Here is a 55,531-nt window from a genome sequence, read left to right on the forward strand (position 1 = left end):
GACGCCGCCGCACCGCGCGCGGGCGTCGCGGACGTACGTCGGTAGCGCGGTCGGGAACCGCGGACGCACGTCGTCAGTCGTATGTCAGTCGCTGTCGGCGAGGTCGGCCTTCTCGGCGTTCTTCTTCTTCAGCCGGGCCGTCTCCTTGCGGACCTCGGCCTGCGTGGCGCGCTCCTTCACCAGCCACTCGGGCTGCTCCTGCTTCAGCGCCTCGATCTGCTCGGTGGTCAGCGCCTCGGTGACACCGCCACGCGCCAGGCCCGCGATGGACACGCCGAGCTTGGCCGCGACCACCGGCCGGGGGTGCGGGCCGTGGGCCCGGAGGTCCTGGAGCCACTGGGGCGGCTCGGTCTGGAGCTGGTTGAGCTCGGCCCGCGAGACGACACCCTCACGGAACTCGGCGGGGGTGGCCTCGAGGTACACACCCAGCTTCTTCGCCGCTGTCGCGGGCTTCATCGTCTGGGTGTTCTGGTGCTGCGTCATGGTGTCCAGGGTATCCACTGGGTGAACCGCCGCCGACCACGGCCGGTAACCTGGCCAGGTGACAGGCTCGGAAGAACCCCCGCAGTTCCGGCTCGCCTACGTTCCGGGCGTGACGCCCTCGAAGTGGGTGCGGATCTGGAACGAGCGGCTGCCCGACATCCCGCTCACCCTCCTCCAGCTCCCCGCCCCCGAGGCACGCGACGCGCTCCGGGACGGCGCCGCGGACGCCGGTCTGGTCCGGCTGCCGGTCGACCGTACGGTGTTCAGCGCCATCCCGCTGTACGAGGAGACCACGGTCGTCGTCGTTCCCAAGGACCACGTCGTCGCTGCGGTCGACGAGGTGACCGGGGAGGACCTGGCCGAGGAGATCGTGCTGCACCCCCTCGACGACGTCCTGGACTGGGACCGGCCGCCGGGCCGCCCCGCCCTCGAGCGCCCGGCGACCACGGAGGACGCCGTCGAGCTGGTCGCGGCCGGGATCGGCGTACTGGTCGTCCCGCAGTCCCTGGCCCGGCTGCACCACCGCAAGGACCTCACCTACCGGCCGGTCACGGACGCCCCCGTGTCCGCGGTCGCCCTGTCGTGGCGGGAGGACGCGACCACGGACATGGTCGAGGACTTCATCGGCATCGTCCGAGGCCGCACGGTCAACAGCACCCGGGGCCGCTCCACGGACCGGACCGCCGGGACGCAGGCCCAGCCGAAGAAACAGCCGAAGCAGCAGACCAGGCGGTCCGCCGGCACCGACGGCACCGCCGGCCGACGCAAGCCGCCCGCCGGCAAGAAGCCCCAGGGTGCCAAGCGCGGCAAGCCCAAGCGCCGGTCGTAGGGCGACAGAACCAGGGCGTACGTCGCCCTGTCCGCCGTACTGATCAAGGCCTGGCCGTCGGTCCGGCTCAGCAGGCGGGCGGCTACCCAGGCGTTCTGGCGCGAAGCGCCTTCACGGGGCGCGGGAAACCGTCCGGCAGACGGGGAAACGCCTCCGCCGTGGGGCGGGGCGGGGCGGGACGGGGTACCTCGCGTGCGGTCAGGATGCCGTCGCCGAGCGCGCGAGCCAGTCGTACGCGGCTCGGGCCGTGAACTCCCGCTGGCCGCCGCGCACCAGCAGGTCCGCGGTGGCGAACTCCGGGGCGTCCGCCTGGGCGGCGACGTAGGGGATCGCGATGCAGCGCATCCCGGCCGCGTGCGCGGCGGCGGCGCCCGGGGCCGCGTCCTCCAGGACCACACAGTCGGCCGGGTCGGCGCCGAGCCGGCGGGCCGCCTCCAGGAAGACGTCCGGCGCCGGCTTGCCGCGCTCGACCTCGTCGGCGGAGACGACGGTGCGCAGATACGCGTCCAGGCCGGTACCGGCCAGGATCGCGTCGATGGCCTCGGGCGAGGAACCCGAGGCCACGGCCAACGGCACGCCCTCGGAGGCCAGCAGTGCCACGAACGCGCGCATCTCGGGGTAGGCGGGCGTGTTCGCGCGGGCCAGCTCCAGATAGCGGCGGTTCGTCGCGGCGAACAACTCCTCGACGGAAGGCCCCAGGTCGTAGCGGCGCTTCCACAGCTGGACCGTCTCCAGCGTGCTGATGCCGACGTAGCGCTCGTGCTCTTCCCAGGTGAAGTCGGGGACACCGTGCTCGGCGAGGATCTGGCGGCCCGCCTCGTAGTAGTTCGGCTCGCTGTCCACGAGCGTTCCATCGAGATCGAAGATGACCGAGAGGCTGCCGAGATTGCTCATGGCGCCCAGGATGTCAGGCACGGACGGCGCGGCCGATCGACTCCACCAGGGGCAGCAGCCGGTGCGGCACCCGCTCGCGCAGGGCCACCTCCGTGCGGGTGCGGACCACCCCCGGCAGGCTGATCACCTTTTGGATCACGTCCTCCAGATGCGCGTTGTCCCGCGCCACGACCCGGGTCAGCAGATCTCCGCCGCCCGCGATCGAGAAGGCCTCGACGATCTCCGGCACCGAGGCCAGCGCGTCGCCCACGTCGTCCAGCCGCCCCTGGGTGACCTCGATGTGCACGAACGCGAGCACGGGGTGGCCGAGGGCCGCGGGGGAGAGGGCCGGTCCGGTGCCGGTGATCACACCGTCCCGCTCCAGCCGGTCCAGGCGGGCCTGAAGCGTGCCCCGCGCGACGCCGAGAATCCGGGCGTACTCGCGCACGCTGGTGCGAGGCCGCTCCAGCAGCAGGCGCAGGATGCGGGTGTCGAGCTCGTCCACGGCCATGGTGCGCGGCCCTTCGTCGTCCGTGGTCCGTTGGCCCGCCACTGGAGGAGCCGGGACCGGTTTGTCTGTGCCAATGGTCCAGCCTAGTCGGTGTCGCTTGAGCCAGTCGGGGCGGTGATGCTGCAATGGGCCGGTCGATGGCGCTGCGGACCCCCGCGGCGCCTTTTTCATGCAGGTACTCGATGGGATGCAGGGGGCGGACAGCAGTGCTGAAGAGGATGTTCACGGCACCGGACCCGGGGCGCGTACGGCTGCGCTTCGCCGCCCGGGCCGTACTGGGCATCGGGCTCGCGGTCCTCGTCTCCGGCCTCGCCGGACATTCCCTCGTCGGCGCCGTCACCGGCGGCCTCGCCGCCCTGCTCGCGCTCTTCACCGTCACCGACGCCACGGTCCGCGCCCAGGCCGTGACCACCGCGCTGCTCCCGGTCGTCGGCCTCCCCGTACTGGCTGCCGCCACCCTCCTGCACGACCACCCCGTCGCCCGCGACCTCACCTTCCTCGCGGTGATCGGCGCGGGCGTGTACGCGCGCCGCTGGGGACCGCGCGGACACAGCCTCGGGGTGTTCGCGTTCATGACCTTCTTCGTCGCCCAGTTCCTGCGGGCCACCCCGCAACGGCTGCCCGAGCTGTACGCGGCCGTCCTGCTGTCCGTGCTCAGCGCGGCCGTGGTCCGCTTCGGCCTGTGGTGCTACGAGCGTCGGCTGCCCCCGGCCCCGGTCCCCGCCCCGCCCGCCGGCACGGGCCTCGCCCGGGTGACCACCCGCCAGGCGGTCCAGGCGACCACCGGCGCGGCCTTCGCGCTGGTCGTGGGTCAACTGGTCTCCCCGGAACGCTGGTACTGGGCCGTCGGCGCCACCTGGTGGGTCTTCGTCAACACCACCTCGCGCGGCGAGACCCTCGTCCGCGGCTTCCGCCGGGTCCTCGGCACGGTCATCGGCATCGGCCTCGGACTGCTCGTCGCCGTCCCGCTGGCGGGAGCCCCGGTGCCCTCGGCCGTGCTCCTCGCCGCCTGCGTCTTCGGGATCTTCTACACGGCCGCGGTCTCGTACACCTGGATGATGCTCTGCGTCACCGTCCTCGCCGAGCTGCTGTACGGCCTGCTGGGCCTGCTCACCCCCGGCCTGCTCGCCCTGCGCCTGGTGGAGACCGGCGTCGGGGCGCTCGGGGCCGTCCTCGCCGTGCTGTTCGTGCTGCCCGTCACCACCCACACCACCACCGACGCCTGGATCCAGCGCGCCCTGCGCTGCGTCCACGCCTGCACCGCCGAGACCGCCGCCCGGCTGCGCGGGGTCGCGGACGCCGACCCGGCCCCGCGGGTGGCCGAACTGGAGCACCTGCTGGCCCGGGTACGGCTCTCGGTCGCCCCGCTGGTGCACCCGCTCAACCCGATGCTCGGCCGCAAGCGGCGCGCCCACCGCGTGCTGGCGCTCCTCGACGACTGCGCGCGCGAGATCCGCGGCCTGGTCGCCGTCGCCGCCGACCCCGAGGCCTCCCACGACGCCCGCCTCGCCGCGGCCTGCTGGCGCGTGGAGGCCGCGGTGGAGGCACTCACCGACGGACGCCTCGACGAGCTGGCCGTCACCGACCAGCCGCCCGCGTCCGAGCCCGCGCTGGCCCATCTGCACGGCCTGGAACGGGCCCTCGCCGAGCTGGCGACACCGCTGCGGTCACCGTCCGGGTCGCCGCTCGTCGGCGCGTGACCCCGCCGGGGCGATCGGGGAGACCCCGTTCCGCTCCCGGCGTGGGCCGTGTCGGGGGCGCTGCCCGGTGGACGTCCGCCACGCCGTCTTTCGGTGGATGTCCGCCACGCCGAGGCCGGGAAGCCGGTGGGCGGGAGCCGGTGCGTGACTCCGGCGGCGGCTGAGGACGTCGGCCAGCGCGTCGGCTGAGCGCCGGGCGGCGGAACGTGGCGTGCGGAACGGCGGGTGATGGAACGTCGGGGGGCGGAACGTCGAGTGGTGGAACGTCGAATGGCTCCGCGTCCCCTTGCGGGGCGAAGACGCTCGCGGTGTAAGGTCTAGACCTTCGACCTTCGATGATCGGCTGAAGCCGTCGCCCACGACGGCACAGGACCGAGAGGGGACTCCGGTGGCAGACGGCGGCGAGCGACGGCGGGCCTTCATCGGGTCCTTCACGGCGGCCGGAGGGCCGGGGATCGTGCTGGCGGCCGTGGCCCCGGACGACGGTTCGCTGACGCCCCTGGGCAGTGTGAACGGCCTGCCCGACCCCTCCTACCTGGCCCTGTCGCCCGACAGGCGCACGCTCTACGCGGTGAGCGAGACCGCCGAGGGCGCGGTCGCCGCGTACCGGGTCGCCGACGACAAGATCGAGCCCCTCGGCCGTCCCGTGCCGGTCGGCGGCGGACCCACCCACCTCGGGCTGTACGACGGTCACGTCCTGACCGCCGACTACGGTTCCGGCAGCGTCACCGCCGTGCCCCTGCGCCCGGACGGGACCCTCGCGGGCGCCCCGTCCGGGAGCCTGCGGCACACCGGGTCCGGACCGCACCCGCGGTTCCAGCAGGCCCCGCACGCCCACCAGGTGCAGGCCGACCCGAGCGGGCGGTGGGCGGTCAGCGTCGACCTCGGCACGGACTCGGTGCGCGTGTGCACGGTGACCGGCGGCCGCCCCGAACCCCACCGAGAGTTCGCCCTGCGGCCCGGCTCCGGCCCGCGCCACCTGACCTTCCACCCCGACGGCACCCGCGCCTACGTCGTCAACGAACTCGCCCCGACGGTCACCGTCTGCCGCTGGGACGCCGACGACGGCCTCCTGGAGCCGCTGACGGAGGCCCAGTTGCTGCCGGGCGCCCCGGTCGGCGACGCCTACCCCTCGGGTGTGGTGGTCTCACCCGACGGCCGCTTCGTCTGGACCGCCACCCGAGGCGAGGACGTCCTGTCCACGCTCGCCGTCGAGGACGACAGGCTGCGACTCGTCGGCACCGTGCCCTGCGGCGGCCACTGGCCGCGGGCGCTCACCGAGTCGGCCGGTTTCCTGTACGCCGCCAACGAACGCTCGGGCGACGTGACCTGGTTCTCGACCGACCCCCACACGGGCCTGCCGTCCCGCACCGGCGCGCTCAAACTCCCGGCGGCGTCCTGCGTGATCTTCGACTGACCGGGGGGCGGGGGGCTGGACGCCGGGGCCGGAGGGGCGGGGGCGGAGGGGCGGGGGCGGAGGATCGGGGGGCCGGAGGGTCGGGGGCCGGAGGGTCGGGGGCCGGATGTCATGCCGGGCGGCGGATGCCGGATGCCGGGCGCCGCAGGTTCGAGTGGCCGGGCCTGGTCCGCCGCCCCCCCTGCCCCAGCGCGCCGTAACCCCAGTTCGCCGGGCCCCCAGTTCGCCGGGCCCCCAGCCCGCCGGGGGCGCGACCGGCCCGGTGCCGGATCGGTCGGCTCGGGGTGCCTCGACCGGCCTGTCCGGCCCGCCGGCTGCGATGGTGTCTCGCTGCACCGCGTGCGGACACACGCCGAAGGGCCCGCTTCCGGCGTGGAAGGGGCCCTTCGGCGGTTTCACGGCTGTGCGTGGCGTGGTGCGGCGACGCGTCAGCGGGTCGGTGCGCCCTGCGGCTGCTGCGGCGCGATGCCCAGGGCCGTCGTGTACTTGGCCAGCGCGAGCTTGCCGATGGCCGGGTAGGCGCCGAGCGCCTCGGCGGCGGAGCACCCCGCCTCCTTGGCGGCCTCCTCGATCAGCGCCGCCTCGATCTCCGGCCCTATCAGGTACGGCGCCAGCGCCAGCTGCTGCGAGCCCGAGGACCGCAGCTGCTCGGCCACGGAGGCGATCGAGCCCTCCTGGTCCAGCGCGGCCGCCATCACGGGCACGGCGAGGCGCGCGGCGAGCAGCATGCCGGTGATCCCGGCCGCCTGCACCGCCTCGTCACCACCGACGGAGGCCAGGATGATGCCGTCCGCGGCGGTCGCCACGGTGAACAGTCGCGCCCGGTCGGCGCGGGCCAGACCGGCCTCCGACAGCCGCACGTGCAGCGCCTCGGCGAGCAGCGGGTGCGGGCCGAGCACATCGGTCAGGTCGGCCGCGACCCGGCTGTCCATCACGGCCTGCCGGATGACCCGCAGCAGCGCGCTGTCCGGGCCGGCCAGCAGCGGCACGACGACGGCGACGGGGCCCTCGGGCTCCCTGACCTCCACACCGGCGGCCTTGGCCTGCTCATACCGGGCGGTGCGCTCCTGCGCGGTGTAGGTGAGCACCGACTGGAGCGTGGGGAACTCCGCGTCGTCCCCGTCGATGTACGCGATCCGCGCATCGAGGCCGGGGAGCTCGGAACGGGCGATGCTCACGACCTCTTCGGCAAGGCCGCGCGTGGCCGCGCTGGGCGTGCCCGGCACCGCGAGGACGAGCGCGGGCGCGCCCTCGGGAGCCGCCAGCGGCTCGGGACGGCGGTGCCGTCCGGGCTGGCGGGGGCGCGGCATTCGTACTGGCAGGCCGGCGGGCCCAGTGGGGGAGCTCATGGCGCCGCATGTTACTGGCTTACTGGGCTTCCCTGTTCGGGGAGGGTGCAGGTGAGCGGTATCCGTCCGGTTTTGTCTGATGAGTTACGTACGGAACGGATACGGCGGTCGGATCGGGATCAGTCGCTCTTTCCGGTCACCACGTACAGCATCGTCCCGTCACTCGGCAGGGTGAGCGCTCCCACCGCGAGGTCGGTCGCGATCCGTACCGACCCGTGCAACGGATCTCCGGCCGGCGCCACCCGGCGCGCATGGGGCAGCCGTCTCGCCAACTCCTCCTCCAGGGGTACGAGGAGAGGTTCACCGATCTTGAAGAGGCCACCGGTGAGAGCGACTTGGGGACTCCCCTCGGTGGGGCAGACGGCGGCCGCGGACTCGGCCATGTGACGGGCGGCGGTACGCAGGATGTCCGCGGCGACGGGGTCGTCCGGGGCGCAGGCGGCGACCTGGGGGGCGAATGAGGCGAGGACGGCGGGGCGGTCCGGGCGCGGGTAGAGCAGGCCGGGCAGTCCGGGCATCGGCCCGAACAACTCCTCGGCCCGTTCCAGCAGTGCCCTCGATCCGCCGGCCCGCCCGTCGTGGGCGCGCAGGGCGCACTCCAGGCCCGCCCGCCCGATCCAGGCACCGCCGCCGCAGTCCCCGAGCAGATGTCCCCAGCCGTCCGCACGGCACCACCGCGTCAGGTCCGTACCGACCGCGATCAGACCGGTTCCCGCCGCGACGACCGCACCGGGTGTCGCGCCGAGGGCGCCCGCGTACGCGGTGACGGCGTCGGCGACGAGAGCGACCCGCCCGACCCCGAACTCCCGCCCCAGAGCTTCCGGAAGCTCGGCGCGCAACGCCTCGCCCAGGGTGGTGAGCCCGGCGGCCCCGACCGCGGCCGTACCGAGCCGATCGACCCCCGTCACCTCGGTCAACGCCCGCACCATCGGCACCAGTTGCCGCATCAGGTGCTCCGGATCGATCCCCCGGGCCCCGGTACGCACCGGCTCCCGCGACTCGCGCTGCGCCAACGCCCCACGCCGCACGGTCCCGACGACGACCCGCAGACCGGAACCGCCGGAGTCGACAGCGAGGATCCCGGACTCGCCGTCGTCTTCCCCGTGCTCGGCACCGGGGAGTCTGGAGGCGACGGGGCCGTCAGAGCCGGCGACACGGCGATCCGCAGCGTCGACAGGGCTGCCGAAGCCACCTCCTGAGCCCAATTCGAAGCCACCTCCCGAGCCCAAGTCATCGACGGTCCCGCCGGAGTTGCCGACGGGAGACGCCGCGAACGCGGGAGACGCCGCGAACGCGGGAGACGCCGCGAACACGGAAGACGCCGCGGAGACGGAAGGCGCCGCGGGACTGGCCGCAGCAGCGGTCCGGCCCGCGGCTCCGGTCCCCGACCCGGCCGATCCGGCCCCCCCCGATCCGGCCGCCCCGCGCGTCCCCGGACCGGACGCGGCCCCGGTCACGGCAGGCGCCAGTCCACCGGCTGTCCCCCCTGCCTGACCAGCAGGTCGTTGGCGCGGCTGAAGGGGCGGGAGCCGAAGAAGCCTCGGTCGGCCGACATCGGGGACGGGTGGGCGGACTCCACGGACGGCAGGTCCCCGAGCAGCGGGCGGAGGTTGCGGGCGTCGCGGCCCCACAGGATGGACACCAGCGGCTTGCCGCGCGCGGCGAGCGCCCGTATCGCCTGTTCGGTGACGTCCTCCCAGCCCTTGCCGCGGTGCGCGGCAGGCTTGCGCGGGGCCGTGGTGAGCGCCCTGTTGAGCAGCAGCACGCCCTGCCGGGTCCACGGTGTGAGGTCGCCGTTGGACGGCTGGGGCAGCCCCAGGTCCGTGGTGAGCTCCCGGTAGATGTTGATCAGGCTGCCGGGCAGCGGCCGCACCTCGGGCGCGACCGAGAACGACAGCCCCACCGCATGCCCCGGCGTCGGGTAGGGATCCTGTCCGACGATCAGGACGCGGACGTCGTCGAAGGGCTGTTGGAAGGCGCGCAGGACATTCGGTCCGGCCGGCAGATAGGTGCGTCCCGCGGCGATCTCCGCCCGCAGGAAGTCACCCATCTCGGCGATCCGTCCGGCAACGGGTTCCAGGGCCTTCGCCCAGCCCGGTTCGACGATTTCATGCAAGGGTCGTGGTGCCACGGCGTCACCCTACTGCCGTAAGGACAGCGGTGATCAACCGGTGGCCAAAGCCCGTTGGTCCCCCCTGGTGGCTCATCCGACGACCGCGGCCCGCACACACAGGACGTCCGGCAGATGGGACGCGAGTTGGCGCCAGCTGTCGCCGTCGTCGCCCGACGCGAACACCTCGCCGTTGCGATTGCCGAAGTACACGCCCGCCGGGTCCGCGTCGTCGGTGCACAGCGCGTCCCGCAGCACGGTCCCGTAGTGGTCGCCCTGCGGCAGTCCCGCCGACAGCGGCTCCCAGCTCTTGCCCGCGTCAGCGGTGCGGAAGACCCGGCACCGGCGGTCGGCCGGGACCCGGTCCGCGTCGGCGTTGATCGGGAACACGTACGCCGTGTCGCCGCGGCGCGGATGGGCGGCCACCGCGAAGCCGAACGTGGACGGAAGTCCCTCGCCGATGTCCGTCCAGTGGGCGCCCGCGTCATCGCTGCGGTACACACCCCAGTGGTTCTGGAGGTACAGGCGGTCCGGGGTCGCCGCGTCCCGGGTGACCTTGTGCACGCACTGGCCGAACTCCGGGTCGGGATCCGGCAGGAACACCGCGGAGACACCGGAGTTGGAGGGGAACCAGCTCGCGCCGCCGTCGGTGGTCCGGAACACCCCGGCCGTCGAGACCGCGACCGTCAGGGCCTGGGGGTCGCGCTTGTCCGTCAGGATCGTGTGCAGACCCTCACCGCCGCCGCCCGGCACCCACTTGGAGCGTGTGGGGTGCTCCCACAGCGGGCGGACCAGCTCGAAGGTCTCGCCGCGGTCCTCCGAGCGGTACAGCGCGGCCGGTTCCGTGCCCGCGTACACCACGTCCGGCTCGGCGGCCGCCGGGTGCAGCTGCCACACCCGCTCCAGCGACGCGCCCGTGTCCTTGGGGAACTTGACGGCGGGCTGCGCCGGCTCGGTCCAGGTGCGGCCCAGGTCGTCGGAGTGGAAGACGGACGGGCCCCAGTGCGCGCTGTCACCGCCGGCCAGGAGCCGCGGTCGCTCACCGCGGGTGTCGATCGCGACCGAGTACACGGCCTGCGCGTTGAAGTAGGGACTTTCGTCGAACTCCCAGGTGCCACCCCGCCTGCGCCCGATGAACAGGCCCTTGCGGGTGCCTACGGCGAGCAGTACCTCGGTCATGCCGACCACCTCCGTGACGTCGTTGTCTCAGATACCGGCCAGTCTGCACCCCGGCACTGACAGTCACCCCTGGAACGGGCTCCACCGCAGGTCAGGGCGGGATGTTAACCGCTTCCCGGAATCTGCGGGGCGCTTTCCGCATGACCGGCCCGAGGGGGTGCGACCCGTGCGACGGTCGGGCTGGGGGCCGGTCCTGAGCAGGGCGGAGCCGTCCCCCGTATGGAAAGGCGGTCCGGCATGTTCGCGCGCTCATGAGGAGGAAGCCTTCGATGACGTTCCGTGGTCCGAGGGTGTGGCTGTGGCGCTGGCGGCGCAATCCGCTCAAGCGCCGTGCCGACAAGGTGGAGGCCTGGGTCGTGCTCGGAGCATGGCTGCTCGCCGCCCTCCTGGGGCTGCTCGCCGGGATGGGCGCGACCCGGTCCGTGGAGCAGAGCCTGGCCAGGGAACGTGTCGAATGGCGGCCGGTCGAGGCCCGGCTCGTCGAGGAGGCGCCCGGGACCTTCATCGGGGAGTCCGGGACGGCGAGCAGTGACCGGGTGTGGGCGAAGGTCCGCTGGGCGGCCCCGGACGGCTCCTCCCGCACCGGCCAGGTCCGTGTCCGCCCCGGCAGCCCCTCGGGCACGCCGGTCACCGTCTGGACGGACCCGCGGGGCCGCCTGGTCACCCGCCCGGCCACCGAGTCCCAGGCAGCCCTCCGGGCCTCCCTGATCGGCGCCCTGGTGGGCATCGGCGCCGCCTTCGTCCCCTTCGTCGCCGGCCGCATGCTGTGCGGACGCCTGGAGCGTCAACGCATCGACCACTGGGACACGGAGTGGGCACGGTTCGGACCGCTGTGGGGGCGGACGAGGTGAGACCGGGGCGGGGACTTGGGTGAGAGCTGGGGTGGCGGGCCCGTACCGCCAGGGCGCGGGTGCGGTGGGGACGGGTAGGGGGCCCGGTACAGCGCGGCCACTACGCCGTCAGCCCGACGCGCCGGGGACGCGTGGCGGCCGGCAGAGCACGGCCCCGACCGCCAAGGCGCGGGGCACGGGCGCGACTGCCAGGACCCGGGCACGGCCCCGACCGCCAAGGCGTGGGCGCGGGCGCGACGGGGACGGATTGCGGTTGCTGGGCGCCCGCCCGCACCGTCACAGCGCAGGCGACGACCCGCCAGGCGCGGGGCACGGGCGCGACTGCCAGGACCCGGGCACGGCCCCGACTGCCAGGGCGTGGGCGCGGGCGCGACGGGGACGGATTGCGGTTGCTGGGGCCCCCGCCCGCACCGTCACAGCACAGGCGACGACCCGCCAAGGCGCGGGGCACGGCCCCGACCGCCAAGGCATGGGCACGGGCGCGACCCGTCGAGGCACAGGCACGGACCGCGGTGGCCAGCGCGCCCACCCGCCCGCACCCTCACACCGCAGACGCCGCCCCGCCACAGCCGCGAGAAGCAGCACGCGGGGAGGATGCCCCCTCTCCACGCATGCTCGCCCCATCCCCATCCCCATCCCCGTCCCCGCCGCCCCCATCGTCCCCGTCCCCCGCCACAACCCCCCGGCACGCCCGCAGCAACTCCTCGTCCTCGAGCACGTCATGGCTCCCGTAGCCAGCGAACTGCCCGGCGGCCGCCGCATGCCGTCGAGGCGCGGTCAGCTCGCCCCGGGCCAGGTCGTGCAGCGGTGCCCCCGCTGGGCCCATCGCCGCGACGCACTCCACGATGGTGCGGCGGGTCCGGGCGTTCTCGGTCCACGCCCGCCGTAGCACTGGGAACACCCCCTGGGTTTCCCCGGCGATGCGCCACACCGCGCAGGCGGCCGTCGTCCGCTGCCACACGCACTCCGCCTCGGTCATCCGCCGCAGCCCCTCCAGCGCGGGCGTCGCCGCGTGTCCCAACTGCCCCAGCACCTCGGCGGCGGACCGGCGTTCGCGCGAGTACTCGTCGGTCAACTCCCGTATGAGTACCTGAAGTACGGCATCCACATCGCCCGACACCGCCCACAGGGCCTCCGCTGCCGCGACCGCGCTCGCGCCCTCCAGCAGTCCGCGCAGCACCGGTACCGACTCCCGCGCCGACTCCCCGAGCGCGCCGAGTGTCCGCGCCCCGGCGGAAACGACCGAGTCCCGCAGTCTCAGCCCCTCCGGCATGCCGCGCAGCAGCCGGGCGACCAGCGGCGCGCACTCACCGTCACCCAGTACCCGGAGGGCGGACAGCAGCGGCACCGCACGCTCGTACAGGTCGGGGGCGTCGAGGGGCAGGGCGGCGAGCCTCGCGCGCAGTGCCGGTGCCAACGGAGCGGCGGCCGGGCCGAGATGGGGGATGACGTGTCCGAGATCGTCCGGGGCGACCGCCCCCGCGAGCACCTCGCCCAGGACCGGCACCGCCCGCGCGTCCCCGCTCCTGGCGAGGGCCTTGAGTGGCCCGCCCAGCGTCGGTGCGCCATGCTCCCAGTGCCGCACCCACAGCTCGGGGCGCGCGACCACCAGGGCGTGGAGGTCGTCGGCGGCTGGTGCGGCCAGGTCGAAGAGGTCGACCAGGACGGAGATGGCGGCGTCGCGTAACCGGTCGTCGTCGGCGTCCAGTTGGGCTCCGATCAGCGCGACGGGTGTGGCGTAGTCGGCGCGCCATTCGCGGAACAGCATCGGCGCCATCCATACGGCGTTGCACCGGTCGGTGGGTTCGGGGCTGGTCAACTGGCCGTTCAGCAGGGCGATCCGGTCGGCCACCCGTCCGTCGAGCGCGGTGTGCAGGGTCCGCAGGAGCTGGGAGCCCTCCTCGTCCGAGGGGCGCAGGCGCCGCAGCCGGCCGACGAGCGTGTCCGTGTCCGGCCGGTCGGGTGCGCAGCTGGTGGCGGACCGCTGTCCGGAGCGGCTGCGCAGCAGGGCGACGGCTGTGGGGACGAGGTCGGCCGGGAGGCGGCCGGGGGCGCATCCCGCCAGCTGGCCGAGCGCGGCGAGCCGCAGCCCGGGGCCGTACGGCTGTGCGCTCTGGGCCGCCAGGAGGTCGACGGCCGGCCGCGCGTGGCCGGGGTGGCGGCGGGCGAAGAGCCCGAGCGCCTCGGTCAGCGCGAACAGGACCCGGTCGTCCCGCTCCACCGTGATCCGCTCCCGCAACAGGTCCAGAACCCGCGCCGGTTCGTCGAGGAACCGTACGACAGCGCCCACGGCCGCCCCGCGGACCCCGGCGTCCAGGTCCCCGGTCAGCCGGACGAAGACCTCGGCGCCCGACCGCACCGCGGCGCGCGCCATCCCGTACGCGCCCTCGGACGGTTCGCCGTCCCCGCCGATACTGACGAGGAGCTCGACGATCCCGCCCCGGTCCCGTACCTGCCGCTGCGCGGCGAGCGCGAAGAGGAACGGGACACAGGCCAGCGTCGAGTCGTACACGTCTCCCTGGTGGTGCACCGCGCCATACATCCCGTCGAGCGCGATCTCCCGCTCGGCGGCATCCGCGGAGGCCAGGCCCCGCAGCAGGCCGGGCACATCCTCCGCGCTGCCGTACGCATGACGCATCGAAGCCCAGTCGACCTCGTCGATCCCCGTGAACACGCAGTCCTCCCCAGGCGAGTGCCATCTGATCGGAGTCTGCACCACGGCACTGACAACGATGTGACATCGAGGGGTGACTGTCTGTTAACAGGGCCTTCGCTGGCCGGTCAGCCTCCCTCAGTCCGCGCCGGGCAGCGCCCGCCCGAGGATCGCGCCCACGTCGGCCGAGTCGGGAAGGGTGCCGAACGCGTGCCCCCAGTCGCCGCCGAGGCGGGTCGCGCAGAAGGCGTCGGCGACGGGGGCCGGGGCGTGCCGGACCAGCAGGGAGGCCTGGAGGGTGAGCGCCATCTGCTCGACCAGCCGGCGGGCACCGGTCTCGGAGGCCGAGGCCAGCAGGCCCCGCAACCGGGCCACGGCCGCATCGAGACGCGCGTCCGCCCCCTGCGCCAGGGCGAGTTCGGCGAACAGGGCGTCCACCGTACGCGGCTCCTTCGTCAGCGCCCGCAGGACGTCGAGGGCGTTGACGTTCCCCGAGCCCTCCCAGATCGACAGCAGGGGGGCCTCGCGGTAGTGGCGGGGCATCCCCGAGTCCTCGACGTAGCCGTTGCCGCCCAGGCACTCCAGGGCCTCGGCGGTGAAGGCCGGGCCGCGCTTGGTGACCCAGTACTTGCCGACGGCGGTGGCGATGCGCCGGAAGGCCTGCTCGCCCTCGTCGCCGCGCACCGCGCGGTCGGCCGCTCCGGCCAGCCGCAGGGTGAGGGTGGTAGCGGCCTCGGACTCCAGGGCGAGATCGGCGAGCACGTTGCGCATCAGTGGCTGGTCGGCCAGGCGGGCGCCGAAGGCGCTGCGGTGCCGCGCGTGGTGACCGGCCTCCACCAGCGTCTTGCGCATGAGCGTCGCCGACATCATCACGCAGTCCAGGCGCGTGCAGTTCACCATGTCGATGATCGTTCTGACGCCCCGTCCCTCGGGTCCGACGAGCCAGGCGACGGTCCCGTCGAACTCGGGCTCGGAGGAGGCGTTGGAGCGGTTGCCCAGCTTGTCCTTCAGGCGCTGGATGCGGAAGGTGTTGCGGCTGCCGTCGGGCAGCACACGCGGTACCAGGAAGCACGACAGTCCCTCGGGAGCCTGCGCGAGGACCAGGAAGACGTCGCACATCGGCGCCGACGTGAACCACTTGTGCCCGCGCAGCGTGTACACGCCCGGTTCGGCGGTGGGCGTGGCCGCCGTGGAGTTGGTCCGGACGTCGGAGCCGCCCTGCTTCTCGGTCATCCCCATGCCCGCCAGCAGGCCGCGCTTCTCGGTCGGCACCCGCAGCACCGGGTCGTACTCGCGGCCGGTCAGCAGGGGTTCGTAGGCCTTCGCGAGCTCCGGCTGGTGGCGCAGGGCCGGGACGGCGGCGTACGTCATCGACGCCGGGCAGCCGTGCCCGGCGTCCGTGTGGCCCCAGGCCAGGCCGCCCGCGGTACGGGCGACATGGGCGCCCGGCCGGTCGTCGGCCCAGGGCGCGCCGGCCTGCCCCTCGGCGACCGCGACCCGCATCAGGTGGTGCCAGCTCGGATGGAACTCGACCTCGTCGACGCGGTGGCCGTACCGGTCGTGGGTGCGCAGTACGGGTGCGTGCCGGTTGGCGAGGTCGGCCCACTCCTGGGCCTCGGCGCTCCCGGCCAGCCGCCCGAGCCGGCGTAGGTCCTCCTCGGCCCAGCCGGCGCCCTCCCGGCGCAGCCCCTCCAGCAGGGCCGTGTCGTCGGACGCGTCGTACGGGGCCAGGGGAGGGGGCTGATTGGTGACGTCGTGCGTCGCGGGTGTGGAGACCATGGAGTGAGTGTTGCACTATCACTGCGGTCGCAGCAATGATGCAATACGGCCTACAGTACGTGACCATGCGGACGAACACGACGGCGTGCCCCGACGAGCTGGAACTGCGCCCGCTGTCCGCGCGCTCGGTCGTCCTGAGTCTGCTGCTGGGCGCGCATCCGCCGGAGCTCCCGGTGAAGGAGCTGGTACGCCGCGTGGAGCCGTTCGGGGTCGGTGGCTCCACCGCGCGGGCCGCGCTCAGCCGGATGGTGGCCGCCGGCGACCTCAGGCGCACGGACGCCGTCTACCGCCTCAGCGACCGGCTGCTGGAGCGCCAACGGCGCCAGGACGACGCCGTACAGCCCCGCACGCGCGCGTGGGACGGCGACTGGGAGATGCTGGTGATCACCGCGACCGGACGTGGCCCCGCCGAACGGGCCGATCTGCGCGCCCGGCTGACCACGCTGCGGCTCGCGGAGCTCCGCGAGGGCGTCTGGCTGCGCCCCGCCAACCTGAGCCGGCGGCTGCCGGCCGAGCTGGACCAGGTGGCCGAGCGCTGCGCGGCCCGCCCCGACCGCCCCGCGGGGGAACTCGCGGCGGCCCTGTGGTCGCTCGACACCTGGGCCGCCACGGGACGGGCCCTGCTCGCCCACGCGTCCCGCGCGGAGCGGCCCGCGGAGCTCTTCACCGCCTTCGCGGCGGTCGTACGGCACCTGCTCGCCGACCCGGTCCTGCCCGAGGTGCTCCTGCCGGACGACTGGCCGGGCGAGGCCCTGCGCGGCGCGTACGCCGACTACCGCCGGTCGCTGGGTACATGACGCGGCGACCGTGCGAAGCGCCGCGCGGGGACGCTTCGCACGGCCGCCTTCACCGTGGGGGGACTGCTGGGGGCTACCTGTAGGTGATGTCCGACGTCGCGTACTTGCAGTACGTGCCGTCAGGGCCGGAGCCGTTGGTGGTCGGTTCCTTGCCGCTGTTGTTGCCGATGTACTTCTGGCAGGGAATGATCTTCCTGCTGCTGTCGCCGACGATGGTGATGTTCCTCAGGGTCGCGCTGTCGCCGTAGTTGGTGTTGATGCCGACGAGCTTGTTGCCCGAGTAGGTCGCCTCGACGGTGTTGAGGTTGATCGTCCGCTTGTACTGCGTCGAGCAGTTGCCGCACGAGCGCACGAAGGTGCCGAAGTTCTGCACCGCGAAGTTGGAGATGTTCAGCGTCCCGGCCCCGTTGAACTGGAACACCTTGTCGCTCGCGGAGCGCGCGCCGCCGCCGGAGACGGTGTACACGTTCGACGACGAGGAGCCGCGGAAGGTGGCCGCGTCCTCGCCGACGTCCTCCCACCAGACGTTCTGCAGCGTGCAGCTGCCGGCGCAGTGGATGCCGTCGGCCGCGGGGGCGCCGATGATGACGTTCTTCAGGACCGTGCTGGCGGCCAGTGACAGGATCGGCCCCTGGTCCTCGTCCTGGCTGCCGCTGCCCAGGTCGCCGGTGCCGTAGAGCCGCTTCATCCCGTAGTCCTTGGTGCCGGACAGCGAGATGGTCGAGGAGACCGCCTGGCTGCCGTTGGCGGTGGGCCAGGTGGCGGCGTTCGCGGGGGAGGCTCCCGTAGTCATGATCATGCCAACCGACAGGCTGAGTGCGGCCAGCGTGCCGGTCAGCGCGCGCCGTGAGGCACGCGGGCGGGTTCCAGAAGTCATGTCCCGATTCCTTCTGTTCGTCGAGCGGTCGAGGGGGGATGTCAGAGCTTTCCGGCGCCCGCGCCGGACGTCACCGAGGCGACGACCGTCGAGGCGGGCTCCGCGGTGTAGCCGTACGGAGGGCTGGTGAAGCTGCCCGTCCGGGAGATCTCGGTGGCGGCCCCGCCGAGATCGTTGCCGCGCAGATTCGCGTAGCCGTCCACGTCACTGCTGCGGTTCGTGGTGACAGCGACTCCGGTGTTGCGGAAGACGTTGTTCTCCACGAGCATCTGGGCGCCCATGCGCGAGTGGCAGGCGGTCTCCGCGCCGTCCACGTAGTTGTTGTAGAAGTGCCCGGTGCCGAAGCGCAGGCTGGGGATGCGCGAGTAGACGTTGCGGAAGCTGTTGTGGTGGTACGTCACCCTCAAGTGCCCGGTGTCCTCGCTCGCGTTGTTGTCGCTGTGCCCGACGAGCGAGCCCTTGAAGTGCTCCTTGAAGGTGTTCCACGACACCGTGACGTTGTCGGAACCGTGGTTGATGTCCAGCAGGCCGTCGTAGTAGTCCTTGTCGTGACTGCGGTCCGCCGAGAAGGAGTTGTGGTCGATCCACACCTTGGTCGACGCCTGCACCTCGATACCGTCGGCCGGTGCGAGCGGCTTGCTGATGTTCAGGTTGCGGATGACGACGTTGCCGACCTTCTTCAGCCGCAGCCCGCCTCCGGTGAAGCCGGAGGACGAACCGACGCCCAGCACCGTGGTGTTGGAGCCGATGTCGACCTGACCGCTCAGCGAGATCAGGCCGTTGACCCGGACCACCTTGGCCGTGCTGCCGGTGACGGCCGTCTTGAAGGCCGCCAGGGTCGAGACGGTGACCGCCGTGGTGCTCCCGCCGCCGGTCGCGCCGGCGCCGAAACCGACGGGGGAGGACTCCGCCGCACCGGCCGACTGCGGTACGGCGAGCACGGTCACCGTGGCGAGGGCGGCCGCGCAGGCCGTCACCAGCGTGGACCTTTGCGCGTGTGTACGTGGGGGGTGAGCGCGCATGGGTGCGTCCCTTCTGGACGGACTTCTTCGATCATGTATCTGAACGTTGTGCGCTATCCAGAACGCCTTTCGCTAGCATTGCCACCTTTTGTCTCGACAATCATGCCGAGCGGTCACACTGCTGAACGGAACGTAGAGTGCAAGCGCTTTCTAGTCAACGCTTTGCGCAAAACATCTTGGCGCGCTCCAGGTGGTGGCCCGATCGACAGGAAGGTGGCTGTGGGAGCGCTTCCATGGCGGCCATGCGCATGTCACCATGCCTGTTGCTCCCCTCAGCGATGCCCCCACGAGCCGTCATCACGAAGGGATCCACCGTGTCCGCCACCGCCGACGCCCCCGCGAGGAGACCGCTGCGCGCGGTCCTGCTCGCGCTCCACGGAATGCTGGTGGCGTTGCTCGCCGCCGGCCTCCTCGCCGCCCCGCAGGCGCACGCCCGCGAGGAGGTCGCCCCGACCGCGACGCTCACCGAGATCACGAACTTCGGCGCGAACCCCAGCAAGCTGCAGATGTACCTGTACGTCCCCGACAGCGTCCGACCGAACCCGGCGATCGTCGTCGCCGTGCACTACTGCACCGGGTCCGGTCCGGCCATGTACTCGGGCACCGAATACGCCTCGCTCGCCGACCAGTACGGGTTCATCGTCGTCTACCCGTCCGTCACCCGCGCCAGCAAGTGCTTCGACGTCGCCTCCCCGCAGGCCCTGAAGCGCGGCGGAGGCAGCGACCCGGTCGGCATCAAGTCCATGGTCGACTGGACGGTCGACGCCTATGACGCCGACACCAGCCGGATCTTCGCCACCGGCATCTCCTCCGGCGCGATGATGACCAACGTCCTGCTCGGCGACTACCCCGACGTGTTCGCCGCGGGCGCCGCCTTCTCGGGAGTCCCGTTCGGCTGCTTCGCCACCACCGACGGCTCCGAGTGGAACAGCGCCTGCGCCCAGGGCACCGTCATCCGCACCCCGCAGCAGTGGGGCGACCTCGTCCGCGGCGCCTACCCGGGCTACACCGGACCGCGCCCGCGCATGCAGGTGTGGCACGGCACCGAGGACGACGTGCTGCGCTACCCCAACTTCGGCGAGGAGATCAAGCAGTGGACGAACGTCCACGGCGTCAGCCAGACCCCCGCGGCGACCGACACACCGCAGTCCGGCTGGACCCGCACCCGCTACGGCGGCACCGGTGACCGGGCCCCGGTGGAGGCCATCAGCCTCCAGGGCGTCGGCCACAACCTGTACGCCTGGGGCATGGCGTCCCGCGTCCTGACCTTCTTCGGCCTCGACGGCGACGGCCCCGCGCCCCAGCCCCCGGCGGGCCCCTGCAAGGTGACGGCGTCCACCAACGCCTGGAACACCGGCCTGACCGCCACGGTCACGATCACCAACACCGGCACGACCACGATCAACGGCTGGCAGCTCGGCTTCACCCTGCCCGCCGGCCAGGCCATCACCAACGGCTGGAACGCCGGCTACGCGTCGAGCTCCGGCGCGGTGAAGGCGACCAACGTCTCGTACAACGCGACGCTCGCCCCGAACGCGAGCGTCAGCATCGGCTACCAGGCGACCCACACCGGCAACAGTGCGGCGCCGGGCGCCTTCACGCTCAACGGCAAGGTCTGCACGACCAGTTGACGTCAGGGGCGGCCGGTGGCGAGACGCCGGTCGCCCCTGACGCCTCAGTACGGCAGCAGGCGCCCCGAGGGTGTCCTGCGGTCGATCTTCTCGTCGCGGGGCGCGGCGGGGCGACGGTTGACGCGGATGCGGGTCTGGCGGTTCATGGCGCCCTCCTCACGTTCGATGCGGCCAGCCTTGTCGCCCGGCACCCCCGGCGCATCGTGCTTACGGAGACACCGACCCCGACCTTCCCGGAGTACGAGGTGGGGGTGCCGTACTCCGGAGGGAGGAGCACGGGACCGCGTCGTAGGGCCCGGACCGGACGGGGCCGTGAACCGATCCGCTGGGCCGTTAGCCCAGCACCCTGTTGATCGACGCCGGAGGCTCAGACCGACCGGTGGTACTGGTCCGGGACGTGCACGTTCCCGCCCAGCTCCCGCGCCGCGTGCCGTGCCCAGAAGGGGTCGCGGAGCAGTTCGCGCCCGAGCAGCACCGCGTCCGCCTCACCGTTGACCAGGATCTTCTCGGCCTGCTCGGGCTCGGTGATCATGCCGACCGCGGCCACCGGGAGCGTGCTGCCCTCCTTGACCTGGGCGGCGAAGGGCACCTGGTAGCCGGGGCCGGTGGGGATGCGGACCCCGGAGGCGTTGCCGCCGGTGGAGACGTCGAGGAGGTCGATGCCATGGGCCTGGAGGTCGGCGGCGAACCGCACCGTGTCGTCCGCCGTCCAGCCGCCCTCCTCCAGCCAGTCCGTGGCCGAGATCCGGAAGAACAGCGGCTTGTCGTCCGGCCACACCTCCCGTACGGCGTCCACGACCTCCAGGGCGAAACGGGTGCGGTTCTCGTAGGAGCCGCCGTAGGCGTCCGTGCGGTGGTTGGAGTGCGGCGAGAGGAAGTTGCTGATCAGGTAGCCGTGGGCGCCGTGGATCTCGGCGACCTCGAACCCGGCGGCGAGGGCGCGCCGGGCGGCGTCCGCGAACTGCCCGACGACCTCCTGGATCTGAGAGACCGTCAACTCGGTCGGCACCGGGTGCCGTTCGTCGAAGGCGAGCGGGCTCGGCCCGAGCGGCTGCCAGCCGAGGGCGTCCGTACCGATCGGCGCGCCGCCCGTCCAGGGCCGGTCCGTGGAGGCCTTGCGGCCGGCGTGTGCGAGCTGGATGCCCGGCACCGTCCCCTGCGAGACCAGGAAGCGGGTGATCCGGCGGAACGCCTCGACCTGGGTGCTGTTCCAGATGCCGAGGTCGTACGGCGAGATCCGGCCCTCGGGGCTCACGCCCGTCGCCTCGACGATGATCAGGCCGGTGCCGCCCGCCGCGCGCGCCGCGTAGTGCGCGAAGTGCCAGTCGTTCGGGGCGCCGGTCTGCGGGCCCTCGGGTGCCGCGGAGTACTGGCACATCGGCGGCATCCACACCCGGTTGGGGATCGTCACATCGCGCAGGGTGTAGGGCTCGAAGAGGGCACTCACGGCGGGCTCCATTCGTCACGGGACCGAGCGGTCAACTACTACGATAGGCATCGTAGTACGTACAGTGTCAAACTACGAGAGGTCTCGTACAATGGGCCCTCCCGAGACGTCTGGAGCCGCCGTGACCTCCCCCGCCGTGAGCAGCCGAGATCTTCCGCACCCGGCATGCGAGGAGATCCGGCTGGAGTCGATCCTGCACGCGCTCTCCGACCCGATGCGGCTGCGGATCGTGCGCGAGCTCGCCGCCGCGAGCGACGAGCTCTCCTGTTCGCAGTTCGAGCTGCCGGTCACCAAGTCCACCACCACCCACCACTTCCGGGTGCTGCGCGAGGCCGGCGTGATCCAGCAGATCTACCGGGGCACGGCCAAGATGAACGGTCTGCGCCGGGAGGATCTAGAGGGTCTTTTCCCGGGTCTCCTGGACAGCCTCCTCGTGGCCGCCGCCCGCCAGGCCGCCCGCCTCGGCGGCTGAACGGGCTGTGCCCGGAAGGTGGTTGAACAGCAGGTTCAGCACGATCGCCGTCAGGCAGCCCGCGCTGATACCGCTGTTCATCACCGTCTGGAACCAGTCCGGGAACCTCTCGTAGACCGTCGGCACGCCGACCGGCAGCATGCCCACCGCCACCGAGACGGCCACCACCGTCAGGTTGTCGTTGTCCTTGAAGTCGACCCGTGCGAGGGTCTTGAGGCCGCTCGCCGCGACGGTGCCGAACATCACCAGACCCGCGCCGCCCAGCACCGGGGCCGGGATGGCGGCCACCACCGCACCCAGCTTGGGCAGCAGGCCGAGCAGCACGAGGATGCCGCCCGCGGCGGCGACGACCCAGCGACTGCGGACCCGGGTCATGCCGACCAGGCCCACGTTCTGCGCGTACGCCGTGTAGGGGAAGGTGTTGAAGACGCCGCCGAGGACCGTGGACAGGCCGTCGGCGCGCAGTCCGTCCGCCAGCATGCGCGGCTGGACCTCGCGCTCGGTCAGCTCGCCCACCGCGATCAGGTCACCGGTCGTCTCGGTCATCGTCACCAGCGCCACGACCAGCATCGACGCGATCGCCGAGAACTCGAAGACGGGCGCCCCGAAGTGGAACGGGGTGCTGATCCCCAGCCAGTCCGCCTCGCCGACGCCGCCGAAGTCCGTGAACCCGAAGGGCACCGCCACCGCGAGCCCCACCACGATGCCGATCAGCACCGCGACACGGCTCAGGAAGGCCGGCGCGAAGCGCTGCACCCCCAGCACGACCAGCAGGACGAACCCGGCGAGCGCGAGGTTCTTCGGCGCCCCGAACTCCGCCGAACCGGCGCCGCCCGCGGCCCAGTTGCCCGCCACCGGCAGCAGTGACAGACCGATGATCAGGATCACGGTGCCGGTGACCAGCGGCGGGAAGAAGCGCAGCAGCTTCCCGAACACGGGCGCCAGCAGCATGATCGCGAGGCCCGCGACGATCACGGAGCCGTAGATCGCGGGGAGTCCGCCACCGGTCGTGCCGATCAGCACCATGGGGGAGACGGCGGCGAAGGTGCAGCCCTGCATGATCGGCAGGCGGACGCGAAGCGCCAGAAGCCGACGCACTGGATGAGCGTCGCGACACCGCATATCAGGAGGTCCGCGGTGATCAGATACGCGAGGTCCGCGGGGGAGAGCCTCATCGCGCTGCCGACGATGAGGGGAACGGCCACGGCACCGGCGTACATCGCGAGGACGTGCTGGAGACCGAAGGCGGCGAGTTGGCGTGCGGGTGGGACGTCGTCGACAGGGTGTGTGGTCATGCGTGGACCGTAGGCTGCTTGCACAGTTTGTTGATGTCGGGGGAGTTGCCGGCTCGTTTCCTGGTGCGAGCCCCCGTGGCCGCGGTTTTCCGCGGCTCCCTAGCCGGCGTCGCCGTGCGCCGCGTCGAGAAGTGACCGCCAGTCCGGGAGTTTCACGACCCCCCTGCCCAGCGCCGCGCCCAGGTCCGCCTCCGCCCGCTCGATGGCGCACCACCCCGCCCACTCGACCGGCTCGACGCCTTGCGCCCGCAGCGCCGCCAGTGGATCGGCGGGGCGTTCCTCGCGTACGAGATCGGCCGCGTCCTCCAGCAGTGACGTCACCGTCTCCTTCGCGCACGGGCGGTTCGTGCCGATGACACCCGTCGGGCCCCGCTTGATCCAGCCCGCCACGTACTCGCCCGGGGCGACGGCGCCCTCGCGCAGCACGCGCCCGGCGAGATGCGGCACCGTGCCGGTCGCGGGGTCGAACGGCAGGCCCTCCAGCGGCACCCCGCGATAGCCCACCGAGCGCAGCACCAACTGGGCCGGGATGTCCTCGTACTGTCCCGTGCCCGTCACCCCGCCCCGCCCGTCCGGCACCGTCCGCTCGAAACGCACCGCGCCCACCCGTCCCGCCTCGGGGAGCAGCTCGACCGGACGGAGGAAGAAGCGCAGCCGGAGCCGGCGGGCCGTCCCGCGTGGGGGAGCCGTGGCCCAGCCGCGCAGCACCTCCACGTTGCGGCGCTGCGCGGCGGGCAGCGCGGAGGGATCGAGGTACGCCGGGTCCAGCGCCAACTCCTCGGGATCCACGCTCACTTCGACGTCGGGCAGGCCGCCCAGCTCCCGTAGCTCCTTGGTGGTGAAGCGGGCCTGCGACGGCCCCCGGCGGCCCACGATGTGGACCTCGCTCACCCGGCTCGCGGCCAGTGCGCTGAAGGCGGCCTGGGGCATGTCGGTGGGGCTCAGCTCGGCGGCACCGCGGGCCAGCATCCGCGCCACGTCGACGGCGACGTTCCCGACGCCGATGACCACGGCCGACCGGGCGTCGCGGACGAACCCGTCGTCGACGGCATCCGGATGGGCGCTGTACCAGGACACGAATTCCGTCGCCGACCAGCTGCCCGGCAGCTCCTCCCCGGGCACGCCCAGGTGCCGGTCGGTGGCGGCGCCGACGCAGTACACGACCGCGTGGTACAGCTGACGCAGCCGGGAGGCCGCCACCCCGCCCTCGCCCACCCGGACGCCGCCGAGGAAGCGCACCCGCTCGTGCTCCAGGACCGTGCGCAGGTTGCTCTGGAGCGACTTGATCTTCTCGTGGTCCGGCGCCACCCCGTAGCGCACCAGGCCGTACGGGCACGGCAGCCGGTCGAGGACGTCGACGTGGACCGAGGAATCCAGCTGGACGAGGCTCTGGGCGGTGTAGCACCCGCTCGGCCCGGAGCCGACGACGGCGACACGAAGCACGGCGGTACTCCTTACCCCTGGGGATCAGAGCAGATCGCTGATGTCTCCAGCATCGCACCGCCGCGCTTGGGCTGACAGTGTGCTGTGCGCTCCCGTGGACGCGTGTCCATTGGTATGGAAAGTGATCATGCGGTTACGTTGCGTGTGTGCTAGAAGCATCGTTTCTTAATCTTTCTGATCGTTGTCCGACGGATGGTGCCGTGTCCGTGTGGCCCGCGTGGGAAGTGCGGGAAGGCGGGGACTCCGCGTCGACGCGGTGGTTCAACGTTCGGCTGGCGTTCACCGACGGTGCCCGGGTCGACGCGCTCGCCGTGGTGGCCGACGGGCAGCTCTCCATCGAGGACGTGCGGGCGCAGCCGGCGCTCTCCCTCGACGACCTCGCGCTGTTCGCGGACTGGATCGAGGGGCCGCTCTTCGAGGCGTGCGGTCTCGGACCGGCGGAGGAGGACGAACCGGCCGGCTCGCGGCGTGCCCGGCCGCCCTGGCCCCGCGGTGCCGAGGGCCGGTGGCTCATCGCCCAGGAATACCGCGCCGCCCAGGAGGAGGGCGCCGACCCGGTGCTCGCGGTGATGTGCGCGACCGGACACAGTCGCCGCAAGTCCCTCAGGATGATCGCGCAGGCCCGTGACGCGGGCTACCTGACACCACGTCACGCCCGCCGCTGACCCGGGGAGTTGGTGGTGCCGACCGCTACAGCATGTCCCGCATCCGGGAGATCTCGGCCGTCTGCTGGGCGACCACGTCGTCGGCCATCTCCTCGATCCGGATGTTGTTGCCCTGCCCCTTCACCTCGGTGGCCATGGTGATCGCCCCTTCGTGATGCGTGATCATCAACGTGAGGAAGAGCCGGTCGAAGTCCTTGCCCCGGGCCGCCCGTAGGTCCTTGAGCTGTACCTCGGTGGCCATGCCGGGCATCGAGGCGTGGTCGTGCACCCCGCTTCCGGTGTCCTTGTGATGGGTCTTCAGCCAGCTCTCCATGGACGCGATCTCCGGACCCTGGGCCGCCGCGATCCGCTCGGCCAGTTTCCTGACCTTCGTGGACTCGGCGCGTTTCGGGACGAGTTCGGTCATCTCCAGTGCCTGTGCGTGGTGTTCGATCATCATCCGGGCGTAGGAGACGTCCGCGGAGTTGGGGGAGTCGTCCTCCGCGCGCTGGTCCGCGGCCTCGTCGGCGGAGAGCGTGCGGTTCTGCTCGCCGGGCTTGCCGGGCACGATCACCGACGGTCCGCTCGGGGCGGGTCGGGCGTCCGAGCCGGAGTCGCAGGCCCCGAGTCCGAGCACCGCGACGGCGGCGAAGGTCACCGGGACGAAAAACTTCGGTGCCGGTTTGTTGCCCCCTGTTGGTATGTGCATGGCGAAGACGATACTTCGGTGGTGCGTGAACCGTTCCGACAGGAACGGAACTAGGGAGGAAGCAGTGATCCTGTTGAACATTCCCCGAAGACGCCACCGACGTCTCGGAGTTGCCGCGGCCACCACCGGACTGGTCGCGGCGCTGCTGACGGCGGCACCGGCGGCGGCGACCCCCGACCCCGGGGATGCCCCGGTCACGGGCCAGGAGGTGTCCAAGAGCACCGAGGCCCAGGTGCGGGCCGCGATAGCCGACGGTGAGATACCGGGCCAGGACGAGATCGTCCACTCCGCCAACGTCGAGCACGTCGCCAACTCGCCCAAGGCGCTTGCCAGTCTCAACTCCGACCTGGCCTTCCAGGGCCGCTACGCCTTCTCCGGCAACTTCGACGGCTTCGTCGTCTACGACATCAGCAACCCGAAGGCGCCCCGGACCGTCTCGCAGGTCCTGTGCCCCGGCTCCCAGAACGACATCTCGGTCTCCGGCAACCTGCTGTTCCTGTCCACCGACTCCTCGCGCAGCGACAACAGTTGCAACAGCACCACCCAGCCCGCGACGGAGAAGTCCTCCTGGGAGGGCATCAAGGTCTTCGACATCAGCGACAAGACCAACCCGAAGTACGTCGCCGCCGTCGAGACCGCGTGCGGCTCGCACACCCACACGCTGGTGCCCGAGCGCAAGGACGTCTACGTCTACGTCTCCTCGTACTCGCCGAACGCCGCCTACCCCGACTGCCAGCCGCCGCACGACGGTATCTCCGTCATCAAGGTACCGCGCGGCGCCCCGCAGAACGCGGCGGTCGTGAGCTTCCCGGTGCTGTTCCCGGGCGAGGGCCCGGACGGTGGGGGCAACCCCGGCGGCCCCACCAACCCCGGCGTGTCGAAGACCACCGGCTGCCACGACATCACGGTGCTGCCCTCCAAGGACCTCGCGGCGGGCGCCTGCATGGGTGACGGCATCCTGTTCTCCATCAAGGACCCCGCGAACCCCAAGGTCATCGACCGGGTGCAGGACAACGTCAACTTCGCCTTCTGGCACTCGGCGACGTTCAACCAGCGTGCGAACAAGGTCGTCTTCACCGACGAGTTGGGCGGCGGCGGCGCGGCCACCTGCAATGCGGAGGTCGGCCCGAACCGCGGCGCCGACGGCATCTACGACATCGCCGGCAAGGGCGACAAGCGCAAGCTGGTGTTCCGCAGCTACTTCAAGATCCCCCGCCACCAGGCGGACGTCGAGGTCTGCGTGGCCCACAACGGCTCGCTGATCCCGGTCAAGGGCCGCGACATCATGGTCCAGGCCTGGTACCAAGGCGGCGTCTCCGTCTGGGACTTCACCAACTCCTCGCGTCCGAAGGAGATCGGCTACTTCGAGCGCGGCCCGGTCGACACCGAGGAGCTCACCACGGCCGGTCCCTGGTCGGCGTACTACTACAACGGCTACATCTACGCCAACGACATCGCCAAGGGCTTCGACGTCCTGAAGATCTCGGATCGGCGCACCGATCCGGCCAAGCGGGTGCGGCTGGGCGAGCTCAACGTCCAGACGCAGCCGGAGTACTTCGGCTGACCGCTCGCTCAACCGCAGGTCGCATCACCGCGGATCGCTCAGCCACTGGTCGATCCGCCGCCGATCGCTTCGCAGCCGGTCGCTCAGTCGCCGGTCGCGAAGAAGCGTGACAGATCGGTCTCGGGCGTCCCGCCGGACCCCTCGTCGGTGTCCGGCGGGACGCCCAGCTCCCAGTCCAGCCGGTACCGGGCGAACAGCTCGGCGCGCAGCACCGGGATCGGCATCGGGACGCCGGGTACGAGGGCCGCGTAGACCGAGCCCATGAGCAGGGCGCGCAGCATCGGGTAGTCGGCGTCGGCGTCCCGCGAGCCGTGGCGGGCGACGGTGTCCCGCAGCAGTTCGGCCAGGCGGCGCTGTTCCGGGCAGGGCAGGAAGCCCTCGGCCTGAAGCAGTCCGGCCATGTGCTGGCGCATCAGCACGGGCCGGTCGCGGGCCAGGCCCAGGATCGCGTCGATGGCCCGCGCCATCCGCTCCCTGCCGTCCTCGGTGCGCGGCTCGCGCTCCAGCGCCTCCTCCAGCGTGCGGTGCATCAGCCGGTGCACGGCGGACTGCACCAGCTGGCGCTTCCCGGGGAAGTAGTACGACGTCAGCCCGCGCGCCGAGCCCGCCCGGTCCGCTATGGCGCCGAGCGTCGTCGCCTCGTAGCCGTGCTCGGAGACCAGCTCGACCGCCGCCTGCAGCAGCCGTTCCCGGGAACGGCGGCGCAACTCTTCATTGACCGAGGCGCTGCGCGGGGACATGCTGTACTCCTGCGTTGACTGGTTGCCAACCAACTATACTCAGGACGTCCGGTCCGGCCGCTGAAACGGCCGGTCAGGGCTGCCGTCTGCCTCGGGCGACGCGGGGGATCGCCCGAGGCGGGCGGTTCTTCCGCCCTACTGGTGGCCTGAGGCTACTGATCCGAGGTCTCCTCCCGGGCCCCGTCGACCAGATCCAGCACCGGCAGCAGCCCCTTGGGCCGCTCGGTCACCGGCAGATGGTCCACGAAGTGCACCCCGCAGCCCACCACGGCCGCGCCACCGTCCGCCCGGCGGTCGTCGCCGACCATCAGCGTCTCGTGCGGGCCTGCCCCGAGCGCCTCGCAGGCCGTGGCGAACAGCTTCGGGTCCGGCTTCTGCACACCGTGCTCGTACGACAGCACGTACGTGTCCACGTACGCGTCGAGGCCGTGCTCCCGGAACACCGGGCGCAGGTCCCAGCCGATGTTGCTCACCACGCCCACACCGATCCCGCGCTCGCGCAGCCCGCGCAACACCTCGGCGGCGTCGGGATAGGGCCGCCAGGCGGCGGGGGAGCGGTGGCGGTCGTAGAGCCGGTCGTGCAGCAGGGGGTCGGGCAGCGGCACCTGCCGGGAGAGCCCGGTGTAGGTGGCCCGGTGCAGCTCGGCACTCTCGTCCCGCCGCGCCCACAGCCCGATCAACTCCTGCGGCACCCGCACCGGGTGGGTGCCGCCCGGCAGCGCCCCCGCCGCCTCCAGCGCCTCCGCCGTCCGCACGATCTCGGCCTCGGGGAGCGCGATCCCGTCGGCGGCGAGGGCTCCGCGCAGCCAGGACTCGGTGGACTCGATGCGGAACAGGGTCCCGGAGAAGTCGAACAGCACGGCGATCATGGGGAGATCCTACGAGTCGGCGTTCCCCTTCCGTGGCAGATCGCCGCCCGGATGGCCGACATCGATCGCCTCCAGCCGCCGCGACGGTGCCGGAACCGTCTCACCCGTGTCCGGCGGGCATGAGCCTCACTCGTCGTCGGGGGGCGTGGGCCGTCGCGCGTGTACGAGTACCGCCACGGCCACCACCAAGGCCCCCAGCAGCCACCCGCCGACCACGTCCGAGGCCCAGTGGACGCCCAGCCAGACGCGGGTCAGGCCGACGCCCACGACGGAGAGCACCGACACGGCCAGGGCCGTACGGAAGAGGGGGCGGCCGGCGCCGTGGTGGTGCAGGAGCCACAGCAGCAGGCCGCAGACGACCATGGCCGTCATGGCGTGTCCGGAGGGGTAGGCCGCGTAGTGCGCCGAGTCGACGGGGTCCGGCCAGACCGGGCGGGGGCGGTCGACGGCGGCCTTGAGGCCCTGCTGGACCAGGGCGCTCAGCAGACACGTCATCCCCAGCCACAGGGCCGTCCACCGGGCCGCTCGCCGCCAGATCAGCCACACCGCGACCGCCGCGCACAGCAGCCGCATGGTCCACGGGTCCCACACCCAGTCCGTGAGGATCCGGAAGGCGTGGGTGACACCGGACTCGTCCACCGCCCAGCGGTGCGTGGTGGACGCGATGTCGTCGTCGAAGCTCAACAGGGGCCGCCACCGGATCGCGACCAGGGTGAGCAGCACCGCGGAGCACGCGGTCAGGACACCGGCCGAGCGCAGGGCGGTGCGCTGGTCCTTCGGGCGGGACGGGGCGTCGACGGGCGGCGAGTGCATACTGCGATCCTCGCCGACCGACGGGGCCGGAGGCCAATCCCGCCGCGGATCGTCAGCCGAGTGCCCGCAGCGCGGGGACGAACGTCACCAGCACCGGGACCACCGGCACCAGCGCCGCCGTCGCCGTCAGACCGAGCCGCCGCGCGGCCGTGAGCCGGTCCGGGGGAGTGAGCAGCCGGCTCACCCGCTGCGGCACCTGGGCCTGAGGGGTCGGGCAGGGACCGAACACGCCCCGGTCCTCGTTCAGTTCCACGAGCGCCAGCGCGGTCGTCAGCCGCCCGAAGCGCCGGGAGGCCATGTCGTCCGCGGCCAGCTCGACGAGCCGGTGCATCTCGGCACGGAACGCGGCGAACACCGGGACCTGCGGGAAGCCGCCCGCCAGCGCGCCGGAGCAGTGCAGCAGCCAGTCGTGCCGGGCCTGCGCGTGCCCTTCCTCATGGGCCAGCAGGGCGTCCAGTTGCCGCCCCTCCAGGCGGCGCAACGCGGCCGTGGTGATGACAAGTCGGGGCGCCGACCCGGGCAGCCACCAGGCGTCGGGGCGTCCGCCCTCCAGGACCACCAGAGGACCGGCACCCTTCTCCTCGCCGGGCAACAGCGGGGCCCGCACCAGGAGTTCGGCCCGGCGCAGCCGGCGCCGCGCCTGCGCGCGTACGACCTCACGGACCAGCATCGCCGCGGTCCACGCCCCGCCGAGCGCCAGTGTCACCGCGGTCGTCGCCGCCCAGGTGCCGCCCGCGCCGAGCGCGTACGCCTCCACGACCGCGGACGGGGCGGGCGCGAAGACATGGCCGCGCACCGCCTGCCAGGCCGCCGCGGCGCTGAGCGTCATCGACAGCGCGCAGCACAGGAGTACGGCGGCCACCGCGCACTGCCAGACCCACAGCGCGACCACCGGTTCCCGGTCCGCCCAGTCGACCCGGGCGAGCAGCCGTGGGGCGACGACGGCGGTCAGCGCGCCGAGCAGCAGCAGTGCCGCGGGGACCATCATGGGGGCAGCCTATGAGGGGCGTACCGCGCGAGGGTACGGCCGGTCACGGCAAAGTGACGCAGGACACGCGGGAGTTCACAGCGTCGCCAGCATCGCCACCATCGCGATTCCCATCGACAGCCGGCAGGCCCGGGCCAGCTCCGGCCGGTCACCCCAGCCGAGCGCGGCGCCCCCGGCGGTCGCGGGCACCAGGCGGACGCCGGACAGCAGGACGTAGCCCACGAAGTAGAGCAGCAGCACCCCGGTCAGGAGGGGGATCCCGGAACCCGCGTGATGCCCCGGCGAGGCGGCCATCACGACCGCCATGTAGACCATCGCCGAGGCCCCCACCAGGTGATGCAGATGGTGGGGGCCGGTCCGCGCCGCCCACAGGGCCCGCATGGCGGCCGCGCCGAACACGACGACGTAGGCCGACCAGGCCCACGACGGGGGAGTGAAGACGGCCGCGGGTACGGCCATCGCGGCCATGCCGAAACCCATGAGTGCCTCGCCGCCCGCCGCGCGGCGCTGCTCCTCGACCTCGCTGCGCATCCGCAGCAGGCAGTACGCCCCGGTCGCCGCGCACAGCGCCACCAGCAGCCAGCCGGGCGAAGCCGGTCCGTGCACACGCGCCTCCCCCGCTCGACGGTCGGTCAGGGATGCGATGCCCAACCCCCGTGGCGCGCATACGGGCGCAAGGGTGTACACGGGGAGCATTCGACGGAGCACGGCAGGTCAGCGGGGACGGCCCCTCGCCGCTTCCAAAGTCGTTTACGAGTAAAACACCTGTTAAGGTCTTTCATATGAGCACCGCCACCCCACGCCTTCCCCTCGCCGGCGTCCTGCGCGTCGGCCGGCCCTCGGACATCTGGTTCAAGCCCGCCCTGAGCGTGGTCGTCGCGGTCGCCCCACCCAACCTGACCCTGCTGGCCCTGGGCCGCCTCGACCTGGCGATGTACACGATGGCGGGGTCCCTGTGCGCGCTGTACGCCCACAGCCGCCCGTACGCCGCCAGGGCCCGCGCCCTGGCCTGGGTGGTGCTCGGCATGGTCACCGGACTCGGCGTCGCTCTCGTCGCCGCCTCGCTCACCACCAGTGCCGTCGCCCTTGTCACCGTCGGCGCCCTCCTGGCCGCGGCGCAGAAGGCGCTGTGCGACGCGACCCGCATCGGCCCGCCCGGCAACGTGATCTTCACCTTCATCAGCTCCGCCGCCCTCTTCGCCCCGCAGGCCCTCACCCAGGTCCCCGGTCACCTCGCCCTCGCCGTCGCGGCGGGCGTCTGGGCCTGGCTGGTCGGCATGGCGCCCGGCCTGATCCGCCCGCACGGCCCGGAACGCCGGGCGACGGCCCACGCCCTGCGCACCGCCGCCGCCCACGCCGAGCACCCCGAAGACCCCCACACCAGGGCCGCCGCGGCCGCCGCCGTCCAGGCCGCCTGGCAGGCGCTGCTCTCCGCCGGCGCCCGCACCGCACCCCGCCGTGCCCTCGACCGCCTTCTCGTACGCGCCGAGGTCGCCCTGGCCGCCCCCGCCGACACGGACCCGCAGCGCCTGCGGACCTGGGCGCGCGACCTACGCGGCAACGGGCCGGTCCCGCGCACCGAGGACCGCGGCGAGCTGCTGGGCCTCGACGCCGAACTCGACCTCGGCAGCACGTCCGCCCGGCGCAGGCTCGGCGCCCTCGCCCCGCTCGCGCTGCGCACCGCGCTCGGCTGCGGCCTCGCCGGGTACGCCTCCCTCGCCCTCGGCGTGGGCCGCCCCTACTGGGCCCTGGTCACCGCCGCCTCCCTCTACCAGGCCAACCTCACCCTCACCTGGAGCCGCGGCGTCCAGCGCGTGATCGGCAATCTCGCCGGGGTCCTGCTCTTCGCCGCCGTCGTCCCGCTCGCGCATCTCGGTCCCGCCGCCCTCGTCCTCACCTGCCTCGCCTTCAACTTCGGTGCCGAGGCGCTGATCAGCCGCAACTACTGGCTCGGCAGCGTCTGCGTGACCCCGATGGCGCTGCTCATCACCGAGTTCGCCGGCTTCCAGGAACCCGGCAGGCTGATGGCCGAGCGGGTCGCGGACACCCTCGTAGGCGCCCTGGTCGGCTTCGTCGCCGCGCTCGTCGTCACCGATCGGCGCGCGGTCGACCGGGTCGAACACGCCCTGTCCGTCGTCGACCGCGCCCGCGAAGGCGTCGCCCGCCTCCTCGCGGAGCCGTGCCCCGCCCCGGCGGCCCTGGAGTCGGCGCGCCGCACCCTGGCCGCCGCGCTCGTCGAGCTGCGCAGCGCCGTGGACGCCGCGTCCGGCGAGTGGTGGCAGCGGGCCCTGCCTCAGGAGCGGGTCGTACTCGCCGAGCAGGCGGGACACCGTACGCTCGCCGCGACGACCCGACACCGGACCAGCGCGACGACGGAGGACGTACGGCCATGACGGCGCAGAGCAGCGGGGGAAGCGGCCCGGGGGCGGACACCGTCGCGGCGGTCGTCCGGCAGTGGCGGGCCGTGCATCCCGGCCTGGACACCGCACCCATGGAGATCATCGGCCGTGTCAACCGCTGCGCGGCCCTCCTCCAGCAGGCCGAGGACGCCCCGCTGCGCCGGGCGGGCCTGAGCCGCCCCGAGTTCGACCTGCTGGGCGCGCTGCGCCGCACCGGCCATGAACTCACCCCCGGCGAGCTGGCCCGCGAGACCTTCTCCTCGGGTGCCGCCGTGACCAAGCGCGTCAAACAGCTCACCGAGCGTGGCCTGGTCGAGCGCCGCGCCGACAGCCGCGACCGCCGGGTGGCCCACCTCCGCCTCACGGACGCCGGGCGCGACCTCGTCGACGGCATCCTGCCCGAGCAACTGGAGTACGAGACCGCCGTACTGTCCGTCATGGACGAGGGACGGCAAGGCGAACTCGCCTCGCTGCTCGGTGAGTTGCTGACCCGGCTGGAGGGACGGCTCGGCGCGCTCCGCACCTGAACAGCAGCGGTCCCGGGTTCGTGGAGCAGCTCGCCGAGGGAGGCCATGGGCCGGACCGCGATCGACCGGATCACCTCGGCCGCGAACCGACCCGCACCGGCCGGCGCCGGGGACGCTCAGATCCCGGGCCGGTAGCGGATCGGGTGGTCGGCCGGCACCTCCACCAGCATGATCGGCGTGCCGTCCGGATCGGCGAGCCACATCTCGATCAGGCCCCACGGCTCCTTCACCGGCGGCCGCACGATCGCGACCCCCTTGGCCACCAGCTCCTCGTGCGCGGCGGCCACGTCCTCGACCTGCATCCACAGCCGTACGGCCGGGGAGGCGGGTGTCTCGGAGCGCCCCGAGAGCTCCAGGAAGCCGCCGCCGAGGAAGTAGACGGTGCCGCGCTCGGGTCCCGTGCCGAACTCGCGGTAGACGGCGAGGCCCAGCTGCTCGCCGTAGAAGGTCCGGGAACGCTCGGGGTCGGTGGGGTGGAGGAGGGTCCGGCCGCTCAGTACATGCACCATGCGGCGGAGCCTAGTGGGAGCGTTACGCTCGTCCGTGCCCGTGCCCGTGCCGTGCCCGAGAGCGGAGAGAACGCCCCATGACCGCTGGCCTCACCTTCCGTGACGCGACCGACGCCGACGTGGACACCCTGGTCGCCCTGATCGAGTCGGCGTACCGCGGGGACTCCAGCCGGGCGGGGTGGACCACCGAGGCGGACATCCTCCAGGGGCGGCGGACCGACCCCGACGGTGTCCTGGAGGTGATCAAGTCGCCCGACAGCCGGCTGCTCACCGTCGAGCGCGACGGCGAGGTCGTCGCCTGCTGCCAGCTCGAACACCGGGGTTCCCACGCCTACTTCGGGATGTTCGCGGTCAGCCCGAAGCTCCAGGGCGGCGGCCTCGGCAAGGTGATCATCGCCGAGGCCGAGCGCGTGGTGCGCGAGGAGTGGGGCGCCACGGAGATGCACATGACGGTGATATCCGTGCGCGAGGACCTCATCGCCTGGTACGAGCGGCGCGGCTACCGCCGTACGGGCCGGATGACCCCGTTCCCGTACGGCGACGAGCGTTTCGGCATCCCGCAGCGGGACGACCTGCGGTTCGAGCTGCTGGTCAAGCCGCTGGTGTGACGTTCATGCGGAGCGTCAGGCGGTGAAGCGGGCGGTGCGCTTGATCTCCGGGTAGTCCGTGGTCGCGCCGTCCAGCTGGAGGGCCCGTACGATCCGCAGGTGGTCCTGGGTGTTCACGACCCAGCCGATGATCCGCAGGTCCGCCTTGCGGGCGTGCTCGACGACCTCCAGCGTGATCCGGCGGATGTTCAGGCACACCGTCGCGGCGCCGGCCTCGACCGCGCGGTCCACGATGTCGGTGCCGTAGCGGCTGCCGATCAGGGCGGTCCGTACGCCCGGCACCAGGCGGGAGATCTCGGCGATGGCCTCGTCGTGGAACGAGGACACCTCGACGCGGCCCACCAGGTCCCGCCGGTGCATGACCTCGGCGAGTGCCCGCGCGGCCTGGAGGTCCTTGATCTCGGCCTGGAGCGGGGTGCGAACCGCGTCCAGGACCTCCTCGAAGACGGGGACGCGTTCCCCGTGGCCCGCGTCCAGCGCGCGCAGCTCCTCCAGGGTCTGCTCGGCGATCGGTCCGGACCCGTCGGTCGTGCGGTCCACGTCGGTGTCGTGCATGACGACGAGGGCGCCGTCCTTGCTGAGGTGCAGGTCGAGTTCGATGACGTCTAGGCCGGCCTGCTCGGCGGCGACGAAGGAGCGGAGAGTGTTCTCGGGTTCGAGACCCATGACCCCGCGATGACCGATGGTAAGGAAGTTCAAGGTTCAACTCGCTTCCGTCGACGGCGGCTCGGCCTCCGCGCGGACCGGAGGGGACGGCTCGCACGGACAGATCCGCAGCCTAGTGCGCCCGGCCGGTGATGTACCCGCGCATACACGGGGGATCGGGGTGGCGCCGGGGGCGGACCTGCCCGGCACGGCTCCGGGCGGTCACCCTGGGGTGGGCGAGTTGCGCGCGCATTGACCATTCCGCCGCCCCAAGAGGATCACGTATACCCATCCGCGTGGCCCTCAAGGCATCTGACAGGAAAAAGTTCCGTGACCATGGGGGTGGGCAGGATAATTTCCCGAGGCTCCCCTTGCTGGAAGGAAGCCTCTATGCATACGGTGTCCTGACGCGAGGTTCTCCAGCGGAGGATGGGACATGACGGAAATTCTTGTGCAGGCGGCGACGGAGGGCCAGATTCCTCCCGTGACCAGGGTGGTGGAGCACCCGGCATGGCCCGTGCTCAAGGATGCCGTGGAGCGGATCCGCCCCTGGCAGTCCAAGGACGGGTCGATCGACTTCACCGCCGAGGGTGCCCCCGGGCGCGCCGAGGCCGAGGCCGTCGTACGGCAGGTCGTCGGTGCCGTGGAGGAGCTGTCCCCGCTCCTCCCGCACGACGCGGCCTACCACGAGGCCCTGGCGAAGGACCTCCGCCGCTGGGCCGAGGGCGGCTTCGAGGTGCCCGACTTCCTCGACTCGCTGCTGGCCTTCCAGCCCGCAGCGAGCCGCGCGGACGGCCTTCAGCACCTGGTCGTCTTCCCCATGTACACCCAGAACGGCAACCCCGACCGCAACCTCGAGGCGGTCGTGCTGCGCATGGTCTGGCCCGACTGGCTGGCCGAGCTGGAGCGCACGCGCTACGACAACCCGCTGTTCTGCGGCATCAAGTTCGAGGACTTCACGGCCGGTTACGACACCAACTCCGCCGTCCTCTTTCCCGAGACCATCGCCGTGCGCGAGGCGCCGGAACGATTCTCCTGGGGTGGCATCTTCTGCGACCGCGAGGCCGCCCGCTTCCGCCGGGTCACCGACGCCGCGGTCGGCATCCTGGGCCTGGAACTGCCCGAGGACATCGCCGCCATGGTCCACGACCAGAAGCGCTGCGAGGAGGCCTTCGTGCTGTGGGACATGGTCCACGACCGCACCCACAGCCACGGCGACCTGCCGTTCGACCCCTTCATGATCAAGCAGCGCCAGCCGTTCTGGATGTACGGCCTGGAGGAGCTGCGCTGCGACCTCACCGCCTTCAAGGAGGCCGTGAAGCTGGAGGCGGAGGGCGTCTCGCAGGCCCGTGACGTGCAGTTCGCGGTCCTCTTCGACCGCATGTTCCGCTTCCCGGTCACCGGTGAGCGGGTGCGCAACTACGACGGCCTCGGCGGCCAGCTGCTCTTCGCCTACCTGCACAAGCACGACGTCGTCCGCTGGACCGACAACAAGCTGCACATCGACTGGCAGCGCGCCCCGCAGGTCACCAACCAGCTCTGCGCCGACATCGAGCGGCTCTACCGGGACGGCATCGACCGCCCCAAGCTCGTCCACTGGTTCGCCGGGTACGAGCTGGTCTCCACCTACCTCGCCCCGCACCCCGGCTCCAAGTGGGCCAAGGGTCCGGACGCCCTGGACCTGACGCAGCCGCCGCGCAAGCTCGTCGATGACGTGCTTCCGGACGAGTTTCCGCTGAGCATGTTCTATGAGGCCCTCTCCAAGAAGCTCAAGAACGTGATCGCCAGCACCAAGGGCATCCGTGCGGAGAGCGCCGAGCAGGTCGCCGCGTGAACGAGCGCGGTACCGAGAACACTGCACGGCAACCTCAGGAGGCGAAGAACATGGCGGGGAACGGAGCTCTCAGCGGTGCGGTGATCGCGGTGGCCGGCGCGGGCGGACCCGCGGGCCGCGCGACACTGCTGCGGCTCGCCGAGGCCGGCGCGACCGTCGTCGGTGCCGACAACGACCCCGAGCGCCTCGCGGAGGCGGTGGCCGCGGCGCGGGACGCGGGCGGTGGCGCCACCGTCACCGGTGAGCCCGTGGACCTGCTCGACCTGGAGTCCACCCGGGACTGGGCCGCGGGCATCGAGAAGGAGTTCGGCCGGGTCGACGGCCTGGTCCACCTCGTCGGCGGCTGGCGCGGCAGCGAGACCTTCATCAAGACGAGCCTGGACGACTGGGACTTCCTGGAGCTGCTGCTCATCCGCACCGTGCAGCACACCTCGCTCGCCTTCTCCGAGGCCCTCCAGCGCAGCGACCGCGGCCGCTACGTGCTGATCAGCGCCGCCGGCGCGACCAAGCCCACCGCGGGCAACGCCGCGTACGCCGCCGCCAAGGCGGCCTCCGAGGCCTGGACGCTCGCGATGGCCGACTTCTTCCGCAAGGCGGGGGCCGGTGAGGAACTCACCTCGGCGGCCACGATCCTGGTGGTGAAGGCGTTGGTGCACGACGCGATGCGCGCCGAGCGCCCCAACGCGAAGTTCGCGGGCTTCACGGACGTCAAGGACCTCGCCGGGGCCATCGTCGACGTCTGGGACAAGTCCGCCGCAGAAGTGAACGGAAACCGTCTGTGGCTCACCGAGAAGCCGTGAACCCTCCGAGGACCGACGCCCGCCGGCACCACGACCCGGACACCCGGGGCTTCGCCAGCGACAACTACGCCGGTGCCCACCCGGAGGTGCTCGCAGCCCTGGCCCTGGCCAACGGCGGGCACCAGGTCGCCTACGGCGAGGACGACTACACCGAGAACCTCCAGGCGATCATCCGCAGCCACTTCGGTGCCACCGCGGAGGCCTTCCCGGTCTTCAACGGCACCGGGGCCAACGTCGTCGCGCTCCAGGCGGTCACCGACCGCTGGGGGGCGGTGATCTGCGCCGAGAGCGCGCACATCAACGTCGACGAGGGCGGCGCCCCCGAGCGCATGGGCGGCCTCAAGCTGCTCACGGTGCCCACACCGGACGGCAAGCTCACACCCGAGCTGATCGACCGGCAGGCGTACGGCTGGGACGACGAGCACCGAGCGATGCCGCAGGTCGTCTCGATCACCCAGAGCACCGAGCTGGGCACCCTCTACACGCCGGACGAGATCCGTGCGATCTGCGACCACGCCCACGCGCACGGCATGAAGGTGCACCTGGACGGTTCCCGGATAGCCAACGCGGCCGCATCCCTGGACGTCCCGATGCGGACGTTCACCAACACGGTGGGCGTCGACATCCTCTCGCTCGGCGGGACGAAGAACGGCGCGCTGTTCGGTGAGGCCGTCGTCGTCATCAACCAGGACGCCGTCAGCCACATGAAGCACCTGCGCAAGCTGTCCATGCAGCTCGCCTCGAAGATGCGCTTCGTGTCGGTGCAGTTGGAGGCGCTCCTCGCCAAGGACCTGTGGCTGCGCAACGCCCGCCACGCCAACGAGATGGCCCAGCGGCTCGCCGAGGGCGTCCGGGCCGTGCACGGCGTGGAGGTCCTCTACCCGGTGCAGGCCAACGGCGTCTTCGCCAAGCTGCCGCACGACGTGAGCGTGCGCCTTCAGAAGCGGTTCCGGTTCTACTTCTGGGACGAGGCCGCCGGGGTGGTGCGCTGGATGTGCGCCTTCGACACCACCGAGGACGACGTGGACGCGTTCGTCGCGGCGCTCAAGGAGGAGATGGCCGGCTAGTACGACGACCGGAAGGGCCCGCGGGCACTGCGGGCCCTTCCGGTCGCCGTCCCGGCGTTCTCCGCGCCGGTCAGCCGTTCACGACGATCGACGAGACGTTGTTCCGCAGGTTCGGGTCGAACCTCCCCACGGGAAGTTCGGTGTCCTCGGCCGTCTCCACGACCGCGCGCGCCCCGCGCACGACCTTGTCGATCCGCAGCTGGACGTCGACGGTGAACGACGCCCTGTCGTGCAGGTGGATCGGCGACGCGCAGTAGTAGGTCGCCGCCGACGGGCCCTCCTCGGACGGCGGCTGGGTCCAGCAGTTCTCCGGAAGTCCGACGACCGAGGTGCCCGCGGGCGCCTGGAACCGCAGTGTGGCGACCGGTGAGCCCGCACCCAGCGACGCCACCCAGGCCGGGCCCCGGTTGAACACGGTCATCCGGGCGGTGACCGTGTCCCCTGCCGCCCCGCGCACCCTGCTGCCGGTGACCTTGAAGTCGGCGGTGTTCTTGGCGTCGAGGGCGACGACCCGGTAGTTGTCGGACAGATCGACGTCGTCCTCCCCGGCCGCCGCCCGCTGCCCGGCCACCGGCCGCAGGTTCAGCTCCGGGCCCTCACCACGGGTCCACTCGAGGCCGCCGCGGGCCTCCTCCAGCGCCGCGTCCGAGTACGGCACCACCGAGTGGTCGAGCCGGTCGTACAGCGCCTGGCGGCCGATACGGAGCCTGGTCACGAGGTCGTAGCGCTGCCCGGGAGACACCTTCTCGTCGAGCACGCACAGCGCGCCCGTACCGATGGCGTTGTCGCGGTACTCGCAGTTGGCGTGCCGCTCCTTGAAATGCAGTCCGTAGGACGCGTGGACCCACAGCAGCGTCCGCTCCACGGCCCGGTTGCCGTTGTTGGTGACGGTCGACCGGACCGTGTGGTCCGTGCCGGGCGTGAGCCCCCGCTGCCACGGGGCCTGGCTCAGGCCGAGGTCCGGCCCGTTGCCCACGGTGATCCGGGTCTCGGCGTCGGACGCGGACAGTTCCCCGGCGGTGGCCGAGTACCGCACGTTCCCGGAGGCGTCGAGGCTCGCGTCCGGCAGGGCGCGCAGGCCGATCAGGGCGGCCGAGACGTCCTGCGTGCCCGCGGGCATCGCCGGGACGTCACACACCGCCCTCGTCGCCGACTCCGGTGCGCAGTTGGCGGGCCACGACACCTGCGCGAAGGAGGCGATCTCGCTCACGTCCACGGTCAGCCGGCCCGCGGGAACGGCGTTGTCGAGGTCGTCGTGACTGATCTGGACATCGAGTGTGCGTTCGCGCGCGCTCCCGTTCGCGTCCGGCGCCGGCAGCACGGTCCCGTACGGCGCTTGGATCCACAGTTCGTCGGATGCGGCGTGCACGGGACCGGCCCCGACCGCGGCCAGCGCACAGCCGGCGGCGACCGCGGCTCCGAGCAGACGATGCTTCATGAGTTCCCCCTTGTTGGTGTTCGGTCGGCGGTCGAGACCCGTGGGGCGGGGGAGGGGTTGTAGACGGTCGCCGGGTTGCGGTGATGTTCGGCCGTTCTCAGAACGACAGAGCATCTCGTCGGCGAGGATGCATAGATATACGTTGCTCGGAAAGTTGATTGACTCGTGGTCGCGGTGCCACCTACGCTCTCCTGTCATGCAGATGATCCAGGAAACCGCCGACCTCTCCGCCTACTTGGCCGCTGATGAGGTGATCGACCATCACCGTCCGGTGGTGCGCGAAACCGCTGCCAGGCTCGCCGAGGGTGCGGCGGATTCGTATGACTATGCGCGAGCCGCCTTCGAGTTCGTGCGCGACACGATTCCTCACTCGCAGGACTCCGGCGACCTGCGGGTCACCTGGCGGGCCTCCGACGTGCTCGGGCAGGGCACCGGCATCTGCTACGCCAAGGCCCATGCGCTGGCCGCGCTGCTGCGGGCCGAGGACATCCCGACCGCGCTCTGCTATCAGCGGCTGGCAGCCGATGACGGGGGCGGGCATGTCGTGCACGGCCTGATCGCGCTGCGGTTCAACGGTGCCTGGCACCGGCAGGACCCCCGCGGCAACAAACCGGGGGTGGACGCCCGGTTCTCCCTCGAAGGCGAGCGGCTGGCGTGGATTCCGGACCCACAGTCCAATGAGGTGGACTATCCGGTCCTGTATGCTGAACCTCACCCGACCGTGCTGAGCGCCCTCAAGGCGGCCCCCGACCGGCCGCACCTCTGGAAGACGCTCCCCACCGCTCTCTGAGGCAGCCGATGACCCTCTCCCTGTCCGTCTCCGACGACGTCCGCGCCCTCGCGCCCGGTTTCACGCACGTCGCGATCGAGGCATACGGCCTTGTCAACGGGCCCAGCACAGCGGCGAGTTCGGCTGTCCTCGACGACGCGTCCCGGCGCCTGGCCGCACGCCTGGATGGGCGCGCGCCGCACGAGGACCCGCACATGGCCGCGTGGCGCGAGGTCTACACGGCGTTCGGGTCGAAGCCGTCGCGCACCCGCAACTCGGCGGAGGCGCTGGCCAAGAGGGCGCTGGCGGACGGCGGGCTGCCCCGGATCAACCTGCTCGTCGACCTCTACAACGCCATCAGTGTCGCCCATCTGATCCCGGTGGGCGGCGAGGACATCGACCGCGTCGAGGGCGGGATGCGGCTCGTGCGGGCGGCCGGGAACGAGGAGTTCGTCACCGTCGCCGGCGGCGAGGAGGTCGTCGAACACCCCGACGCCGGCGAGGTGGTGTGGTGCGACGAGCGGGGCGTGACCTGCCGCCGCTGGAACTGGCGCCAGGGCCCGCGCACCCGTCTCACCGAGGAGACCGTCTCCGGGATCTTCCTGCTGGAGAGCCTCGCCCCGATGCCGGTCCCCGACGTCGAGTCGGCGGCCGCCGAACTCGCCGAGCTGCTGGAGAAGTTCAGCCCCGGCGCGTGTGTCGAGGTGCACGCGGCGAACCCGGTGCGCGGCTGATCGGTCGCGATCGCTAATCTCCCGGTATGCGTGACGGGGGAGCAGTGGACGACAGTTCGAGCGGGAACGAGGGCGCCGGCGTGGACGCCGGGAACGAGGGCGCCGGTGTGGACGAGGAGCGGCCCGTACGGCCGCTCGCCCGGCTGCGGAAGCACTGGCTGCTCACCTCGGTCGTGGCGCTGGCCGTGCTCGCGACGGCCACGGCGGTGCCGGTCGTCCTCGCGGACTCCGCGGACGACGCGCCGTGCCGGCAGGTCCCGGCGTCGACCCGGGCCCTCGCCAAGAACCCGGCGGCCGCCACCCGCGCCCTCGACCCCGGCGACGAACTCACCCGGTTCGACGCCGTGCGCGACCTCCTCGCCTACGAGAACCCGTGCGGCGACGGCGGCAGGGTCCTCGGGCAGATCGCCTACGCGGGCACCCGGGCCACCCGCGCCGGGCAGCCCCACACCCTCGCCCAGGCCCGCGCCGCCTACGCGGTCGTCGCCGCCTTCGAGGACAAGGAGGTGCCCGCGGGCATGGCGCCCGGCCTGGCGCGGGTGCTCGCCGAGTACGTCGTGGACGCCAACCGCCATCTCAGCGCCGACACACGGGCCTACGCCCCGGCCGTCGACGCGGCGGGCGCCGCACCGGACGGCACCGGCTGGACCGCTTACGGACGCTTCCTCGCCCCCGGCGAGGCGCACACCGACTTCGAGCACGTCCAGCCCTACTCGTCCGTGCGCGCGAACCCGGAAGCCCTGACAGCCGAACTGGCCAAGGACCCCGAGGCGTTCGCGATCCTCTACGACGCCCAGCGCACCTACCTCGCCCACTACCTCGAACGCCTCACCCGGACCGGTACCGACCCCGACTACCACCCCGAGCCGGAGAAGGACGGCGCCTCCGAGCGGGCCGACGCCTGGGTCGACATCGACCTGTCCCACCTCGCCGACCGGGTCGGCGCGCTGATGACCCACCGGGCGCGCTACGCCAGAGAGGGCGAGATCCCCGACCTCGCGGCCTTCGACCAAGCCGTACGACGGCACACCCGCGGCGCCTACCAGGCGGCCACGGAACAGTTGGGCAGCCGGCCGCCGGTCGGGGACATCGCCGACCGGGACGCGTCCGGACCCGTGCGCGGGGACCTGACGGACGGGCGGCACCAGTTGATCACGGTGCTGGACACCTGGGCCGAGGCACGGCACGTCCCGGACGAACGCGCGGCGGAGCTACGGCAGTTGATCGACGAGCAGTACGTCCGGGCGCTGTGGCTGTCGGACTGAGCGGAGCCCGCCCGCCCAGGATGCCGAGCTGCAGGGTCCCCGCGAGCTGAGCGGGTTCAGCCGCCGATGCTCAGGTCCGTGCAGCCCCGCCGGTGGACCTGTTCCCGGGCGAACGCCGCGAGCAGCTTCCGCTTCTCGGTCTCGCTGACCCCGGGAGCGTCCTTGGCGGCGCTGAGGGCGAAGGTGGCCGCTTCGCCGTCGCAACGCGCCGTCGCCGTACGGGCGGCGGGCCAGCGCCCCTCCTCGGCGATCAGACGGCTGCTCCAGTCGCCGTACCAGGCGGCGAACGACAGCTGGGTCTCCAGCTCCCCGGAGTCGGCGTCGGGTGCGGAGAAGTCGCAACGCCCCACCGGGCCGACGTCGTTCATCAGTGTCGCCACACGCCACTCGCCCGCTTCGAGCACGCCGGTCTCGGCCGCCCAACCGCAGGCGGTGGCACCGGAGGCGTCGAGGGAGACCGTCCTGGGATCCCTCTCCGGATTCACCGGAGCGGCGTCACCACCGGGCACCTCGAGTGGCTCCGCGCCGCACCCCAGGCGCTCGGACGCGGAGTTGGCGAGTGCCACGGCCGTCTCGTAGGCGGCGGGCGTACCCCACAGGGTGTCCCGGCCCAACCGGGTGCGCACCAGGAGCTTGCGCTGTCGGCCTTCGTCGTCCTCGGTCAGGGCCGGGCAGGGCACCAACAGCTGGAGACCGCCGAACTTGTCGATGAAGCCCGGCAGTCCGTCGGGCATCGGCGCCATGTCGTCGAAGCCCGTCTCGGGGAAGTTGGTCATCAACTCCCGGTCCACGTCGTCCCGCCGGGTGTACGCCTCCATCGACAGGAGCCGGTCGCTGTGCAGGTCCTCGCCCTCGAAGCCGAGGGAGCAGCCGTAGTCGCCCAGCGCCTCGTGGGAGGCGGACGTGGCGTCCTTGAAGTGCGAGCCGTCGCGCCCCAGTTCGCGCACCGCGTCGACCGGCAGCGCGCCGTCGCAGGCGGTGCGCAGCAGCCACCAGTCGTTGATGTACGGCGAGGCGATCCAGCCGCCCAGCCCCAGCACGACCGCAGCCGTCACCGCCACCTTGATCCCACGCCGCATGCCCAGCCCCCGTAGCGCGTCCGACGGAAGGCCGGGCGGCCGACACCCGTGTTCAGGGCCTCGTACACCCGGCGTCCGGTTGTCGCGGGGACCCTACCGGCTGTGCCTCGGGGGAGGGGGTGCGGGGTCAGCGGGCCTCGGACGCGCGGACTTCCTCCGGCGTCGGCGCCGTACCGCCCAGATGCGCCGGCATCCACCATGTGTCGTCGGCGTCCTTCGGCCGGACGGGGTAGGCGCGCTGGGCGGCCTCCAGCAACTGCTGGACACTGTCGCGCAGCTGGCGGGTGATGGCGCCCGCGTACTTGTCCTTGGGCGCCTCGATCGCCTCGCCGACCCGGATCGTGACCGGGATGTGGCTGCGCTTGAAGTTGCGCGGCCGGCCCTTGGTCCACAGCCGCTGGGTGCCCCACAGCGCCATCGGGATCAGCGGGACGCCCGCCTCCTGCGCCATGCGCGCCGCGCCCGACTTGAAGCTCTTCAGCGTGAAGGACTGCGAGATGGTGGCCTCCGGGAAGACCCCGACGATCTCACCGGAACGCAGGGACTCCAGCGCGTGCTGGTAGGCCGTCTCACCCTGCTTGCGGTCCACGGGGATGTGCTTCATCCCGCGCATCAGCGGACCGGAGACCTTGTGCCGGAAGACCGACTCCTTCGCCATGAAGCGAACAAGACGCTTCTGCGGGAGCGCCGCCATGCCGTCGAAGATGAAGTCCAGGTAGCTGATGTGGTTGCTCACCAGCACGGCGCCGCCCGAGCGCGGGATGTTCTCCGACCCCTGGCAGTCGATCTTGAGGTCCCACGCCTTGAACAACGTGAGGGCGAGACCGACGACGGGGCGGTAGACAAGCTCTGCCATGGACGGAGTGGACCCTTCCTTCTCTGCCCTGGGAAAAAAAGGTTCCCGGGCGGGAAAGTTACGGCGCCGTAGGTTTACGGCACGTCGCAGATCGTGCCCCAAGAACGGACCGGTGGCCAGTCCTGGCGCCCGGGAACGGCGAGATCCTTGTCACGTCGGCTGCTTGATCCACCTCGTGCTTTTACGACGCCTTTACCGTGCGCGCACCGCCACCCGCCGTACGACGAGGTACATCTCGCACCCCAGGCAGTACCCGAAGGCGGAGTTGAGAAACGCGGCCGCGAGCGCCGCCCCGGTCGCGGCGAGACCCAGCCACTGCGGCCCGAGCGCGTAACCGAGAAGTCCCACGACCGCGAAGGCGAGCCCCACGGACTGCGCGAACCGCGGCGGCTCCGGCGCCTCGAACGCGGTGGGCGGACCGATCCGAGGTCGTATGACCCCGCGGAACAGCACGCCGTACGGCGAACGCCCCACCCCGCCGGCCGCGCCCAGCGCGAACGCCAGCGTCTGCCAGGCCAGCAGCCACACGCTGCCGGTGATCAGTACGGCCGCCAGTACCAGGGTCGTCACAGCCGCGCCGAAGCGCGGCCCCCGCACGTCGATGTCCATGAAGCAAGCATTCCGCAAGCAGGTCTCGGCGTGGCGCCGGGAATCTTTGCAGTCCTGTGAACGCTGGAGCCGGGTGATGACCGGAATCGTGGTGTGCGTGGTGGTGCTCGTGGTCGCGAGCGCCTATGGAGTGCTGCACAAGCGGCGGAGCGGGAGAGTACGGGTGCGCGGACGGGACGACGGCAAGCGGCTGGGCGCGGCCGAGTTGGGCGGGGAGTTGGGCGAGCGCGCCACCCTGGTCCAGTTCTCCAGCGCCTTCTGCGCCCCCTGCCGGGCCACCCGACGGGTCCTCGGTGAGGTGGTCGGGATCGTCCCCGGCGTCGCGCACATCGAGATCGACGCCGAGGCCCGTCTCGACCTCGTCCGTGAACTCGACATCCTCAAGACGCCCACCGTGCTCGTGCTGGACGCCGAGGGCCGGGTCGTGCGCCGCGCCGCCGGACAGCCGCGCAAGGCGGACGTCATCGCGGCACTGGGAGAGGCGGTTTGACGCCGCTCGCGCGGACGGTGAGGCATCTCCCATATGCGGGCACCCACTTGACTGTGCGCACCACCTATCGTCAGCCTGACCGTATGCCTTCGGAACTTCTTCTCTTCGGGCGGGTCCATGTCGACCTCGCCCGCACGGCGAGCGCGCGCTGTCCGGGTTGTTGAGCAGCCACGGCCACCCTCGCCCCTCCTTGCCGAAGGACCCCGCCATGACGACCTCCCCGGACCTCCGTACTCCCCAGCTCGGCTCCGCCGACCTCCTGCGCTCCGTCTTCAGGCGGCACGCGGCGGGGGTCGCCGTGATCACCGCCGGTGGTGAGCAGGGCCCGGTCGGCTTCACCGCCACCTCCCTCACCTCGGTCTCGGTGGAGCCCCCGATGCTCTCCTTCGGGATCGGAACCGGCGCCTCCAGCTGGCCGGTGATCTCCGAGGCCGACCATGTCGGCGTGCACATACTCGGCGAGCACCAGCGGGAGCTGGCCGCCACCTTCGCCCGCAGCGGCGCCGACCGCTTCGGCCCGCCCACCGCCTGGCGCGAGGGCCCCGAGGGCGTTCCGGTCCTCGACGACGTCCTGGCCTGGCTGGTGTGCCGGGTCGTCGCGCGCGTGCCCGCCGGTGACCACCGCATCGTCCTGGCCGAGGTGGTTCTCGGCGACCCCGCCGGCCCCGGCCGTCCGCTGCTGTACCACCAGGGCCGGTTCGGCGGCCTGCGGGACTGAGTACCTTCTGCGAAGCCGTCGAGTTCCGATTACGCTGCGTTGCGAAGGTCACAGTTCAAAGCGCTTGCTTAGCGGGAACGAACTAGGTGTACTGACGAGTAATATTTCGGTCGGAGCGCGGGTCGCCCCGATCGGGATCGGCCGCTTGGGGCGCCTATGCTGCCTGCAAGCAGGCAGCATGGAAATGTCGACGCAGCAGTAGGAGAGCCGGCGTGAGCTTGAGGATCGTTGTCACCGTGAAGTACGTGCCCGACGCCACCGGCGACCGGCACTTCGCCGATGACCTGACCGTCGACCGGGACGACGTGGACGGTCTGCTCTCCGAGCTGGACGAGTACGCGGTCGAGCAGGCGCTGCAGATCTCGGAGAACTCCGACGACGACGTCGAGGTCACGGTCCTGACCGTGGGCCCCGAGGACGCCAAGGACGCGCTGCGCAAGGCGCTGTCGATGGGCGCCGACAAGGCGATCCATGTCGAGGACGACGACCTGCACGGCACCGACGCCATCGGTACCTCGCTGGTGCTGGCCAAGGCGATCGAGAAGGCCGGCTACGACCTGGTGATCTCCGGTATGGCCTCCACCGACGGCACCATGGGCGTGCTGCCCGCGCTGGTCGCCGAGCGGCTGGGCGTGCCGCAGGTGACGCTGCTGTCCGAGGTCTCCGTGGAGGACGGCACCGTCAAGGGCCGTCGTGACGGCGACGCCGCCTCGGAGCAGCTGGAGGCGTCCTTGCCGGCGGTCGTGTCGGTCACCGACCAGTCGGGCGAGGCGCGTTACCCGTCCTTCAAGGGCATCATGGCCGCGAAGAAGAAGCCGGTGGAGTCCTGGGACCTGTCCGACCTCGACATCGAGGCCGAGGAGGTCGGTCTGGAGGGCGCCTTCACCAAGGTCGACTCCGCGTCGGAGCGTCCGGCGCGTACCGCGGGCACGATCGTCAAGGACGAGGGCGAGGGCGGCAAGCAGCTCGCCGAGTACCTCGCGAGCCAGAAGTTCATCTGAGGCTCACCCCCCTCAACGCCCCTTAAGCCCTCGCAATTCGCAGGAGAGCATTCCCATGGCTGAAGTTCTCGTCTATGTCGACCACGTGGACGGTGCCGTCCGCAAGCCCACGCTGGAGCTGCTGACGCTGGCCCGCCGTATCGGTGAGCCGGTCGCCGTCGCGCTGGGCGCGGGTGCCGCCGACACCGCCGCCGCGCTCGCCGAGCACGGCGCCGTCAAGGTCCTCACCCACGAGGCGTCCGAGTACGCCGACTACCTGGTCGTCCCGAAGGTGGACGCTCTCCAGGCCGCGTACGAGGCCGTCTCGCCGGCCGCCGTACTGGTCCCCTCCTCCGCGGAGGGCAAGGAGATCGCCGCCCGCCTCGCGCTGCGCATCGGCTCCGGCGTCATCACCGACGCCGTCGACCTGGAGGCCGGCGCCGAGGGCCCGGTGGCCACCCAGTCGGTGTTCGCCGCGTCCTTCTCCACCAAGACCCGTGTCGTCAAGGGCACCCCGGTCATCACCGTCAAGCCCAACTCCGCCGCCGTGGAGCCGGCGCCGGCCGCCGGCACCGTGGAGGCCCTGTCGGTGTCCTTCGGCGCCCTGGCCACCGGTACCAAGGTCACCGGACGCACCCCGCGTGAGTCGACCGGCCGCCCGGAGCTCACCGAGGCCGCGATCGTGGTCTCCGGCGGGCGCGGGGTGAACGGCGCGGACAACTTCGCGCTCATCGAGTCCCTCGCCGACTCCCTCGGTGCGGCCGTGGGTGCCTCGCGTGCCGCGGTGGACGCCGGCTGGTACCCGCACACCAACCAGGTCGGCCAGACCGGCAAGTCCGTCTCGCCGCAGCTGTACATCGCCTCCGGCATCTCCGGCGCGATCCAGCACCGCGCGGGCATGCAGACCTCGAAGACGATCGTGGCGATCAACAAGGACGCCGAGGCCCCGATCTTCGACCTCGTCGACTACGGCGTCGTCGGCGACCTCTTCGACGTCGTCCCCCAGCTCACCGAGGAGATCAACACCCGCAAGGGCTGATCGCACCCAGGCGTGACGAAGGCCCCCGCGACCGCTCTCCTGGCGGTTCGCGGGGGCCTTCCCTCATGTCAGGGTCAAGGACGCCTGCACCGGCAGATGGTCGCTCGGGAACTGCCCGGCCCGCGCGAAGGTGTTGATCGACGCGCGATGGACGGTGGCGCCGGGCGTGGCGAGGATCCAGTCGATGCGCTCGCCGCCGGGCGTCAGCGGCTTGTAGCCGTGGAAGGTCGCGTAGAGCTCACCGCGCTCGGCCGCCGCGTCCCAGGTGTCGACGAGCCCGGCGCCGAGCAGGGTGTCGTAGGCCCGGTTGTCCCCGGCCGCCGCGTTGAAGTCACCCGTCACGACGACCGGTGAAAAGCGGGCGAGTTCGGCGACCCGCTCGGCGACGAAGGACGCGGAGCGCTCGCGCGCGTACTGGCTCACATGGTCGAAGTGGGTGTTGAGGACGTGGAACTCACGCCCGCCCCGGACCCGTTCGCGAAACCGGACCCAGGTGACGATGCGCGGCAGCGCCGCTCCCCAGGTGTTGGAGCCGATGACCCTGGGGGTGTCGGACAGCCAGTACGTGTCGTGTTCGAGGGGGGACAGCCGGCGGACGTCGTAGAAGATCGCCGTGGACTCGTCGTGGCTGCCGCCCTCGCGGCCGGTGCCGATCCAGTCGTAGTGCGGGCCGAGGTCGGCGTGGATGTCGCGCAGTTGCCGGTAGAGGCCCTCCTGGGTGCCGATGAGCGTGGGGGCCTCGCGGCGCAGGAGCTCGCGCATCACCGGGCGGCGGGCGGCCCAGCTGTTGGGGTCGGAGGTACTCGCGAAGCGCAGGTTGAACGTCATGACGTCGAGCCGGCGTTTGCCCGACCTGGCGGCGGAGGCCGGCAGCGTGGCCATCAGCGGCACGGCGAGTGCGGCGGCCGCCGCGGTTCTCAGACCCATGCGGCGCGTCATTCTGTTGGTGTGCGACATGTCATCCCCTCCCGCGGGTCAGGATGAACGTCCGGACCCGGGTGCGAAAGAGGGCGTCCGGGCTGACAGGGGTGGCTCATGCGGCGGACGGGTGTTGACCGGCCGGAAGTCCACGGATAACTTCGTTCTACGGATTGTTGATTCCGTACTGCGGAAAACAGGAGGGTGTGGCATGGGTCAGGGCCAGCAGGAGCAGGTGGCGACGAGCCTCGCGGGAGCCGTCAGCGAGGAGATCAGCGCCTCCCTCGCCCCGGTCGACGCCGAGTTGGAGCGCCGCTACCCCGGTGACCCCGGCACCCGCCAGCCCGTCCACACCGTCTACGTCCCCGGCGACGCCTTCGCCGCCGACACCCTGCGCTCCTGGGGCGACCAGGCGCTCACCGCCCTCGACGCACACGCCCCCGACGCCGCGTCCTTCGCCGCCGTCCTCGGCCTGTCCGACGAACTCGCCGAGCCGGTGTACTCCCGTGTCCGCGCCAAGCTGGAGCGCGAACCCGTCGAAGACCTCCGGGTCGACTTCGAGGACGGCTACCAGGGCGCGGACGAGGACCAGGACGCCGCCCGCGCGGCCCGCCTGGTCGCCGAGGCCCACGAGAACGGCACGGCCGCCCCGTACATGGGCATCCGCATGAAGTGCATGGAGGCGGCGGTACGCGACCGGGGCATCCGCACCCTCGACATCTTCCTCACCGGCTTGATGGAGGCCGGCGGTCTGCCCGAAGGGCTCGTCCTGACACTGCCGAAGGTGACCTACCCCGAACAGGTCACCGGCATGGTGCGGCTGCTGGAGGAGTTCGAGAAGGCGCGGGGTCTGGAGCCCGGCCGGATCGGCTTCGAGATCCAGATCGAGACCAGCCAGGCCATCCTCGCCACCGACGGCACCGCCACCGTCGCCCGGATGATCCAGGCCGCCGAGGGACGCGCCACCGGCCTGCACTACGGCACCTTCGACTACAGCGCCTGCCTCGGCGTCTCCGCCGCCTACCAGGCCAGCGACCACCCGGCCGCCGACCACGCCAAGGCGATCATGCAGGTCGCCGCCGCCGGTACCGGGGTACGCGTCTGCGACGGCTCCACCAACGTCCTGCCGGTCGGCCCGACGGCCAAGGTCCACGACGCCTGGCGCCTGCACTACGGACTCACCCGCCGCGCCCTGGCCCGCGCCTACTACCAGGGCTGGGACATGCACCCCGGCCACCTCCCGACCCGGTACGCCGCTGTCTTCGCCTTCTACCGCGAAGGCTTCGAGCAGGCCGCCGGCCGCCTCGCCCGTTACGCCAACCACGCCGGCGGCGACGTCATGGACGAGCCCGCCACCGCCAAGGCCCTCAGCGGCTACCTGCTGCGCGGTCTGGACTGCGGCGCCCTCGACATCGCCGAGGTCGCCCGCCTCAGCGGTCTGACCCGCGCCGACCTGGAGGGCTTCGCGGCGCCGCGCCGCGGTGACCTGACGATCTCCGGCAAGTAGGACGAGGCTCGCGAGGGGGCGCCGGGTCCCGTCCGGTGTCCCGCCGGTCTCCGGCAGGTAGCGGATCTGTCACGGGCACCGCCGCCGACCGAAGCCGTCATTCCGGCCCCGTAATCTGTACGGCACGCACGGACAGTTCACAGGAACGGGGCAACGGTGTCATCGGGGGACAACGGACGGACGGAAGAGGTCGGCAGGCTGCTGGCCGGGCGCTACCGCGTGGTGGCGCAGCTCGGTCGCGGCGGCATGGGCGTGGTCTGGCGGGCCGTGGACGAGGTCCTCGGCCGTGAGGTCGCGGTCAAGGAACTGCGCACCTACAACGACGCCGACGGCCCCGAACTCGCCGGCCTGCGGCTGCGGATGCAGCGCGAGGCCCGCGCGGCGGCCCGGGTCCGCCACCCCGGCGTCGTGGCCGTCCACGACGTGACCGAGGTCGACGGGCGCCCGCTGATCGTCATGGAGCTGGTGGACGGGCCCTCGCTCGACGACGTCCTGCGCGAGCGCGGCACCCTGGACCCGCGTGAGGCGGCCGGGATCGGCGCCAAGGTCATGGAGGCGCTCGCCGCCGCCCACCGCGTCGGCGTCCTGCACCGGGACGTCAAGCCCGGCAACATCCTGCTCGACCGCTCGGGACGGGTCGTCCTCACCGACTTCGGCATCGCGACCATGGAGGACCCCGGCGACGGCTCCGCCACCCATCTGACCCGCAGCGGCGAACTGGTCGGCTCCCTCGACTACCTGGCCCCCGAGCGCGCCCAGGGCGCCGACCCCGGCCCGGCCTCCGACGTCTGGGCCCTGGGCGCCACGCTGTACGCCGCCGTGGAGGGCTCCTCGCCGTTCCGCCGTACGTCGACGTTCTCCACCCTCACCGCGATCGTCTCCGAGCCGCTCCCGGACCCCGTTCGGGCCGGGGTGCTCGGGCCCGTGCTCCAGATGCTGCTGGACAAGCGGCCCGGGGCCCGACCGGAGGCGGAGGAGGCCGGGGAGCTGCTCCGGAGCGTCGCGGACGCGGACGGCGGGGACGAGCCGACGGCCACGCTGCGGGGAGCGACGGGAGCGACGGGAGCGACGGGCCCGGCTCCGGTGGAGACGGAGCTCGGTGTGCCGGCGGTGCCGGCGGGGTTCGGGCCGGTGGAGCCGCCGGGGTTCGGGCCGGTGGTGCAGGGGGCGCCGGTCTTCGGGGGGCCGGGTCACGGGGCTCCCGCCTCGCAGGCCCCGGCCGTCACCGGCCCCATGTCCACCACTCGCCCCTCCCGTGGCAGGAAGCGTGTCCTCCTCGTCGCCGCGGCCGTCACCGTCGTCCTCGCGTCGGCCGGCGCCACGGTGGCCATGCTGAACAACACCGGCGCGAGCAGGGCGAACGCGGGATCAGGGGCGGTCGCCACCGGTGTCGAGGCCACCTCCTCCGCGAGCGGTCGCGCAGGCGCCGTCCGCACCGACGATCCCAAGCCGACCGAGCGGGGCGACGAGAAGGACCCGACCGGGACCGCGACCGCGTCGCCGGACCGCACGGCCGGCGCCACCCCCTCCGACCGCGCCGCCACGTCCTCCCCGACCAAGTCCACGGGCGGCGACAAGGAGGGCACAGCGAGCGGCGGTTCGGGCGACGGCGGCTCCACGGGCGGCGACGAGACGCCCCCGGCGCCGTCCTGCACCTCCATCGGCGGCGGCAAGTACCACTGCGTGGTCTGGACGACCGCCGCCTCCTACACCGCCTCCGGCACCGAGGTCGGCGTGCTGAAGGCGGGCACCAACTACTTCTACTGCCAGCAGAATTTGGGGCGCCGCGAGACGGACGGCGAGTGGACCAACGTCTGGTGGGCCAAGACCGACGACGACAGCGGCAACACGAACGTCTTCGTCAGCGACGTCTACATCAAGGGCGGCGACAACGACGAACCGGTGCCAGGGCTCCCGGTCTGCTGAGCCCGTACCAGGCGCTCCAGGCCGGAGTCGGTCACCAGCTTCTCCTCTTTGAGGAGCCGCGTGCCCTGTCGGCACAGGTCCCGGTCGGCCCGCGCCCGCGCGCTGAACTCCTCCGGCGTGACGCCGAACAGTTCCCTCAACCGGGCTGATCCCACGAGGAGTTCGGTGAGCAGGGCTCGCTGTCCGGGGTGGGTGCGCGGGGCGCCGGTGCCGTCGTGCAGGACGCCGTGGCGGTTGACGTAGACGTGGGCGCCGGGGAGCCGGGTGCCGTCCGCGAGTTCGATCCGCACCTCGGGCGAGGGCAGCCAGACCCGCCGGTAGTTGCCGTCGGGCAGCGGCACCCCCTCGCTCGCGTCGATCACCGCCAGCTGCCGGGCGTCCAGCCAGGTGACGAACAACTCCCGTACGGCCGCGGGGGCTTCGACGGGGGAGGCGGAGACGTATCCCATCAGGCTCACATGCGCCGAGACGCCGACGTCGATGCCGGTGACGCGGGTCCGCACCATCGGGATGGGGGAGGTGATCCCGAACTCGACCATCTTGTGGCGCAGTTGGGCCGGGCTGGCGTTGGAGCCGACCGCGAGGACGGGGACCCGGTCCTCGTACCGCAGCCGGTCGAGGGGCAGCAGACGGTCACCGTCCAACAGCCCGGAGTCGGACGGCCACACCCCCGGATACAGCAGCGGATGATCGCGTGGAGCCTGCGCCAGCCCCAGGGCCTCCAAGGTGCGCGGATCCGGAACGGACTCTGCCGGACCGCCAGTCGGGGGCGTCGTGGGTGCCGGGGCCATCGGGGGCGTCGGTGCCGGACCAGGCCGGGGTGGATCCTCCGCCGAAACCACCGCGTGGGACACCGCGTCGGCGGCTACGGCCTCCCGCTCCACGTCCGCGGCAACCGACTCCCGCTCCACATCCGCTGTCATCGGCCCCAGCCCCCGCCCCACATCCGCCAACGCCAACGCCCCCCGCGCTCCAGGGCCCCGTCCGCCCGCCTCTCCGTCAGGCCGCCCCGGCTCACGCCCCCGCCCCTCCTCGCGCGCGCCCCGCGTCACCGGCCGCTCAGTCCGACGGCGGCAGTTCGCCCGAGCCGCGGGTGATCAGGCGGGTCGGCAGTTCGATGCGTTCCGGGGTGACGAGGGTGCCGTCGAGTTGCCGGAAGAGCCGTTCGGCGGCGGTGCGGCCGAGGGCCGCGGCGTCCTGGGCGACGACGGTGACCCCCGGCTGGAGCAGGTCGGCGAGTTCGATGTCGTCGAAGCCCACCAGGGCGACCCGGCGGGCCTGTTCGGCGAGGACACGGACCACGGTGACCGTCACCCGGTTGTTGCCCGTGAAGACCGCGGTGACCGGAGCGGGGCCGGAGAGCATCTCCTCGGCCGCCCGGCGCACCCGCCCGGGGTCGGTGACGCCGAGCGACATCCAGGAGTCCTCGACCGGTATCCCGGCGTCCTCCATGGCGGCCCGATAGCCGCGCAGGCGCTCGGCGGCGGTGTGGATGCGGGGCATGTCGCCGATGAAACCGATCCGGCGGTGCCCGTGGGCGATGAGGTGGGCGACCCCGTCGCGGGCGCCGCCGTAGTTGTCCGAGAGGACCACGTCGGCGTCGATCTGCCCGGCCGGCCGGTCCACGAACACCGTCGCGACGCCCGCCTTGAGCTCGGGCTCCAGATACCGGTGGTCGTCACCGGCCGGGATGATCACGAGCCCGTCCACCCGCCGCGCGCACAGCGCCAGCACCAACTCCTGCTCACGTTCCGGGTCCTCCGCGCTGG

Annotated in this window: 53 protein-coding genes and 1 pseudogene (1 of these 54 only partly in view); 25 read left to right on the forward strand and 29 right to left on the reverse strand. The window is 72.2% G+C overall.

From position 1 onward, the window contains the following. Window positions 1-84: 84 nt before the first annotated feature. The gene (locus tag ACZ56U_RS27585; protein WP_469086658.1) at window positions 85-483 is read right to left on the reverse strand and encodes a DUF5997 family protein; all 399 of its coding nucleotides are present in this window, start codon (window positions 481-483) and stop codon (window positions 85-87) included. A 58-nt stretch (window positions 484-541) separates the two neighbouring features. Between ACZ56U_RS27585 and ACZ56U_RS27590 the strand changes: the two genes are divergently transcribed. Beyond that, window positions 542-1,312: a LysR substrate-binding domain-containing protein gene (locus ACZ56U_RS27590; protein WP_469086659.1), complete on the forward strand. Its 771-nt coding sequence runs from the start codon at window positions 542-544 to the stop codon at window positions 1,310-1,312. Window positions 1,313-1,510: 198 nt separating this feature from the next. Here ACZ56U_RS27590 and ACZ56U_RS27595 read toward each other — a convergent pair whose 3' ends face one another. Beyond that, complete coding sequence (locus ACZ56U_RS27595; RefSeq protein ID WP_469086660.1) at window positions 1,511-2,206, reverse strand: HAD family hydrolase; 696 nt, start codon at window positions 2,204-2,206, stop codon at window positions 1,511-1,513. 13 nt (window positions 2,207-2,219) lie between these two features. Further along, window positions 2,220-2,696: an Lrp/AsnC family transcriptional regulator gene (locus tag ACZ56U_RS27600; protein ID WP_391242848.1), complete on the reverse strand. Its 477-nt coding sequence runs from the start codon at window positions 2,694-2,696 to the stop codon at window positions 2,220-2,222. 206 nt (window positions 2,697-2,902) lie between these two features. Between ACZ56U_RS27600 and ACZ56U_RS27605 the strand changes: the two genes are divergently transcribed. Together ACZ56U_RS27605 and ACZ56U_RS27610 are read left to right on the forward strand one after the other, a co-directional pair. Continuing rightward, window positions 2,903-4,396 (forward strand): FUSC family protein, encoded by a 1,494-nt coding sequence (locus tag ACZ56U_RS27605; protein WP_469086661.1) that lies wholly within the window; start codon window positions 2,903-2,905, stop codon window positions 4,394-4,396. A 388-nt stretch (window positions 4,397-4,784) separates the two neighbouring features. Beyond that, on the forward strand, window positions 4,785-5,813 hold the full coding sequence (locus tag ACZ56U_RS27610; protein ID WP_469086662.1) for a lactonase family protein: 1,029 nt from the start codon (window positions 4,785-4,787) through the stop codon (window positions 5,811-5,813). A 428-nt stretch (window positions 5,814-6,241) separates the two neighbouring features. On the opposite strand, the gene ACZ56U_RS27615 is transcribed toward ACZ56U_RS27610, so the two are convergent. Together ACZ56U_RS27615 and ACZ56U_RS27620 are read right to left on the reverse strand one after the other, a co-directional pair. Further along, a complete protein-coding gene (locus ACZ56U_RS27615) occupies window positions 6,242-7,162 on the reverse strand; it encodes a sirohydrochlorin chelatase (RefSeq protein WP_469086663.1) in 921 nt (306 codons plus the stop codon). A 119-nt stretch (window positions 7,163-7,281) separates the two neighbouring features. Beyond that, the gene (locus ACZ56U_RS27620) at window positions 7,282-8,211 is read right to left on the reverse strand and encodes an N-acetylglucosamine kinase (protein WP_469086744.1); all 930 of its coding nucleotides are present in this window, start codon (window positions 8,209-8,211) and stop codon (window positions 7,282-7,284) included. On the opposite strand from ACZ56U_RS27620, the gene ACZ56U_RS27625 reads away from it, so the two are divergent. After that, window positions 8,101-8,361 (forward strand): hypothetical protein, encoded by a 261-nt coding sequence (locus tag ACZ56U_RS27625; protein WP_469086751.1) that lies wholly within the window; start codon window positions 8,101-8,103, stop codon window positions 8,359-8,361. The two genes, ACZ56U_RS27620 and ACZ56U_RS27625, sit on opposite strands and share 111 nt — an antisense overlap. 254 nt (window positions 8,362-8,615) lie before the next feature. Here the strand turns inward: ACZ56U_RS27625 and ACZ56U_RS27630 are convergent, their stop codons facing one another. After that, window positions 8,616-9,293 carry a uracil-DNA glycosylase gene (locus ACZ56U_RS27630; RefSeq protein ID WP_469086664.1) on the reverse strand — a complete coding sequence of 226 codons (678 nt, stop codon included), beginning with the start codon at window positions 9,291-9,293 and terminating at the stop codon, window positions 8,616-8,618. 72 nt (window positions 9,294-9,365) lie between these two features. Then, window positions 9,366-10,451 carry a WD40/YVTN/BNR-like repeat-containing protein gene (locus ACZ56U_RS27635; protein WP_469086665.1) on the reverse strand — a complete coding sequence of 362 codons (1,086 nt, stop codon included), beginning with the start codon at window positions 10,449-10,451 and terminating at the stop codon, window positions 9,366-9,368. Window positions 10,452-10,720: 269 nt separating this feature from the next. Between ACZ56U_RS27635 and ACZ56U_RS27640 the strand changes: the two genes are divergently transcribed. Further along, a complete protein-coding gene (locus ACZ56U_RS27640) occupies window positions 10,721-11,302 on the forward strand; it encodes an Rv1733c family protein (RefSeq protein ID WP_469086666.1) in 582 nt (193 codons plus the stop codon). A 541-nt stretch (window positions 11,303-11,843) separates the two neighbouring features. Here the strand turns inward: ACZ56U_RS27640 and ACZ56U_RS27645 are convergent. Continuing rightward, window positions 11,844-13,976 (reverse strand): HEAT repeat domain-containing protein, encoded by a 2,133-nt coding sequence (locus ACZ56U_RS27645; RefSeq protein WP_469086667.1) that lies wholly within the window; start codon window positions 13,974-13,976, stop codon window positions 11,844-11,846. Between the two features lie 117 nt (window positions 13,977-14,093). Beyond that, on the reverse strand, window positions 14,094-15,734 hold the full coding sequence (locus tag ACZ56U_RS27650) for a DNA alkylation response protein (protein ID WP_469086668.1): 1,641 nt from the start codon (window positions 15,732-15,734) through the stop codon (window positions 14,094-14,096). A gap of 65 nt (window positions 15,735-15,799) precedes the next feature. Here ACZ56U_RS27650 and ACZ56U_RS27655 point away from each other — a divergent pair, with 65 nt between their 5' ends. Continuing rightward, window positions 15,800-16,531, forward strand: coding sequence for a PaaX family transcriptional regulator C-terminal domain-containing protein (locus ACZ56U_RS27655; RefSeq protein WP_469086669.1), 732 nt, complete (start codon window positions 15,800-15,802; stop codon window positions 16,529-16,531). Between the two features lie 73 nt (window positions 16,532-16,604). On the opposite strand, the gene ACZ56U_RS27660 is transcribed toward ACZ56U_RS27655, so the two are convergent. Continuing rightward, window positions 16,605-17,408, reverse strand: coding sequence for a pectate lyase (locus ACZ56U_RS27660; RefSeq protein ID WP_469086670.1), 804 nt, complete (start codon window positions 17,406-17,408; stop codon window positions 16,605-16,607). A 41-nt stretch (window positions 17,409-17,449) separates the two neighbouring features. Further along, window positions 17,450-18,430, reverse strand: coding sequence for a pectate lyase family protein (locus tag ACZ56U_RS27665; RefSeq protein WP_469086671.1), 981 nt, complete (start codon window positions 18,428-18,430; stop codon window positions 17,450-17,452). A gap of 380 nt (window positions 18,431-18,810) precedes the next feature. Here ACZ56U_RS27665 and ACZ56U_RS27670 point away from each other — a divergent pair, with 380 nt between their 5' ends. After that, window positions 18,811-20,061 carry an extracellular catalytic domain type 1 short-chain-length polyhydroxyalkanoate depolymerase gene (locus ACZ56U_RS27670; protein WP_469086745.1) on the forward strand — a complete coding sequence of 417 codons (1,251 nt, stop codon included), beginning with the start codon at window positions 18,811-18,813 and terminating at the stop codon, window positions 20,059-20,061. Window positions 20,062-20,428: 367 nt separating this feature from the next. On the opposite strand, the gene ACZ56U_RS27675 is transcribed toward ACZ56U_RS27670, so the two are convergent. Beyond that, complete coding sequence (locus tag ACZ56U_RS27675; protein ID WP_469086672.1) at window positions 20,429-21,508, reverse strand: NADH:flavin oxidoreductase/NADH oxidase; 1,080 nt, start codon at window positions 21,506-21,508, stop codon at window positions 20,429-20,431. Between the two features lie 121 nt (window positions 21,509-21,629). Here ACZ56U_RS27675 and ACZ56U_RS27680 point away from each other — a divergent pair, with 121 nt between their 5' ends. Continuing rightward, window positions 21,630-21,980, forward strand: coding sequence for an ArsR/SmtB family transcription factor (locus tag ACZ56U_RS27680; protein WP_469086673.1), 351 nt, complete (start codon window positions 21,630-21,632; stop codon window positions 21,978-21,980). Here ACZ56U_RS27680 and ACZ56U_RS27685 read toward each other — a convergent pair. Together ACZ56U_RS27685 and ACZ56U_RS27690 are read right to left on the reverse strand one after the other, a co-directional pair. After that, window positions 21,903-23,275: pseudogene (locus ACZ56U_RS27685) on the reverse strand (nucleobase:cation symporter-2 family protein). The gene ACZ56U_RS27680 and the pseudogene ACZ56U_RS27685 sit on opposite strands and share 78 nt — an antisense overlap. A gap of 99 nt (window positions 23,276-23,374) precedes the next feature. Continuing rightward, window positions 23,375-24,718 (reverse strand): FAD-dependent oxidoreductase, encoded by a 1,344-nt coding sequence (locus tag ACZ56U_RS27690; protein ID WP_469086674.1) that lies wholly within the window; start codon window positions 24,716-24,718, stop codon window positions 23,375-23,377. A gap of 200 nt (window positions 24,719-24,918) precedes the next feature. Between ACZ56U_RS27690 and ACZ56U_RS27695 the strand changes: the two genes are divergently transcribed. Next, window positions 24,919-25,383, forward strand: a complete 465-nt coding sequence (locus ACZ56U_RS27695; RefSeq protein WP_469086675.1) for a DUF6214 family protein — start codon at window positions 24,919-24,921, stop codon at window positions 25,381-25,383. Between the two features lie 25 nt (window positions 25,384-25,408). Here ACZ56U_RS27695 and ACZ56U_RS27700 read toward each other — a convergent pair whose 3' ends face one another. Beyond that, window positions 25,409-26,071: a DUF305 domain-containing protein gene (locus tag ACZ56U_RS27700; protein ID WP_469086676.1), complete on the reverse strand. Its 663-nt coding sequence runs from the start codon at window positions 26,069-26,071 to the stop codon at window positions 25,409-25,411. A 64-nt stretch (window positions 26,072-26,135) separates the two neighbouring features. Here ACZ56U_RS27700 and ACZ56U_RS27705 point away from each other — a divergent pair, with 64 nt between their 5' ends. Continuing rightward, the gene (locus tag ACZ56U_RS27705) at window positions 26,136-27,635 is read left to right on the forward strand and encodes an LVIVD repeat-containing protein (RefSeq protein ID WP_469086677.1); all 1,500 of its coding nucleotides are present in this window, start codon (window positions 26,136-26,138) and stop codon (window positions 27,633-27,635) included. Between the two features lie 83 nt (window positions 27,636-27,718). Here ACZ56U_RS27705 and ACZ56U_RS27710 read toward each other — a convergent pair whose 3' ends face one another. The 5 genes from ACZ56U_RS27710 to ACZ56U_RS27730 form a co-directional block, all read right to left on the reverse strand. Then, on the reverse strand, window positions 27,719-28,375 hold the full coding sequence (locus ACZ56U_RS27710) for a TetR/AcrR family transcriptional regulator (protein ID WP_469086678.1): 657 nt from the start codon (window positions 28,373-28,375) through the stop codon (window positions 27,719-27,721). Window positions 28,376-28,527: 152 nt separating this feature from the next. Beyond that, window positions 28,528-29,244 (reverse strand): HAD family hydrolase, encoded by a 717-nt coding sequence (locus tag ACZ56U_RS27715; protein WP_469086679.1) that lies wholly within the window; start codon window positions 29,242-29,244, stop codon window positions 28,528-28,530. 126 nt (window positions 29,245-29,370) lie between these two features. Then, window positions 29,371-30,057, reverse strand: coding sequence for a phosphatase PAP2 family protein (locus ACZ56U_RS27720; protein WP_469086680.1), 687 nt, complete (start codon window positions 30,055-30,057; stop codon window positions 29,371-29,373). A gap of 52 nt (window positions 30,058-30,109) precedes the next feature. Further along, complete coding sequence (locus tag ACZ56U_RS27725; RefSeq protein WP_469086681.1) at window positions 30,110-31,045, reverse strand: M56 family metallopeptidase; 936 nt, start codon at window positions 31,043-31,045, stop codon at window positions 30,110-30,112. Window positions 31,046-31,120: 75 nt separating this feature from the next. After that, on the reverse strand, window positions 31,121-31,651 hold the full coding sequence (locus tag ACZ56U_RS27730) for a DUF5134 domain-containing protein (protein WP_469086682.1): 531 nt from the start codon (window positions 31,649-31,651) through the stop codon (window positions 31,121-31,123). A 176-nt stretch (window positions 31,652-31,827) separates the two neighbouring features. On the opposite strand from ACZ56U_RS27730, the gene ACZ56U_RS27735 reads away from it, so the two are divergent. Further along, the gene (locus ACZ56U_RS27735) at window positions 31,828-33,438 is read left to right on the forward strand and encodes an FUSC family protein (protein WP_469086683.1); all 1,611 of its coding nucleotides are present in this window, start codon (window positions 31,828-31,830) and stop codon (window positions 33,436-33,438) included. Continuing rightward, window positions 33,435-33,971 (forward strand): MarR family winged helix-turn-helix transcriptional regulator, encoded by a 537-nt coding sequence (locus ACZ56U_RS27740; RefSeq protein WP_469086684.1) that lies wholly within the window; start codon window positions 33,435-33,437, stop codon window positions 33,969-33,971. Before ACZ56U_RS27735 ends, ACZ56U_RS27740 begins: the two co-directional genes overlap by 4 nt. A 116-nt stretch (window positions 33,972-34,087) precedes the next feature. On the opposite strand, the gene ACZ56U_RS27745 is transcribed toward ACZ56U_RS27740, so the two are convergent. Continuing rightward, the gene (locus tag ACZ56U_RS27745) at window positions 34,088-34,480 is read right to left on the reverse strand and encodes a VOC family protein (RefSeq protein WP_469086685.1); all 393 of its coding nucleotides are present in this window, start codon (window positions 34,478-34,480) and stop codon (window positions 34,088-34,090) included. 77 nt (window positions 34,481-34,557) lie between these two features. On the opposite strand from ACZ56U_RS27745, the gene ACZ56U_RS27750 reads away from it, so the two are divergent. Further along, a complete protein-coding gene (locus tag ACZ56U_RS27750) occupies window positions 34,558-35,088 on the forward strand; it encodes a GNAT family N-acetyltransferase (protein ID WP_469086686.1) in 531 nt (176 codons plus the stop codon). A 15-nt stretch (window positions 35,089-35,103) separates the two neighbouring features. Here ACZ56U_RS27750 and ACZ56U_RS27755 read toward each other — a convergent pair whose 3' ends face one another. Further along, window positions 35,104-35,787: a glycerophosphodiester phosphodiesterase gene (locus ACZ56U_RS27755; protein ID WP_469086687.1), complete on the reverse strand. Its 684-nt coding sequence runs from the start codon at window positions 35,785-35,787 to the stop codon at window positions 35,104-35,106. A gap of 382 nt (window positions 35,788-36,169) precedes the next feature. Between ACZ56U_RS27755 and ACZ56U_RS27760 the strand changes: the two genes are divergently transcribed. Genes ACZ56U_RS27760 through ACZ56U_RS27770 form a run of 3 tightly spaced genes read left to right on the forward strand, consistent with a single transcriptional unit; the run spans window position 36,170 to window position 39,434 of the window. Then, a complete protein-coding gene (locus ACZ56U_RS27760; RefSeq protein WP_469086688.1) occupies window positions 36,170-37,567 on the forward strand; it encodes a DUF6421 family protein in 1,398 nt (465 codons plus the stop codon). A gap of 50 nt (window positions 37,568-37,617) precedes the next feature. Next, complete coding sequence (locus ACZ56U_RS27765) at window positions 37,618-38,367, forward strand: SDR family NAD(P)-dependent oxidoreductase (protein WP_469086689.1); 750 nt, start codon at window positions 37,618-37,620, stop codon at window positions 38,365-38,367. Then, on the forward strand, window positions 38,364-39,434 hold the full coding sequence (locus tag ACZ56U_RS27770; protein WP_469086690.1) for a threonine aldolase family protein: 1,071 nt from the start codon (window positions 38,364-38,366) through the stop codon (window positions 39,432-39,434). The genes ACZ56U_RS27765 and ACZ56U_RS27770 overlap by 4 nt, the downstream gene beginning before the upstream one ends. Window positions 39,435-39,504: 70 nt before the next feature. Here ACZ56U_RS27770 and ACZ56U_RS27775 read toward each other — a convergent pair whose 3' ends face one another. Then, entirely contained in the window at window positions 39,505-40,872 is a 1,368-nt protein-coding gene (locus tag ACZ56U_RS27775) for a hypothetical protein (RefSeq protein WP_469086691.1), read from the reverse strand. 196 nt (window positions 40,873-41,068) lie between these two features. Here ACZ56U_RS27775 and ACZ56U_RS27780 point away from each other — a divergent pair, with 196 nt between their 5' ends. The 3 genes from ACZ56U_RS27780 to ACZ56U_RS27790 are packed head-to-tail and all read left to right on the forward strand — an operon-like array spanning window position 41,069 to window position 43,640. After that, complete coding sequence (locus ACZ56U_RS27780) at window positions 41,069-41,662, forward strand: transglutaminase domain-containing protein (RefSeq protein ID WP_469086692.1); 594 nt, start codon at window positions 41,069-41,071, stop codon at window positions 41,660-41,662. A gap of 8 nt (window positions 41,663-41,670) precedes the next feature. Continuing rightward, window positions 41,671-42,375, forward strand: coding sequence for a B3/B4 domain-containing protein (locus ACZ56U_RS27785; protein WP_469086693.1), 705 nt, complete (start codon window positions 41,671-41,673; stop codon window positions 42,373-42,375). Between the two features lie 26 nt (window positions 42,376-42,401). Beyond that, complete coding sequence (locus ACZ56U_RS27790; RefSeq protein ID WP_469086694.1) at window positions 42,402-43,640, forward strand: hypothetical protein; 1,239 nt, start codon at window positions 42,402-42,404, stop codon at window positions 43,638-43,640. 56 nt (window positions 43,641-43,696) lie between these two features. Here ACZ56U_RS27790 and ACZ56U_RS27795 read toward each other — a convergent pair whose 3' ends face one another. From ACZ56U_RS27795 to ACZ56U_RS27805, 3 genes are all read right to left on the reverse strand, one after another. Beyond that, window positions 43,697-44,719: a hypothetical protein gene (locus ACZ56U_RS27795; RefSeq protein WP_469086695.1), complete on the reverse strand. Its 1,023-nt coding sequence runs from the start codon at window positions 44,717-44,719 to the stop codon at window positions 43,697-43,699. 127 nt (window positions 44,720-44,846) lie between these two features. Next, on the reverse strand, window positions 44,847-45,575 hold the full coding sequence (locus ACZ56U_RS27800) for a lysophospholipid acyltransferase family protein (RefSeq protein WP_469086696.1): 729 nt from the start codon (window positions 45,573-45,575) through the stop codon (window positions 44,847-44,849). Between the two features lie 192 nt (window positions 45,576-45,767). Then, on the reverse strand, window positions 45,768-46,184 hold the full coding sequence (locus ACZ56U_RS27805; protein ID WP_469086697.1) for a DUF4395 domain-containing protein: 417 nt from the start codon (window positions 46,182-46,184) through the stop codon (window positions 45,768-45,770). A gap of 76 nt (window positions 46,185-46,260) precedes the next feature. Between ACZ56U_RS27805 and ACZ56U_RS27810 the strand changes: the two genes are divergently transcribed. From ACZ56U_RS27810 to ACZ56U_RS27825, 4 genes are all read left to right on the forward strand, one after another. Beyond that, the gene (locus ACZ56U_RS27810; protein ID WP_469086746.1) at window positions 46,261-46,674 is read left to right on the forward strand and encodes a TlpA family protein disulfide reductase; all 414 of its coding nucleotides are present in this window, start codon (window positions 46,261-46,263) and stop codon (window positions 46,672-46,674) included. Window positions 46,675-46,882: 208 nt separating this feature from the next. Next, entirely contained in the window at window positions 46,883-47,392 is a 510-nt protein-coding gene (locus ACZ56U_RS27815; RefSeq protein WP_469086698.1) for a flavin reductase family protein, read from the forward strand. Window positions 47,393-47,604: 212 nt separating this feature from the next. Beyond that, window positions 47,605-48,393, forward strand: coding sequence for an electron transfer flavoprotein subunit beta/FixA family protein (locus ACZ56U_RS27820; protein WP_469086699.1), 789 nt, complete (start codon window positions 47,605-47,607; stop codon window positions 48,391-48,393). 55 nt (window positions 48,394-48,448) lie between these two features. Then, window positions 48,449-49,411 (forward strand): electron transfer flavoprotein subunit alpha/FixB family protein, encoded by a 963-nt coding sequence (locus ACZ56U_RS27825; protein ID WP_469086700.1) that lies wholly within the window; start codon window positions 48,449-48,451, stop codon window positions 49,409-49,411. A 63-nt stretch (window positions 49,412-49,474) separates the two neighbouring features. Here the strand turns inward: ACZ56U_RS27825 and ACZ56U_RS27830 are convergent, their stop codons facing one another. Next, window positions 49,475-50,368, reverse strand: a complete 894-nt coding sequence (locus ACZ56U_RS27830; RefSeq protein ID WP_469086701.1) for an endonuclease/exonuclease/phosphatase family protein — start codon at window positions 50,366-50,368, stop codon at window positions 49,475-49,477. A gap of 172 nt (window positions 50,369-50,540) precedes the next feature. Here ACZ56U_RS27830 and ACZ56U_RS27835 point away from each other — a divergent pair, with 172 nt between their 5' ends. Both ACZ56U_RS27835 and ACZ56U_RS27840 read left to right on the forward strand, forming a co-directional pair. Beyond that, window positions 50,541-51,836: a DUF6986 family protein gene (locus ACZ56U_RS27835; protein WP_469086702.1), complete on the forward strand. Its 1,296-nt coding sequence runs from the start codon at window positions 50,541-50,543 to the stop codon at window positions 51,834-51,836. Between the two features lie 156 nt (window positions 51,837-51,992). Next, the gene (locus ACZ56U_RS27840) at window positions 51,993-53,762 is read left to right on the forward strand and encodes a serine/threonine-protein kinase (protein ID WP_469086703.1); all 1,770 of its coding nucleotides are present in this window, start codon (window positions 51,993-51,995) and stop codon (window positions 53,760-53,762) included. Here ACZ56U_RS27840 and ACZ56U_RS27845 read toward each other — a convergent pair. Together ACZ56U_RS27845 and ACZ56U_RS27850 are read right to left on the reverse strand one after the other, a co-directional pair. Further along, on the reverse strand, window positions 53,708-54,553 hold the full coding sequence (locus ACZ56U_RS27845; protein WP_469086747.1) for a hypothetical protein: 846 nt from the start codon (window positions 54,551-54,553) through the stop codon (window positions 53,708-53,710). The two genes, ACZ56U_RS27840 and ACZ56U_RS27845, sit on opposite strands and share 55 nt — an antisense overlap. Before the next feature lie 268 nt (window positions 54,554-54,821). Then, window positions 54,822-55,531, reverse strand: the 3' portion of a protein-coding gene (locus ACZ56U_RS27850) for a LacI family DNA-binding transcriptional regulator (protein WP_469086704.1). 340 nt of this gene lie beyond the right edge of the window; 710 of the gene's 1,050 nt are visible here — the last part of the coding sequence; its start codon lies beyond the right edge, outside the window; its stop codon occupies window positions 54,822-54,824.

The organism is Streptomyces sp. NPDC034103, from assembly GCF_055575395.1.

Bases quoted from the DNA above. Each gene is read 5' to 3' on its own strand.
- ACZ56U_RS27585 (WP_469086658.1), bottom strand. From the start codon at position 483: ATGACGCAGCACCAGAACACCCAGACGATGAAGCCCGCGACAGCGGCG.
- ACZ56U_RS27595 (WP_469086660.1), bottom strand. From the start codon at position 2,206: ATGAGCAATCTCGGCAGCCTCTCGGTCATCTTCGATCTCGATGGAACG.
- ACZ56U_RS27600 (WP_391242848.1), bottom strand. From the start codon at position 2,696: ATGGCCGTGGACGAGCTCGACACCCGCATCCTGCGCCTGCTGCTGGAG.
- ACZ56U_RS27615 (WP_469086663.1), bottom strand. From the start codon at position 7,162: ATGAGCTCCCCCACTGGGCCCGCCGGCCTGCCAGTACGAATGCCGCGC.
- ACZ56U_RS27635 (WP_469086665.1), bottom strand. From the start codon at position 10,451: ATGACCGAGGTACTGCTCGCCGTAGGCACCCGCAAGGGCCTGTTCATC.
- ACZ56U_RS27640 (WP_469086666.1), top strand. From the start codon at position 10,721: ATGACGTTCCGTGGTCCGAGGGTGTGGCTGTGGCGCTGGCGGCGCAAT.
- ACZ56U_RS27650 (WP_469086668.1), bottom strand. From the start codon at position 15,734: ATGGTCTCCACACCCGCGACGCACGACGTCACCAATCAGCCCCCTCCC.
- ACZ56U_RS27655 (WP_469086669.1), top strand. From the start codon at position 15,800: ATGCGGACGAACACGACGGCGTGCCCCGACGAGCTGGAACTGCGCCCG.
- ACZ56U_RS27660 (WP_469086670.1), bottom strand. From the start codon at position 17,408: ATGACTTCTGGAACCCGCCCGCGTGCCTCACGGCGCGCGCTGACCGGC.
- ACZ56U_RS27665 (WP_469086671.1), bottom strand. From the start codon at position 18,430: ATGCGCGCTCACCCCCCACGTACACACGCGCAAAGGTCCACGCTGGTG.
- ACZ56U_RS27670 (WP_469086745.1), top strand. From the start codon at position 18,811: ATGCTGGTGGCGTTGCTCGCCGCCGGCCTCCTCGCCGCCCCGCAGGCG.
- ACZ56U_RS27700 (WP_469086676.1), bottom strand. From the start codon at position 26,071: ATGCACATACCAACAGGGGGCAACAAACCGGCACCGAAGTTTTTCGTC.
- ACZ56U_RS27710 (WP_469086678.1), bottom strand. From the start codon at position 28,375: ATGTCCCCGCGCAGCGCCTCGGTCAATGAAGAGTTGCGCCGCCGTTCC.
- ACZ56U_RS27715 (WP_469086679.1), bottom strand. From the start codon at position 29,244: ATGATCGCCGTGCTGTTCGACTTCTCCGGGACCCTGTTCCGCATCGAG.
- ACZ56U_RS27720 (WP_469086680.1), bottom strand. From the start codon at position 30,057: ATGCACTCGCCGCCCGTCGACGCCCCGTCCCGCCCGAAGGACCAGCGC.
- ACZ56U_RS27725 (WP_469086681.1), bottom strand. From the start codon at position 31,045: ATGATGGTCCCCGCGGCACTGCTGCTGCTCGGCGCGCTGACCGCCGTC.
- ACZ56U_RS27735 (WP_469086683.1), top strand. From the start codon at position 31,828: ATGAGCACCGCCACCCCACGCCTTCCCCTCGCCGGCGTCCTGCGCGTC.
- ACZ56U_RS27740 (WP_469086684.1), top strand. From the start codon at position 33,435: ATGACGGCGCAGAGCAGCGGGGGAAGCGGCCCGGGGGCGGACACCGTC.
- ACZ56U_RS27745 (WP_469086685.1), bottom strand. From the start codon at position 34,480: ATGGTGCATGTACTGAGCGGCCGGACCCTCCTCCACCCCACCGACCCC.
- ACZ56U_RS27750 (WP_469086686.1), top strand. From the start codon at position 34,558: ATGACCGCTGGCCTCACCTTCCGTGACGCGACCGACGCCGACGTGGAC.
- ACZ56U_RS27760 (WP_469086688.1), top strand. From the start codon at position 36,170: ATGACGGAAATTCTTGTGCAGGCGGCGACGGAGGGCCAGATTCCTCCC.
- ACZ56U_RS27765 (WP_469086689.1), top strand. From the start codon at position 37,618: ATGGCGGGGAACGGAGCTCTCAGCGGTGCGGTGATCGCGGTGGCCGGC.
- ACZ56U_RS27775 (WP_469086691.1), bottom strand. From the start codon at position 40,872: ATGAAGCATCGTCTGCTCGGAGCCGCGGTCGCCGCCGGCTGTGCGCTG.
- ACZ56U_RS27780 (WP_469086692.1), top strand. From the start codon at position 41,069: ATGCAGATGATCCAGGAAACCGCCGACCTCTCCGCCTACTTGGCCGCT.
- ACZ56U_RS27785 (WP_469086693.1), top strand. From the start codon at position 41,671: ATGACCCTCTCCCTGTCCGTCTCCGACGACGTCCGCGCCCTCGCGCCC.
- ACZ56U_RS27790 (WP_469086694.1), top strand. From the start codon at position 42,402: ATGCGTGACGGGGGAGCAGTGGACGACAGTTCGAGCGGGAACGAGGGC.
- ACZ56U_RS27795 (WP_469086695.1), bottom strand. From the start codon at position 44,719: ATGCGGCGTGGGATCAAGGTGGCGGTGACGGCTGCGGTCGTGCTGGGG.
- ACZ56U_RS27800 (WP_469086696.1), bottom strand. From the start codon at position 45,575: ATGGCAGAGCTTGTCTACCGCCCCGTCGTCGGTCTCGCCCTCACGTTG.
- ACZ56U_RS27805 (WP_469086697.1), bottom strand. From the start codon at position 46,184: ATGGACATCGACGTGCGGGGGCCGCGCTTCGGCGCGGCTGTGACGACC.
- ACZ56U_RS27810 (WP_469086746.1), top strand. From the start codon at position 46,261: ATGACCGGAATCGTGGTGTGCGTGGTGGTGCTCGTGGTCGCGAGCGCC.
- ACZ56U_RS27815 (WP_469086698.1), top strand. From the start codon at position 46,883: ATGACGACCTCCCCGGACCTCCGTACTCCCCAGCTCGGCTCCGCCGAC.
- ACZ56U_RS27825 (WP_469086700.1), top strand. From the start codon at position 48,449: ATGGCTGAAGTTCTCGTCTATGTCGACCACGTGGACGGTGCCGTCCGC.
- ACZ56U_RS27830 (WP_469086701.1), bottom strand. From the start codon at position 50,368: ATGTCGCACACCAACAGAATGACGCGCCGCATGGGTCTGAGAACCGCG.
- ACZ56U_RS27835 (WP_469086702.1), top strand. From the start codon at position 50,541: ATGGGTCAGGGCCAGCAGGAGCAGGTGGCGACGAGCCTCGCGGGAGCC.
- ACZ56U_RS27845 (WP_469086747.1), bottom strand. From the start codon at position 54,553: ATGGCCCCGGCACCCACGACGCCCCCGACTGGCGGTCCGGCAGAGTCC.